59 protein-coding genes (1 of these 59 only partly in view) are annotated in these 53,710 nt (G+C 66.7%); 36 read left to right on the forward strand and 23 right to left on the reverse strand.

Features of this window, described 5'->3' with window-relative positions; all coding sequences use genetic code 11:
• The 3 genes in view from GVY41_RS10580 to GVY41_RS10590 are tightly spaced (at most 4 nt apart) and all read right to left on the reverse strand, a layout consistent with a single transcriptional unit that may run on beyond the window.
• On the reverse strand, positions 1-794 hold the start of the coding sequence (locus GVY41_RS10580) for a sensor histidine kinase (protein ID WP_161346232.1). 955 nt of this gene lie to the left of the window's left edge; the window shows 794 of its 1,749 coding nt (coding positions 1-794); its start codon is at positions 792-794; the stop codon falls past the left edge of the window.
• A gap of 4 nt (positions 795-798) precedes the next feature.
• Positions 799-1,359, reverse strand: a complete 561-nt coding sequence (locus GVY41_RS10585) for an RNA polymerase sigma factor (RefSeq protein ID WP_161346234.1) — start codon at positions 1,357-1,359, stop codon at positions 799-801.
• On the reverse strand, positions 1,356-1,511 hold the full coding sequence (locus GVY41_RS10590; protein WP_161346236.1) for a NepR family anti-sigma factor: 156 nt from the start codon (positions 1,509-1,511) through the stop codon (positions 1,356-1,358). The genes GVY41_RS10585 and GVY41_RS10590 overlap by 4 nt, the downstream gene beginning before the upstream one ends.
• A gap of 98 nt (positions 1,512-1,609) precedes the next feature.
• Here GVY41_RS10590 and GVY41_RS10595 point away from each other — a divergent pair, with 98 nt between their 5' ends.
• Positions 1,610-2,422, forward strand: a complete 813-nt coding sequence (locus GVY41_RS10595; RefSeq protein WP_161346237.1) for a response regulator — start codon at positions 1,610-1,612, stop codon at positions 2,420-2,422.
• Positions 2,423-2,477: 55 nt separating this feature from the next.
• Here GVY41_RS10595 and GVY41_RS10600 read toward each other — a convergent pair whose 3' ends face one another.
• Positions 2,478-2,645: a DUF1328 domain-containing protein gene (locus GVY41_RS10600; protein ID WP_161346239.1), complete on the reverse strand. Its 168-nt coding sequence runs from the start codon at positions 2,643-2,645 to the stop codon at positions 2,478-2,480.
• 216 nt (positions 2,646-2,861) lie between these two features.
• Here GVY41_RS10600 and GVY41_RS10605 point away from each other — a divergent pair, with 216 nt between their 5' ends.
• Positions 2,862-3,209, forward strand: coding sequence for an ElaB/YgaM/YqjD family protein (locus GVY41_RS10605; protein ID WP_161346241.1), 348 nt, complete (start codon positions 2,862-2,864; stop codon positions 3,207-3,209).
• A 7-nt stretch (positions 3,210-3,216) separates the two neighbouring features.
• Positions 3,217-3,576: a phage holin family protein gene (locus tag GVY41_RS10610; RefSeq protein WP_161346243.1), complete on the forward strand. Its 360-nt coding sequence runs from the start codon at positions 3,217-3,219 to the stop codon at positions 3,574-3,576.
• Here GVY41_RS10610 and GVY41_RS10615 read toward each other — a convergent pair.
• A complete protein-coding gene (locus GVY41_RS10615) occupies positions 3,573-4,433 on the reverse strand; it encodes a YihY/virulence factor BrkB family protein (protein ID WP_161346245.1) in 861 nt (286 codons plus the stop codon). The two genes, GVY41_RS10610 and GVY41_RS10615, sit on opposite strands and share 4 nt — an antisense overlap.
• Positions 4,434-4,798: 365 nt before the next feature.
• Here GVY41_RS10615 and xylB point away from each other — a divergent pair, with 365 nt between their 5' ends.
• The gene (gene xylB / locus GVY41_RS10620; RefSeq protein ID WP_161346247.1) at positions 4,799-6,235 is read left to right on the forward strand and encodes a xylulokinase; all 1,437 of its coding nucleotides are present in this window, start codon (positions 4,799-4,801) and stop codon (positions 6,233-6,235) included.
• On the opposite strand, the gene dnaQ is transcribed toward xylB, so the two are convergent.
• The 4 genes from dnaQ to GVY41_RS10640 are packed head-to-tail and all read right to left on the reverse strand — an operon-like array spanning position 6,232 to position 8,954.
• On the reverse strand, positions 6,232-6,927 hold the full coding sequence (gene dnaQ, locus GVY41_RS10625) for a DNA polymerase III subunit epsilon (protein WP_161346249.1): 696 nt from the start codon (positions 6,925-6,927) through the stop codon (positions 6,232-6,234). The genes xylB and dnaQ overlap by 4 nt on opposite strands.
• A complete protein-coding gene (gene coaE / locus GVY41_RS10630) occupies positions 6,920-7,525 on the reverse strand; it encodes a dephospho-CoA kinase (RefSeq protein WP_161346251.1) in 606 nt (201 codons plus the stop codon). Before coaE ends, dnaQ begins: the two co-directional genes overlap by 8 nt.
• On the reverse strand, positions 7,522-8,358 hold the full coding sequence (locus tag GVY41_RS10635) for a shikimate dehydrogenase (protein ID WP_161346252.1): 837 nt from the start codon (positions 8,356-8,358) through the stop codon (positions 7,522-7,524). The genes coaE and GVY41_RS10635 overlap by 4 nt, the downstream gene beginning before the upstream one ends.
• Positions 8,355-8,954: a Maf family protein gene (locus GVY41_RS10640; RefSeq protein WP_161346253.1), complete on the reverse strand. Its 600-nt coding sequence runs from the start codon at positions 8,952-8,954 to the stop codon at positions 8,355-8,357. Before GVY41_RS10640 ends, GVY41_RS10635 begins: the two co-directional genes overlap by 4 nt.
• Before the next feature lie 423 nt (positions 8,955-9,377).
• Between GVY41_RS10640 and GVY41_RS10645 the strand changes: the two genes are divergently transcribed.
• From GVY41_RS10645 to GVY41_RS10675, 7 genes are all read left to right on the forward strand, one after another.
• Positions 9,378-9,830 carry a CopD family protein gene (locus tag GVY41_RS10645; RefSeq protein ID WP_161346254.1) on the forward strand — a complete coding sequence of 151 codons (453 nt, stop codon included), beginning with the start codon at positions 9,378-9,380 and terminating at the stop codon, positions 9,828-9,830.
• A 126-nt stretch (positions 9,831-9,956) separates the two neighbouring features.
• On the forward strand, positions 9,957-11,237 hold the full coding sequence (rho, locus tag GVY41_RS10650; protein ID WP_161346255.1) for a transcription termination factor Rho: 1,281 nt from the start codon (positions 9,957-9,959) through the stop codon (positions 11,235-11,237).
• Between the two features lie 21 nt (positions 11,238-11,258).
• Positions 11,259-12,533, forward strand: a complete 1,275-nt coding sequence (mnmE, locus tag GVY41_RS10655; protein ID WP_161346256.1) for a tRNA uridine-5-carboxymethylaminomethyl(34) synthesis GTPase MnmE — start codon at positions 11,259-11,261, stop codon at positions 12,531-12,533.
• Between the two features lie 12 nt (positions 12,534-12,545).
• Positions 12,546-14,411: a tRNA uridine-5-carboxymethylaminomethyl(34) synthesis enzyme MnmG gene (gene mnmG, locus GVY41_RS10660; RefSeq protein ID WP_161346257.1), complete on the forward strand. Its 1,866-nt coding sequence runs from the start codon at positions 12,546-12,548 to the stop codon at positions 14,409-14,411.
• A complete protein-coding gene (rsmG, locus tag GVY41_RS20365) occupies positions 14,408-15,019 on the forward strand; it encodes a 16S rRNA (guanine(527)-N(7))-methyltransferase RsmG (RefSeq protein ID WP_161346258.1) in 612 nt (203 codons plus the stop codon). Before mnmG ends, rsmG begins: the two co-directional genes overlap by 4 nt.
• Positions 15,012-15,818, forward strand: a complete 807-nt coding sequence (locus tag GVY41_RS10670; protein ID WP_161346260.1) for a ParA family protein — start codon at positions 15,012-15,014, stop codon at positions 15,816-15,818. Before rsmG ends, GVY41_RS10670 begins: the two co-directional genes overlap by 8 nt.
• 11 nt (positions 15,819-15,829) lie before the next feature.
• Positions 15,830-16,735 carry a ParB/RepB/Spo0J family partition protein gene (locus GVY41_RS10675; RefSeq protein ID WP_161346262.1) on the forward strand — a complete coding sequence of 302 codons (906 nt, stop codon included), beginning with the start codon at positions 15,830-15,832 and terminating at the stop codon, positions 16,733-16,735.
• Here GVY41_RS10675 and GVY41_RS10680 read toward each other — a convergent pair.
• From GVY41_RS10680 to rph, 5 genes are read right to left on the reverse strand one after another with little or no spacing between them, the layout of a single operon-like run.
• Positions 16,710-17,063, reverse strand: coding sequence for a YbaN family protein (locus tag GVY41_RS10680; protein ID WP_161346264.1), 354 nt, complete (start codon positions 17,061-17,063; stop codon positions 16,710-16,712). The genes GVY41_RS10675 and GVY41_RS10680 overlap by 26 nt on opposite strands.
• Positions 17,063-18,214, reverse strand: coding sequence for a radical SAM family heme chaperone HemW (gene hemW, locus GVY41_RS10685; RefSeq protein ID WP_161346266.1), 1,152 nt, complete (start codon positions 18,212-18,214; stop codon positions 17,063-17,065). The genes GVY41_RS10680 and hemW overlap by 1 nt, the downstream gene beginning before the upstream one ends.
• 2 nt (positions 18,215-18,216) lie before the next feature.
• On the reverse strand, positions 18,217-18,591 hold the full coding sequence (locus GVY41_RS10690) for a RidA family protein (RefSeq protein WP_161346268.1): 375 nt from the start codon (positions 18,589-18,591) through the stop codon (positions 18,217-18,219).
• Complete coding sequence (gene rdgB / locus GVY41_RS10695; protein ID WP_161346270.1) at positions 18,588-19,196, reverse strand: RdgB/HAM1 family non-canonical purine NTP pyrophosphatase; 609 nt, start codon at positions 19,194-19,196, stop codon at positions 18,588-18,590. The genes GVY41_RS10690 and rdgB overlap by 4 nt, the downstream gene beginning before the upstream one ends.
• The gene (rph, locus tag GVY41_RS10700; protein ID WP_161346272.1) at positions 19,196-19,909 is read right to left on the reverse strand and encodes a ribonuclease PH; all 714 of its coding nucleotides are present in this window, start codon (positions 19,907-19,909) and stop codon (positions 19,196-19,198) included. Before rph ends, rdgB begins: the two co-directional genes overlap by 1 nt.
• 145 nt (positions 19,910-20,054) lie before the next feature.
• Between rph and hrcA the strand changes: the two genes are divergently transcribed.
• Both hrcA and GVY41_RS10710 read left to right on the forward strand, forming a co-directional pair.
• The gene (gene hrcA, locus GVY41_RS10705; protein WP_161346274.1) at positions 20,055-21,122 is read left to right on the forward strand and encodes a heat-inducible transcriptional repressor HrcA; all 1,068 of its coding nucleotides are present in this window, start codon (positions 20,055-20,057) and stop codon (positions 21,120-21,122) included.
• Positions 21,123-21,125: 3 nt separating this feature from the next.
• Complete coding sequence (locus GVY41_RS10710; RefSeq protein ID WP_161346276.1) at positions 21,126-21,668, forward strand: nucleotide exchange factor GrpE; 543 nt, start codon at positions 21,126-21,128, stop codon at positions 21,666-21,668.
• Between the two features lie 231 nt (positions 21,669-21,899).
• Here GVY41_RS10710 and mutS read toward each other — a convergent pair whose 3' ends face one another.
• On the reverse strand, positions 21,900-24,521 hold the full coding sequence (mutS, locus tag GVY41_RS10715) for a DNA mismatch repair protein MutS (protein ID WP_161346611.1): 2,622 nt from the start codon (positions 24,519-24,521) through the stop codon (positions 21,900-21,902).
• Positions 24,522-24,874: 353 nt separating this feature from the next.
• Here mutS and GVY41_RS10720 point away from each other — a divergent pair, with 353 nt between their 5' ends.
• The 4 genes from GVY41_RS10720 (at position 24,875) to GVY41_RS10735 (ending at position 29,929) form a co-directional block, all read left to right on the forward strand.
• Positions 24,875-27,145, forward strand: coding sequence for an NADP-dependent malic enzyme (locus tag GVY41_RS10720; RefSeq protein ID WP_161346278.1), 2,271 nt, complete (start codon positions 24,875-24,877; stop codon positions 27,143-27,145).
• The gene (locus tag GVY41_RS10725) at positions 27,142-28,032 is read left to right on the forward strand and encodes a PfkB family carbohydrate kinase (protein WP_161346279.1); all 891 of its coding nucleotides are present in this window, start codon (positions 27,142-27,144) and stop codon (positions 28,030-28,032) included. Before GVY41_RS10720 ends, GVY41_RS10725 begins: the two co-directional genes overlap by 4 nt.
• 219 nt (positions 28,033-28,251) lie before the next feature.
• Positions 28,252-29,160: a D-amino acid aminotransferase gene (locus GVY41_RS10730; RefSeq protein WP_161346281.1), complete on the forward strand. Its 909-nt coding sequence runs from the start codon at positions 28,252-28,254 to the stop codon at positions 29,158-29,160.
• A gap of 52 nt (positions 29,161-29,212) precedes the next feature.
• Positions 29,213-29,929, forward strand: coding sequence for a sulfotransferase-like domain-containing protein (locus tag GVY41_RS10735; RefSeq protein WP_161656898.1), 717 nt, complete (start codon positions 29,213-29,215; stop codon positions 29,927-29,929).
• Between the two features lie 33 nt (positions 29,930-29,962).
• Here the strand turns inward: GVY41_RS10735 and GVY41_RS10740 are convergent, their stop codons facing one another.
• Both GVY41_RS10740 and GVY41_RS10745 read right to left on the reverse strand, forming a co-directional pair.
• On the reverse strand, positions 29,963-30,247 hold the full coding sequence (locus GVY41_RS10740) for an SCP2 sterol-binding domain-containing protein (RefSeq protein WP_161346283.1): 285 nt from the start codon (positions 30,245-30,247) through the stop codon (positions 29,963-29,965).
• A 139-nt stretch (positions 30,248-30,386) separates the two neighbouring features.
• Positions 30,387-31,613: an argininosuccinate synthase gene (locus tag GVY41_RS10745; RefSeq protein WP_188816038.1), complete on the reverse strand. Its 1,227-nt coding sequence runs from the start codon at positions 31,611-31,613 to the stop codon at positions 30,387-30,389.
• A gap of 155 nt (positions 31,614-31,768) precedes the next feature.
• On the opposite strand from GVY41_RS10745, the gene ilvA reads away from it, so the two are divergent.
• Entirely contained in the window at positions 31,769-33,016 is a 1,248-nt protein-coding gene (gene ilvA, locus GVY41_RS10750) for a threonine ammonia-lyase IlvA (RefSeq protein ID WP_161346287.1), read from the forward strand.
• Here the strand turns inward: ilvA and GVY41_RS10755 are convergent.
• A complete protein-coding gene (locus tag GVY41_RS10755) occupies positions 33,013-33,366 on the reverse strand; it encodes an Hpt domain-containing protein (RefSeq protein ID WP_161346289.1) in 354 nt (117 codons plus the stop codon). The two genes, ilvA and GVY41_RS10755, sit on opposite strands and share 4 nt — an antisense overlap.
• A 181-nt stretch (positions 33,367-33,547) precedes the next feature.
• On the opposite strand from GVY41_RS10755, the gene GVY41_RS10760 reads away from it, so the two are divergent.
• Positions 33,548-34,813 carry a PP2C family protein-serine/threonine phosphatase gene (locus GVY41_RS10760; RefSeq protein ID WP_161346615.1) on the forward strand — a complete coding sequence of 422 codons (1,266 nt, stop codon included), beginning with the start codon at positions 33,548-33,550 and terminating at the stop codon, positions 34,811-34,813.
• Positions 34,814-34,819: 6 nt separating this feature from the next.
• Here the strand turns inward: GVY41_RS10760 and GVY41_RS10765 are convergent, their stop codons facing one another.
• A complete protein-coding gene (locus GVY41_RS10765; RefSeq protein WP_161346292.1) occupies positions 34,820-35,263 on the reverse strand; it encodes an NUDIX domain-containing protein in 444 nt (147 codons plus the stop codon).
• Between the two features lie 100 nt (positions 35,264-35,363).
• Here GVY41_RS10765 and hslO point away from each other — a divergent pair, with 100 nt between their 5' ends.
• The 7 genes from hslO to GVY41_RS10800 all read left to right on the forward strand — a co-directional run bounded on the left by hslO (position 35,364) and on the right by GVY41_RS10800 (position 43,681).
• Positions 35,364-36,368 (forward strand): Hsp33 family molecular chaperone HslO, encoded by a 1,005-nt coding sequence (gene hslO / locus GVY41_RS10770; protein WP_161346294.1) that lies wholly within the window; start codon positions 35,364-35,366, stop codon positions 36,366-36,368.
• A complete protein-coding gene (locus GVY41_RS10775; RefSeq protein WP_161346296.1) occupies positions 36,361-36,990 on the forward strand; it encodes a CoA pyrophosphatase in 630 nt (209 codons plus the stop codon). Before hslO ends, GVY41_RS10775 begins: the two co-directional genes overlap by 8 nt.
• Complete coding sequence (locus GVY41_RS10780) at positions 36,974-38,116, forward strand: CCA tRNA nucleotidyltransferase (protein ID WP_161346298.1); 1,143 nt, start codon at positions 36,974-36,976, stop codon at positions 38,114-38,116. Before GVY41_RS10775 ends, GVY41_RS10780 begins: the two co-directional genes overlap by 17 nt.
• Positions 38,117-38,182: 66 nt before the next feature.
• Complete coding sequence (locus tag GVY41_RS10785) at positions 38,183-40,027, forward strand: ABC transporter ATP-binding protein (RefSeq protein ID WP_161346300.1); 1,845 nt, start codon at positions 38,183-38,185, stop codon at positions 40,025-40,027.
• Positions 40,028-40,032: 5 nt separating this feature from the next.
• Positions 40,033-41,877: an ABC transporter ATP-binding protein gene (locus tag GVY41_RS10790; RefSeq protein ID WP_161346617.1), complete on the forward strand. Its 1,845-nt coding sequence runs from the start codon at positions 40,033-40,035 to the stop codon at positions 41,875-41,877.
• The gene (locus GVY41_RS10795) at positions 41,874-43,094 is read left to right on the forward strand and encodes a class I SAM-dependent RNA methyltransferase (protein ID WP_161346302.1); all 1,221 of its coding nucleotides are present in this window, start codon (positions 41,874-41,876) and stop codon (positions 43,092-43,094) included. Before GVY41_RS10790 ends, GVY41_RS10795 begins: the two co-directional genes overlap by 4 nt.
• Before the next feature lie 89 nt (positions 43,095-43,183).
• Complete coding sequence (locus tag GVY41_RS10800) at positions 43,184-43,681, forward strand: L,D-transpeptidase family protein (protein ID WP_161346304.1); 498 nt, start codon at positions 43,184-43,186, stop codon at positions 43,679-43,681.
• Between the two features lie 53 nt (positions 43,682-43,734).
• Here GVY41_RS10800 and dalA read toward each other — a convergent pair whose 3' ends face one another.
• Complete coding sequence (gene dalA, locus GVY41_RS10805; RefSeq protein WP_161346306.1) at positions 43,735-44,247, reverse strand: divisome-associated lipoprotein DalA; 513 nt, start codon at positions 44,245-44,247, stop codon at positions 43,735-43,737.
• Between the two features lie 183 nt (positions 44,248-44,430).
• Between dalA and GVY41_RS10810 the strand changes: the two genes are divergently transcribed.
• Together GVY41_RS10810 and GVY41_RS10815 are read left to right on the forward strand one after the other, a co-directional pair.
• Positions 44,431-45,042 (forward strand): L,D-transpeptidase, encoded by a 612-nt coding sequence (locus GVY41_RS10810; protein WP_161346308.1) that lies wholly within the window; start codon positions 44,431-44,433, stop codon positions 45,040-45,042.
• 146 nt (positions 45,043-45,188) lie between these two features.
• Positions 45,189-45,371 (forward strand): hypothetical protein, encoded by a 183-nt coding sequence (locus GVY41_RS10815; protein ID WP_161346309.1) that lies wholly within the window; start codon positions 45,189-45,191, stop codon positions 45,369-45,371.
• A gap of 145 nt (positions 45,372-45,516) precedes the next feature.
• Here GVY41_RS10815 and hemH read toward each other — a convergent pair whose 3' ends face one another.
• The gene (hemH, locus tag GVY41_RS10820) at positions 45,517-46,575 is read right to left on the reverse strand and encodes a ferrochelatase (protein ID WP_161346311.1); all 1,059 of its coding nucleotides are present in this window, start codon (positions 46,573-46,575) and stop codon (positions 45,517-45,519) included.
• Positions 46,576-46,708: 133 nt separating this feature from the next.
• Here hemH and otsB point away from each other — a divergent pair, with 133 nt between their 5' ends.
• Positions 46,709-47,446 carry a trehalose-phosphatase gene (otsB, locus tag GVY41_RS10825; RefSeq protein WP_161346313.1) on the forward strand — a complete coding sequence of 246 codons (738 nt, stop codon included), beginning with the start codon at positions 46,709-46,711 and terminating at the stop codon, positions 47,444-47,446.
• 16 nt (positions 47,447-47,462) lie between these two features.
• On the forward strand, positions 47,463-48,830 hold the full coding sequence (locus GVY41_RS10830; protein ID WP_161346315.1) for an alpha,alpha-trehalose-phosphate synthase (UDP-forming): 1,368 nt from the start codon (positions 47,463-47,465) through the stop codon (positions 48,828-48,830).
• Here the strand turns inward: GVY41_RS10830 and GVY41_RS10835 are convergent.
• Entirely contained in the window at positions 48,822-49,652 is an 831-nt protein-coding gene (locus tag GVY41_RS10835) for a methyltransferase domain-containing protein (protein WP_161346317.1), read from the reverse strand. The genes GVY41_RS10830 and GVY41_RS10835 overlap by 9 nt on opposite strands.
• Before the next feature lie 31 nt (positions 49,653-49,683).
• Here GVY41_RS10835 and GVY41_RS10840 point away from each other — a divergent pair, with 31 nt between their 5' ends.
• From GVY41_RS10840 to GVY41_RS10855, 4 genes are read left to right on the forward strand one after another with little or no spacing between them, the layout of a single operon-like run.
• On the forward strand, positions 49,684-50,412 hold the full coding sequence (locus GVY41_RS10840) for a ComF family protein (protein ID WP_161346619.1): 729 nt from the start codon (positions 49,684-49,686) through the stop codon (positions 50,410-50,412).
• Between the two features lie 37 nt (positions 50,413-50,449).
• Complete coding sequence (gene grxC / locus GVY41_RS10845; protein ID WP_161346319.1) at positions 50,450-50,707, forward strand: glutaredoxin 3; 258 nt, start codon at positions 50,450-50,452, stop codon at positions 50,705-50,707.
• A 36-nt stretch (positions 50,708-50,743) separates the two neighbouring features.
• The gene (locus GVY41_RS10850; protein WP_161346321.1) at positions 50,744-51,199 is read left to right on the forward strand and encodes a MarR family winged helix-turn-helix transcriptional regulator; all 456 of its coding nucleotides are present in this window, start codon (positions 50,744-50,746) and stop codon (positions 51,197-51,199) included.
• 47 nt (positions 51,200-51,246) lie between these two features.
• The gene (locus GVY41_RS10855) at positions 51,247-51,390 is read left to right on the forward strand and encodes a hypothetical protein (protein ID WP_161346323.1); all 144 of its coding nucleotides are present in this window, start codon (positions 51,247-51,249) and stop codon (positions 51,388-51,390) included.
• A 3-nt stretch (positions 51,391-51,393) separates the two neighbouring features.
• Here the strand turns inward: GVY41_RS10855 and ubiG are convergent, their stop codons facing one another.
• On the reverse strand, positions 51,394-52,143 hold the full coding sequence (ubiG, locus tag GVY41_RS10860; protein WP_161346325.1) for a bifunctional 2-polyprenyl-6-hydroxyphenol methylase/3-demethylubiquinol 3-O-methyltransferase UbiG: 750 nt from the start codon (positions 52,141-52,143) through the stop codon (positions 51,394-51,396).
• A gap of 63 nt (positions 52,144-52,206) precedes the next feature.
• On the opposite strand from ubiG, the gene pip reads away from it, so the two are divergent.
• Positions 52,207-53,184 carry a prolyl aminopeptidase gene (gene pip / locus GVY41_RS10865; RefSeq protein WP_161346327.1) on the forward strand — a complete coding sequence of 326 codons (978 nt, stop codon included), beginning with the start codon at positions 52,207-52,209 and terminating at the stop codon, positions 53,182-53,184.
• 45 nt (positions 53,185-53,229) lie between these two features.
• Positions 53,230-53,691 (forward strand): tryptophan-rich sensory protein TspO, encoded by a 462-nt coding sequence (tspO, locus tag GVY41_RS10870; RefSeq protein ID WP_161346329.1) that lies wholly within the window; start codon positions 53,230-53,232, stop codon positions 53,689-53,691.
• Positions 53,692-53,710 lie beyond the last annotated feature (19 nt).

Genomic DNA, 53,710 nt, shown 5'->3' on the forward strand with positions numbered 1-53,710 from the left:
ACATGCACCAGGTTCGGCACCAGATCGAGCACGGCAAACACCCTGGTGCGGCCTTCACCATCGCGGGACCGGAAGATGACCTCGTCACTGTCCACCAGCGTCGAGGCTTCGCGTCCCATTGGCAGCACCTTCGGCACCTCGGCCAGCAGGTGGTTTTCCACGAACAGAGGCTCGCCGACATGGTTGAACATGACGATGTTCACATCGCGATCCCGCCCCCGGCGCGAGCGCAGCAGCTCCAGTGTCGAATGCTTGACCGACAGCGCCAGCATCCCCAGCAGCACGCCATCCTTGCTGACCGGCTGCGACACGATCAGCACCGGCTCGCGCGACACCTCGCCCGTGGCATTGGCAGTCACCATCGCGCGCGGCGCCGCAAGGAATGCCTTGTAGGTCGGGCTTTGGGTCATGTCGCGGGCCTCGGCCCTCGACGAGCAGGTCATCTGGCCGTTGGTCGGGATGAAGCCGGCAAAGGCATAGATCGGGCTGCGCCCCACATAATCGCCCAAAAGCTTGGAGCAGGCGGCGTTGTCCCCCACCGCTTCGAGCAGCGCCTGCGACAGTGCTTCCGACGCGCCAAGCGCGCTTTCGATCATCGCGCGCTCACCCGCTGCCGCATTCGAGGTGCGCTGCAGAAGAGCCGACTCTGCGGCCCGCTCTGCATCCTCGGCCATGCGCCAGGTCTGCACCAGCGCGATGGTCCCCAAGGGCAACAAGGCCACAGACAGAAGAAAGGCCAGGCGAAAGCCCAGCCGTTCCGTGAATTTCAGTTTTCCCCGCAGCCCGGCTTTCATGCCGTCACCCCGATGAGGCGGACGCTGCCATCACGGCCATGGTTGCGGGATCGGTCATGGTCAGCTCCTCGCCTTCAGCCAGTTGCAGCAGCTCTGCCAGCCGCTTGCGGCCGCGGTTGGCGCGGCTCTTGATGGTGCCGACCGCCACGCCGCACATCTGCGCAGCTTCCTCATACGCAAAGCCCGAGGCTCCGACAAGGATCAGCGCCTCGCGCTGTTCATCGGGAAGTTGCTCGAACGCCACCCGGAAATCGGCCAGCGCCAGCCGTCCGTCATGGTCGGGCTTGGTCGCCAGCCGGCTGGCATGGATGCCATCGACATCGGCAACCTCGCGCCTTGTCTTGCGGCGGGCCGAGTAGAAGGTGTTGCGCAGGATGGTGAACAGCCAGGCGCGCAGGTTGGTACCGCGCTGGAAGCGGTCGATATTGCTCCAGGCCTTCAGGATCGTGTCCTGCACCAGATCATCCGCCGCCGACGAATTGCGCGTCAGGCTGAGCGCGAAGGCACGCAGGGCGCCGAGATGTGTGACCAGCTCGTCGCGCGGATCAACGGAACCGTCGTTCATTTTTCGCGGTCCTGTTCCTTGAGCTGCTGAAGGAGCTGCATAAGCTTGTCGGGAACCGATTCCTCCACCATCTGCTGGTAGACACGCCTTAGATTTTCATCAATCTGGCGTTCCACGGTGGGCTTGCTCTCTTCGGGTCCGCTCGATTTCATGCTGCTTCCCAGGTCGTATTTTTATTCACGCGCGCTGGAACCAAACTAGAGCGCAGGAGTTTGGTTCCCTGAAAAACTAAAAAATTGTCGGAGATGACATGACAGACGGGAAATCGACGGACATCACTGCGGCGATCGGGCCGGAGCTTCCGTTCCTGCGTCGCTATGCGCGCGCATTGACCGGCAGCCAAGGCACGGGCGACCGCTATGCGGTGGCCACGCTGGAGGCGATTCTGGCGGATCGGTCGATGTTCGAAGGCGATCTGCCGCCCCGTGTCGCCCTGTTCCGCGCCTTTCACGCCATCTGGTCGTCGGCCGGGGCGCCGGTTGCCGAAGGCGGCACCGATGCGCTGGAAGCCCGCGCGCAGGTCCACCTGTCCAACCTGACCCGCAACACCCGCGAGGCGCTGCTGCTGCGCACCATCGAGGAAATGCGCTTCGACCAGATCGCACAAATCATGGATGTGACCCAGTCCGAGGCCGAAGAACTGGTGACCATCGCCATGAACGAGATGGAGCGTACCGTTCTGGGCCATGTGATGATCATCGAGGACGAAACGATCATCGCCATGGATATTCAGAGCATCGTGCAGTCCATGGGCCACCGCGTCACCGGCATCGCCCGCACCCGCGAACAGGCCGTCGCGCTGAGCCGGAAAGAGCGTCCGAATCTCGTTCTGGCTGACATCCAGCTTGCCGACAACTCCTCGGGCGTCGATGCCGTGAACGACATTCTTGCCGAACTGGGCGATATCCCGGTGATCTTCATCACCGCCTTCCCCGAGCGCCTGCTGACCGGCGAGCGGCCGGAGCCGGCCTTCCTGATCTCGAAGCCCTATCTGGAAGAGCAGGTCCGCTCTGCCGTCAGCCAGGCGATGTTCTTCGCGTCCACCGAAACGCTGGCCGCCTGACTGCCTGCGCCCGATGCACGAAAGGCCGCCCTCGGGCGGCCTTTTTGCATTGTCGTCATGTCTGGGCGCGAATGGCCCGTGCGATCAGCGTCAGCACGAACAGCGCGAGGAAGACGAAGAACAGCACCTGCGCCACGCCGGCAGAGACGGTGGCGAGCCCACCAAAGCCAAACATGCCGGTGATCAGGGCGATGACGAAGAAAACGGCGGCCCAGTAAAGCATGGGGTCTCCTTTCACTCTCGAGGAACGCAGTTTTGGTGCCTGGGCGCCCGGGTCATTGACGCCGCGAGGCACCTGGTTGACAATCGAACGCGCCAATCCGGGGACAGTTCCAAAATGCCGCAGCCGCGCAGCGCGACTTTGCAGGTGCGAAAGGAACCGGAAGCGAGGACGGCGCGTTGATCGGGCAACAGAAACATATCCTGAAGGAGACGTGACATGGCTCGCGCACCCGAACTTCCGACCGGCAACGGCAATGGCAAGGCGCTTGATGCCGATTACGCCGCTCTGAGCGATCAGATTTCCTCGTTGAAGGCCGATCTGGCCAACATCACCGGTACGCTGGCCGACATGGGCCGACATCAGGGCGCCTCGGCTGTCGAAGCCGCCAAATACCGCGCCGAACAGCTGCGCGACATGAGCTCGGAGCAGGTCGAGGCGCTGCGCCTTCGCGCCAACGACGCCGCCGCGCAGGCCGATGCCTTCGTCAAAGAGCGTCCGGCGACCGCCGTTGGCGTGGCCGCGGCCCTTGGCTTCGTGCTGGGTCTCCTGACCGCCAAGCGCTGAGGGCAGGATGCTCAAAGGGCTCCTGACCGACGTTCAGGTTACTGTGGAACGGACTGCCCGACGGGCGGTCCGTTCTGCCGTGCTGGGCGCCTTTGCTGCGCTGTTCGCGCTGATCGCGCTGGGGTTTCTCACCGCCGCGGGTTTCATCGCGCTGATGGTGGAATATGGCCCGGTCGCAGCGGCGTTGACGCTGGGGATTGGCTATCTGGTGCTGGCCGCGCTGTTCCTGGTCGCGATGGCCAGCGGGCGCACACCGGCGCCGCCGCCTCCGCCGGTGGAAAAACCGCGCCCGCCGCTGGCTGATGCCTTCTTGCTCGGCATGGAAGCCGGCCGCGGCTTTGCCCGCGGACGTCGCGGCGACACCTAAGCCTCTTCCGCGGCGGCCGGTTCCGGTGGCCGCGGGATACCCAGGACCCGGTTCAGCGCGGCCCCAAGCAGCACCGCGTAGGCCGACAGGTAGAACCACATCAGCAGCGCGACCACCGCGCCAAGCGATCCGTATACCCGGTTGTACGACCCGAAATTTGCCAGATACATCGAGAAGGCCAGCGAGGCCGCAGCCCACAGCAGCGCCGCCAGCCCGGCGCCCGGCGTGATCCAGCTAGCCCGCCGCTCGGACTTTGTGTTCGGACCAAAGCGATAGACCAGCCCCAGCGTCGCCAACACCAGCAGGAAGGTCGCCGCCCAGGGCAGGCCCGCCACGATGCGGCCCTCGACCGGGCCAAGCGGCAGGAAGGCCAGCAGGATCGGGATCACCACCACGGTGATCAGCCCGGCAATCGCCATCCCCAGCACCGCCAGTGTCAACCCCATCGCCACCGCCAGCTGCCCGATACCGCCGCGGCTGGGAGAGCCGTAGATGGTGTTGAGCCCCTGCACGACCGAGGCAAGGCCCGCACGGGTGGACCATAGCGCCACCCCCAGCGAGATCCCGGTGCGCCAGCCGACCTGCTCGCCGGACGTGCGCACCAGCGCCTGAACCTGCCCGGCGATCAAGCCGAATGCCTCGGGCGGGATGAAGCCGCTTGCGACATCGAGATAGCTTTGCAGCGCCGCCGGATCGGCCAGCCAGCTCCAGACCGACACCACCGCGCCAAGGGCCGGAAACAGCGCGAACATCGCGTAGAACGCCACCCCGGCCGCAATAAGGCCAAGGTTGCGCTCATCCGTCAGGCGCCAAAGTTCTTTGAGCATCGTCCAGGGAGTCAGCGGTTTTTGCGGCATCGGGATGTCCCTTTGACTTCGGCCGGCGCGGGCCTGCAGGCAATGGTGCCCGATGAAGTACGGGATGCAACCCCTTGGGCCACAAAGATTATCGGCTGATCTGAGGATAAGGGAGCCGCGAAACGGACCTCTGGTGAGGGACAGTGGGGCGAGGTCCGTCTCGCGGCATCCGGCGTTAGGCGGGGACCATTTGCCGGATCACCGGGCAGCCCGGCAAAGCCGCGCGGTTCACCTGACTAACCGACAAGCCGCCCGCAGGTTCCCGCCGCCGCGAAGATTTTTCGCCGTTACCGCAAACGGTTTTCCCTTGCCCTTGCCGCCCGGGATGGTTGACTGGCGCCCGGCGCAAGATACGGGAGCGGGCCATGTATATCGGACTGGATCTGGGGACCTCGGGGCTGAAGGGCATCCTCATCGACGACGCGCAGCGCGTGCTGGCAGAGGCAACGGCGCCGCTGACCGTCTCGCGCCCCGCGCCGGGCTGGTCCGAGCAGGCCCCGGCGGATTGGACCCTGGCTGCGGAGGCGGTGCTGACCGCGCTGGCAGTGCATGGGCTTGGCGCGGTGCGCGGCATCGGCCTGTCGGGGCAGATGCATGGCGCCACGCTGCTGGACGCCGCAGATCAGGTGCTGCGGCCCTGCATCCTGTGGAACGACACGCGGGCGCATATCGAAGCGGCGGCGCTGGATGCCGATCCCCGCTTTCGCGCCGTCACCGGCAACATCGTCTTCCCGGGTTTCACCGCGCCAAAGCTGGTCTGGGTGGCGCGGCATGAACCCGAGGTGTTCGCCCGAGTCGCCAAGGTACTGCTCCCGAAGGATTATCTGCGCCTGTGGCTGACCGGCGAGCATGTGGGCGAGATGTCCGATGCCGCCGGAACCAGTTGGCTGGATACCGGCGGGCGGGGCTGGTCGGACGATCTGCTGGACGCGACCGGCATGACCCTGTCGCAGATGCCGCGGCTGGTGGAGGGATCCGAGGTTTCGGGCGTTCTTCGCGCGGACATCGCGGCGCGCTTCGGGATGCCGGCGGGCGTGGTCGTGGCCGGGGGCGGCGGCGACAATGCGGCGTCTGGCATCGGCGTTGGCGTGGTGAAGGCAGGGCAGGCCTTCGTCTCGCTGGGAACTTCGGGCGTGCTGTTTGCCGCGAATGACGGCTACCAGCCCGATCCGGCGACGGCGGTGCATACCTTCTGCCACGCACTGCCCGGCACCTGGCACCAGATGGGGGTGATCCTGGCCGCGACCGATGCGCTGAACTGGTTCGCGCGGCTGGCCGGCACCGCTGCCGCCGGGCTGACCGCCGATCTGGGCGCGCTGCAGGGGCCCGGCTGCACGCGGTTCCTGCCGTATCTCGGCGGTGAGCGCACGCCGCTGAACGATGCCGCCGTCCGCGGGGCCTTCATCGGGCTCGACCATGCGACGGACCAGCAGGCCGCGACCCGTGCCGTGCTGGAGGGCGTGACCTTCGCCATCGCCGATTGCCGCGATGCACTGGCCGCGACCGGTACACGGATTGACAGCCTGCTGGCGGTGGGCGGCGGCTCGCGCTCCGACTACTGGCTGGCGGCGATTGCGACGGCGCTGGAGACGCCGGTTTCCGTGCCCGTCGCGGGCGATTTCGGCGGGGCGTTTGGTGCCGCGCGTCTGGGGATGATGGCCGCCACTGGCGCAGGGGCCGAACTGGCGACCCCGCCCCAGATTGCGCGGGTGATCGAGCCGGTTGCGGCGCTGGTCCCGGCCTTTGCCGAGGGTCATGCCCGCTACCGCGCCGCGCGGGACGCGATCCGGGCGCTGGTCTAGGCGTAGCGGCGCCAGATTGCGGCGTCACCCAGGCCCGTGACGAAGGCCGCGTGGGCCTCTGCCTCCGCCTCTGTCAGGCGCGGGGGCAGGGGCGTGGGGCGGGCGCGAGGGCGCCAGGCCTCCACCGGCTGCGCGCCGGCCTTGGGGGCAGGGGCGCTGGACAGCACAAGGTCGGGCTGGCGGCCGCCCAGAAGCTCCAGATACACCTCGGCCAGGATCTCGCTGTCCAGCAGCGCGCCATGCTTCTCGCGCGAGGTGTTGTCGACGCCAAACCGCCGGCACAGCGCATCGAGCGAGGCGGGCGAGCCCGGAAACTTGCGCCGCGCAATCATCAGCGTGTCCAGCGCCCGGTCCACCGCGATCAGGGGCAACCTGGCCCAGGACAGTTCGGCGTTCAGGAATTTCATGTCGAAGGCGGCGTTGTGGATCACCAGCTTGGCATCCATGCCGATGAAGTCCCAGAAGGCCGGGCCGATCTCGGCAAAGCGGGGCTTGTCGCGCAGGAAGTCGTCGCCCAGACCATGCACCGCGAAAGCCTCGGCCGGCATCGCGCGCTCGGGGTTGATGTATTGGTGATAGACGCGCCCGGTGGGCATGTGATTCAGCAGTTCCACCGCACCGATCTCGACGATGCGGTGGCCCTCGGTGGGCTCAAACCCGGTGGTTTCGGTGTCGAGGACGATTTCACGCATGACGGGCCCTGATGGTTCGGGTCAGGTCTCGCACGGCGGCGCGGGTGGCTTCAAGCCCGATGGTCTCGATGACCCAGGTGGCACGGGCGCGCTTGTCGGCATCGGGCATCTGCCGCGACAGGATCAGCTCGAACTGCGCCTCGGTCATGCCGGGGCGAGCCAGCACGCGGGCGCGCTGCACCTCGGGCGGGGCAGAGACGACCAGCGTGGCATCCATCTGCGCATCGGCTCCGGTTTCGAACAGCAGGGGAATATCGAGCAGGACCAGAGGTTTATCGGAGGCTGCGGCCAGAAACGCCTCGCGGTCGGCGGCGACCAGCGGATGCACGGCGCGTTCGATCTGGCCAAGCGCGGTGGCATCCTGCGCGATCCAGTCCTTCAGCGCGGCCCGGTCCACGGCGCCATCCTTGACTGCCTCCGGATGCAGTGCAGCGATGGCGGGCACCGCGGCACCGCCCGGCGCATAAAGCCGGTGGACGGCCGCATCCGCATCCCAGACCGGCACCCCAGCCTCGGCAAACATCGCCGCCGTCGTCGATTTGCCCATGCCGATGGAGCCGGTGAGGCCGAGCCGGAACGGACGTTCAGGCGGGGTCATCCCAGCACCGCATCCCGCGTGGCCTGATCCACCTCGGGCCGCTTGCCGAACCAGCGCTCGAACCCCGGCGCGGCCTGATGCAGCAGCATCCCCAGCCCATCGACGGTGGTGCAGCCCATTGCGGCGGCAGTGTCCAGAAACTTGGTGCGCAGCGGCGTATAGACCAGATCAGTCACCACCGCCGAAGCCATCAGCCCGTCCAGCGGCACCAGAAACTCCGGCTTGCCGACCATGCCGAGCGAGGAGGTGTTTACCACCGTCACCGCATCATCAAGCATATTGCCGGCCTGCACCCAATCGCAGACCACGACCTTGGCACCAAATTCGGCCCGCAGCCCCTCGGCCCGCGGCCGGGTGCGGTTGGTCACGCGGATTTCCGGCACCCCAACCTCCAGCAGCGAAGCGACGATGGCCCGCGCGGCGCCGCCCGCGCCGAAGACCGCAGCCGGGCCCGAGGCGGGCTTCCAATCCGGCGCGTTCTGGCGAAGATTGGCGATGAAGCCGTAACCATCGGTATTATCGGCATGGATCTTGCCGTCCTTGCGGAAGATCAGCGTGTTGGCAGCGCCGATCAGCGAGGCGCGGTCGGTGACCACATCGGCCAGCTGCAGCACGGTTTCCTTGTGCGGAATGGTGACGTTGCACCCGACGAAGCCCGCCTTGGGCAACGCCCTCAGCACCTCGGCCAGGTCGGCCTGCGCCACGTCCATCGGCACATAATGCCCCGCCAGCCCATATTTGCGCAGCCAGTAGGCATGCAGCCGCGGCGAGCGGGAATGGGCGATGGGCGAGCCGATGACGCCGGCCAGCGGGATGCGGGGATGGTCGGTCATGCCCGGATCTCTCCACGCAGGCGCAGCCAGGTGAGAAGGGGGATCAGCGGCAGGCCGAGGATGGTGAAATGGTCGCCTTCAACGCGGGACATCAAGCAGACCCCTTCCTTCTCGATCTGATAGCAGCCGACAGAGTGGCGGATGCTGTCCCAGTTGCGGGTGACGTAGGCGTCGATGTAGGCGTCTGACAGATCATGCATCGTCAGCCGCGCTTCACCGACATGGCGCCACTCGGGTTTCGATGCCCGATATATCACGGCAGCTGACAGCAGGCGGTGGGTTTTTCCCGAAAGCGCCCGCAACTGTGCCCGCGCTGCATCAGGGGTTTCGGGCTTGGCGAAGACCTGGCCCTTCAGCTCCAGCACCTGATCGGCACCAAGCACCAAAGCCTCCGGATGCTTGTCCGACAGTTTGCGCGCCTTCATCTCCGCCAGCGCATCGGCGAGGTCGCGGGGCGTGGCGCCTTCCGCCTCCAGCGCGGCGCGGATCGCCTCCTCATCGATGCGGGCGGGCAGCACCTGCGGGTCAAGGCCGGCGGCGCGCAGCATCGCCGCGCGGGTCTCGGAGGCGGAGGCAAGCAGCAGGGGCGTGGGCATGGGGACGATCCTGTGGACAAACGGGCGCGGGCGCGGGGGAGCCTATGGGGGCAAGTGGTGTTCTGCGATGGCTGGCGGAATTCCGGGGGGAGTGTCAAGCATCCGGGGGCGGCTTATCCACGCAGGCGCAAGGTTGTCCACGGGCTGTGGATGGCGGTCTCGCGCAGCTGCTGGCGGAAACTTATGCACAAAGGTGTATGTTAACGACACCACGCAAGATAATGATTACGCACGTAAATTCTCAGGATGCAGTTGTGCCGGAAAACTGCACACAGAGTTTTCCACAGGCGCCCTCGGATGTGGAGAAATGGGGGCGAGCGAGGCATATCCCGTTACCCACAGGCCTTACTACATCATCATCTCTTCAATCTTTCTCTTATTTAAAAGAGAAGTAGGAAGACCCTTCGAACCCAGAGGTGCCCCATGACAGACCTGCTCGCCACGTTTTACCCCTGGGTGAAGGCCCTGCACATCATGGCCGTGCTGACCTGGATGGCCGGGATCTTCTATCTGCCGCGCCTGTTCGTCTATCACGTCGAACGCGGGCAGAACGGGGCAGAGGAACCGACAGCGAGCCTGACGGTGATGGAATGGAAGCTGCTGCGCTACATCATGAACCCCTCGCTGATCGCGGTGTGGCTGTTCGGGCTGATGCTGGTGGCCACACCCGGGATCGTGGACTGGTCGAGCATCTGGCCCTGGACCAAGGCGGTGGGCGTGCTGGCGATGACCTGGTTCCACATGTGGCTGGCGGTGCGCCGCAAGGAACTGGCGGCCGGCACCAACACGCGCACCGGGCGCACCTACCGGATGATGAACGAGGTTCCGACGATCCTGATGGTGGTCATCGTGCTCTCTGTCGTGCTGAAGTTCTGATTTCGTTGACTCGAGGCCCCTTCGCGCTTATGTGACCGGATCAGCGGGGCCGTTCGGCCCGACGCATCTCCCATTCCTCTGCCGCAATGCCCGCTTGCCGGGCGCGCCATCATTTGTCCGAGTGCCATGACCGAGACCCAAGAACGCCTGAACCTTGCCGAACTGAAGGCGAAAAGCCCCGCCGACCTGCTGGCGATGGCCGAAGAGCTGGAAATCGAGAACGCCTCGACCATGCGCAAGGGCGAGATGATGTTCTCGATCCTGCGCGAATATGCCGATGAAGAAGGCTATGAGATCGGTGGCGATGGGGTGCTGGAAGTGCTGCAGGACGGCTTTGGCTTCCTGCGCTCGCCCGAGGCGAACTATCTGCCGGGGCCCGATGACATCTACGTCTCGCCCGACATGATCCGCCAGTATTCGCTGCGCACCGGCGACACCGTCGAGGGGCTGATCCGCTCCCCCGGTGAGGCCGAGAAGTATTTCGCGCTGACCAAGGTCGAGGTGATCAACTTCACCGACCCCGAGAAGGCCCGCCACAAGGTCGCCTTCGAGAACCTGACGCCGCTGTATCCGACCGAGCGGCTGAAGATGGAGATCGAGGATCCGACGATCCGTGACCGCTCTGCCCGGATCATCGACCTGGTGTCGCCCATCGGCAAGGGCCAGCGCGGGCTGATCGTGGCGCCGCCGCGGACAGGCAAGACCGTGCTGCTGCAGAACATCGCCCAGTCGATCGCCACCAACCACCCGGAATGCTACCTGATCGTGCTGCTGATCGATGAGCGGCCCGAGGAAGTGACCGACATGCAGCGCAGCGTGAAGGGCGAGGTCGTCTCCTCGACCTTCGACGAACCGGCCACGCGGCACGTTGCGGTGGCCGAGATGGTGATCGAGAAGGCCAAGCGCCTGGTCGAGCATAAACGAGATGTTGTGATCTTGCTGGACTCGATCACAAGACTTGGTCGTGCCTTCAACACCGTGGTGCCGTCGAGCGGCAAGGTGCTGACCGGCGGCGTCGATGCGAACGCGCTGCAGCGGCCGAAGCGCTTCTTCGGTGCGGCCCGGAATATCGAGGAAGGTGGCTCGCTGACCATCATCGCGACCGCGCTGATCGATACCGGCAGCCGGATGGACGAGGTGATCTTCGAAGAGTTCAAGGGCACCGGTAACAGCGAGATCGTGCTGGACCGCAAGGTTGCCGACAAGCGCGTGTTCCCGGCGATGGACATCCTCAAGTCCGGCACGCGGAAAGAGGATCTGCTGGTCGACCAGAAAGACCTGCAGAAAACCTACGTCCTGCGCCGGATCCTCAACCCGATGGGCACCACCGACGCCATCGAGTTCCTGATTTCCAAGCTGAAACAGACGAAATCCAACTCGGACTTCTTCGATTCGATGAACGGCTAAGCCGCCGCGCTGGAGCTGCCGATGGATACGATCTTCGCCCTGGCCTCTGCGCGTGGCCGGGCCGGGGTTGCGGTCATCCGCATCTCTGGCCCGCTGGCCTGGGATGTGGCGCGGGATCTGGCGGGCGGCGTGCCGGAACCTCGGGTGGCCAGCCTGCGGGTGCTGCGGGATGGAGCCGAGGTGCTGGATCATGCGCTGGTGCTGTGTTTTGCTGCCGGTGCCAGCTTCACCGGCGAAGAGGTTGCCGAGCTGCATCTGCATGGATCGACGGCCACCGTTGCGGCGGTTCTGCGGGTTCTGGGAGACCGGCCGGGCCTGCGGATGGCGGAAGCCGGCGAATTTACCCGCCGGGCGCTGGAAAATGGCTGTCTCGACCTCGCGCAGGTCGAAGGCCTGTCGGATATGATCGAAGCGGAAACCGAGGCGCAGCGCAAACAGGCGATGCGGGTGCTGTCGGGCGCTGTCGGGGCGCGGGCCGAGGGCTGGCGCCGGCAACTGATCCGCGCGGCTGCGTTGATCGAGGCGACCATCGACTTTGCCGATGAAGATGTGCCGGTGGACGTGACGCCCGAGGTGACGGCGCTGCTGGAGGCCGTTGTGGCTGATCTACGCGCCGAGGCCGAGGGTGCAAAGGTTTCCGAACGCATCCGCGACGGGTTCGAGGTGGCTATAGTCGGGCTGCCGAATGCCGGGAAATCCACACTTCTCAATGCGTTGGCGGGGCGCGAGGCGGCGATCACCTCGGAACATGCGGGCACCACTCGGGATGTGATCGAGGTTCGGATGGATCTGGCCGGCTTGCCGGTGACGATCCTGGACACCGCCGGCCTGCGTGAGACCGAGGATGCTGTGGAGGCAATTGGCGTTGAGCGTGCGCTGACGCGCGCTCGCGCCGCTGATCTGCGGGTGTTTCTGATTGCGGAGGATGGGCTGCCTGAAGGGCTGGAGCCGCTACCGGAAGATATCGTTCTGCGCGGAAAAGCCGATGCGGGCGGGGGTGTATCCGGCAAGACCGGGGCAGGGGTCGCAGAGCTGATTGCGCGGGTGACCTCGATCCTGGAAGCCCGGGCTGCCGGTGCCGCGGTGGTGACGCGGGAACGCCACCGGCTGGCAATCTTGCGCGCGGTAACGGCTTTGGAATCGGCGCGCGTTGAGGTATTGAACGGCGCGGACAGGGCAGAGCTGGCCGCCGAAGATATGCGCCATGCGATCCGCGCCCTTGACTCCCTGGTCGGGCGTGTCGATGTGGAGCATCTGCTGGGCGAGATCTTTGCCAGTTTCTGCATCGGGAAGTGAGGAGTGTTTCACGTGAAACATTTTGACGTCATCGTCATCGGCGGCGGCCATGCTGGCTCCGAAGCTGCGCAAGCTGCGGCGCGTGTTGGCGCGCAAACCGCGCTGGTGACGCTGCGGGCCGCGGATATTGGCGTCATGTCCTGCAATCCGGCGATTGGCGGCCTCGGCAAGGGCCATCTGGTGCGCGAGATCGACGCGATGGATGGCGTGATGGGGCGGGTGGCCGACAAGGCAGGCATCCAGTTCCGCCTGCTGAACCGGCGCAAGGGCCCCGCCGTGCAGGGCCCGCGCGCCCAGGCCGACCGCAAGCTTTACCGCGAGGCGATGCAGGCCGAGATGGCAGCGCGCCCGGGGCTGACGGTGATCGAAGGCGAAGTTGCCGATTTTGTCATGAACGGCCAAAGGGTTACGGGTGTCCTGCTTGCCGACGGCTCACGCCTGACCGCGCAGTCCGTGGTGCTGACCTCTGGCACCTTCCTGCGAGGCGTCATCCATATCGGCGACGTCCGGCGTCCGGGCGGACGGATGGGCGACCGGCCCTCCGTGCCACTGGCCGAGCGGCTGTCGGCGCTGGACCTCCCGCTTGGGCGCCTGAAAACCGGCACCCCGCCGCGGCTGGACGGGCGCACCATCGACTGGTCGGTACTGGAGCAGCAGCCGGGCGACGAGGATCCGGTGGTCTTCTCCTTCCTCAACAGGGTGCCCGCCGCCCGGCAGATCGCCTGTGGCATCACCCATACCAACGAGCAAACCCACCAGATCATCCGCGACAACCTTGGCCGCTCCGCCATGTATGGCGGGCATATCGAGGGCGTTGGCCCACGCTATTGCCCGTCGATCGAGGATAAGGTGGTACGGTTCGCCGACAAGACCTCGCATCAGGTGTTCCTGGAGCCGGAGGGGCTTGACGATCCGACCGTCTATCCCAACGGCATCTCGACCTCGCTGCCAGAGGATGTGCAGCACGACTATGTCCGCTCGATGCGCGGGCTGGAGAATGTGACGATCCTGCAGCCGGGCTATGCCATTGAATACGACTATGTCGATCCGCGCGCCCTGTCAGCGACGCTGGAGCTGAAAGCTGTGCCGGGGCTTTATCTTGCGGGTCAGATCAACGGGACCACAGGATATGAGGAGGCGGCAGCGCAGGGGCTGGTGGCTGGCCTGAATGCGGCGCTGGCGGCGCAGGGGCGCGATCTGGTGATCTTCTCGCGTTCCAACAGCTATATCGGCGTGATGATCGACGATCTGGTGACGCGGGGGGTGACGGAGCCCTACCGCATGTTCACCTCGCGCGCCGAATTCCGGCTGTCGCTGCGGGCAGACAACGCCGACCAGCGGCTGACGCCTTTGGGGCTGGCCCTCGGCTGCGTCAGCGAGATCCGCGCCCGGGCTTTTGGCGACAAGATGGAGGCGATGGCGGCGGGCAGGGCGCGGCTTGAAGCGATGAGCCTGTCCCCGTCCGAAGCCGCAGCCGTAGGCATCCGTGTGGGGCAGGACGGTGTCCGCCGTAACGGCTTTGCGTTGCTGTCTTTCGCCGATGTCGGATTCGAGCAACTGCAACTGGTGGACCCGGATCTGGCCAATCTTGCGCCGGAGATCCGCGAGCAGATCGCGCGCGACGCGCTCTATGCCAACTATATCACCCGGCAGGACGCCGATGTGCAGGCGATGCAGCGCGACGAGGGCCATGAGATCCCCGAGGCATTCGACTATGCCGACCTTGGCGGATTATCCAATGAGCTCAAGGGCAAGCTGGCCAGGATACAGCCGCGCAGCCTCGCACAGGCCGGACGGATCGACGGGATGACCCCGGCAGCGATGACGCTGATTCTGGCACGGCTGAAGCAGCTTGGGCGGCAGCGGGCTGCAGGATGACCGACGATCTGGGCCTGAATGTTTCACGTGAAACATCCGAGCGGCTGGCGACCTATGCCGAGCTGTTGGTGAAGTGGAACCCGGCGATCAACCTTGTCTCCAAATCTTCACTTGCCGACCTGCAAACCCGGCACTTCGCCGATTCGGCGCAGCTCCTCGCGCTCTGCCCCCCGGACGCGCGCCGTTGGGCCGATCTGGGGTCCGGTGGCGGGTTTCCCGGCTTGGTCATTGCGATCTTGGCGGCCGAATCGATGCCCGACCTGGCGGTCACGCTGGTTGAATCAGATGGGCGCAAGGCGGCCTTCCTCTCGGCGGTCGTTCGCGAAACCGGACTCCGCACCAGCGTCGTCGCCGACCGCATCGAATCGCTCCCTCCACTCGCGGCTGACGTGCTCTCCGCTCGCGCGCTGGCCCCGTTGTCTCAGCTTCTGGCGTTTGCTGAGCAACATCTCGCCCCCAACGGTCGCGCGTTGTTCCCGAAAGGTGCGACGCATCGGTCCGAGGTCGCCGAATCCCTTGCGGACTGGCGCTTCGACCTGCGAGAACACCCCAGCAAGACCGATCCACAGGCGGTCATCCTCGAAATCGAAGGTGTGTCTCGTGTCTGATCCGACCCGGCCCGCGGGCCCCCGCATCATTGCCATCGCCAACCAGAAGGGCGGCGTCGGCAAGACGACGACCGCGATCAACCTTGCCGCCGCGCTGGCCGAACTGGGTCACCGGGTGCTGGTGGTTGATCTCGATCCGCAGGGCAACGCCTCGACCGGCTTCGGGATCGAGGCGCAGCACCGCGGCCTGACGACCTATGACCTGCTGATCGAAGATGCTGCGCTGGAGGACGTGATCCGCGCCACGGACAGCCCGAATGTCTGGATCTGCCCGGCAACGACAGACCTTAGTTCTGCCGATATCCAGTTGGTTTCAAACGAAAAACGCAGCCATCTGCTGTATGATTCGCTGCGCCAGCCGGCAATCGACGCCTATGGCTTCGGCTTCGTGCTGATCGACTGCCCGCCCTCGCTGAGCCTGCTCACCGTCAATGCAATGGTCGCCGCGCATTCGGTTCTGGTGCCGCTGCAGGCGGAATTCTTCGCGCTGGAGGGCCTGTCGCAGCTGATGCTGACCATCCGCGAAGTGCGGCAGACCGCCAATCAGAACCTGCGGATCGAGGGCGTGGTGCTGACCATGCATGACATGCGCAACAACCTGTCGCAGCAGGTTGAGAATGATGCCCGTGAAACGCTGGGGGATCTGGTGTTCAGGACTGTGGTGCCGCGCAATGTGCGGGTATCCGAAGCGCCGTCCTACGCGGTGCCGGTCCTGACCTATGACACGCTGTCGAAGGGCAGCCAGGCCTACCGGGCGCTTGCAAGCGAATTGCTGGCGCGGACGATGGCAGAAGCCTGAGGGAGAGCAAAATGGCTGAGAAAAAGATCGAACGCCGGGGCCTTGGCCGCGGACTTTCGGCGCTGATGGCCGATGTGAACATCACCACCGCGGAAAGCCCGCGCGAGGCCCCGCGCCGCGCCGATCAGCGGGTACCGGTGGAAAAGCTGGTGCCGAACCCTTTGCAGCCGCGCCGCGACTTTCCGAAAGAGGCGTTGGAGGAATTGGCCGCGTCGATCCGCGAAAAGGGCGTCATCCAGCCGCTGATCGTGCGCGAGCGCCCGGGTGGCACCTATGAGATCGTCGCGGGCGAGCGCCGTTGGCGCGCGGCGCAGCTGGCGCAGGTGCATGACCTGCCGGTGGTGGTGCGGGATCTGGACGATACCGAGGTGCTGGAAGTTGCCATCATCGAGAATATCCAGCGCGCCGACCTGAACCCGATCGAGGAGGCGATGGCCTATCGCCAGTTGATGGACCGCTTTGGCCATACCCAGGAAAAGATCGCCGAGGGCCTGTCGAAAAGCCGCAGCCACATCGCCAACCTGCTGCGCCTCTTGAACCTGCCAGAGCCGGTGCTGGACCATGTCCGCGAGGGTCGCCTGACCGCGGGCCACGCCCGCGCACTGATCACCACCGACAATCCGACCGAACTTGCGGCGCAGGTCATCGCGCGTGGGCTGTCGGTGCGCGAGACGGAGAGCCTTGCGAAAGGGCCGGCTGCGCCGTCCCAATCCGCTCCCCGCAAGTCTCACGCGCCCGAAAAGGACGCCGATACGCGCGTGCTGGAACTCGACCTGAGCGCTACAATTGGTATGAAGGTGCAGATCGACCACAAGGGAGAGCAGGGCGGCAGCCTCAGCATCGCCTATCGCACGCTCGATGATCTGGATGAGCTGTGCCGCGCGCTGTCGTCTATGCGCTCGGCCGAGACCAGATGAACGCGGCGGTGCAGGCCAGGGCCAGCGCCTGCATCGCCAGCGCATAGGGCGGCAGCCGCAGCCAGATCCCCAACCCGATGCTGACGACGAATGACGCGGTGGCCCACCGCTTGCCGGTCAGGCTGATCGCCCCGCGCTCACGCCAGTTGAGGATTGACGGGCCGAACACCGGGTGCGTCACCAGCCAGTCATGCACCCGCTCCGAGGATCGCGCGAAGGCGAAGGCCGCCAGCAGCACGAAGGGCACCGTCGGGATCAGCGGCAGCACCGCCCCGATCAGCCCGCACAGAAGTGCAATCCAGCCAACACTCGCCCAAAGGATGCGCATCAGGCCATCAACTCCCGGGTCACGCCGTTCAGCACCGCCCGCCCGTCGCGGGTGGCGCGCAGGCGGTCGCCATCCTGAATAATCAGCCCCAATTCCTGCAACCCTGTAACCGCCTTCGTGTCCAACTCGCTGCCCGCCAATGCGGACAGCCGCGAAAGGCTGATGCCCTCGGCGACCCGCAGGCCCATCAACAGATATTCCGCTGACTGATCTTTCAAGGCCAGCGGTTCACGAACCGTTTCGCCATTGCCCGCCTCGGCCATTTTCAGCCAGCGCAGCGGGGCCAGTTCCGTCTCGGTCGCATGGCGCACACCGCCCAGGGTCAGCCGCCCATGCGCGCCGGGGCCGATGCCGGCATAATCGCCATAGCGCCAGTAGATCAGGTTGTGCCGGCTCTCCGCCCCGTCCCGGGCGTGGTTGGACACCTCATAGGCCGGCATCCCGGCCGCCTCGCAGATATCCTGCGTCAGGTGATACATGTCGGCGGCGCTGTCCTCGCCCGGCAGGCCCCGCAGCCCGCCGGCCGCGCGGCGTGCCCCAAAGGCGGTGCCGTCCTCGATGGTCAGTTGATAGAGCGACAGATGGTCGATCGCCATCCCAAGCGCCTGTCGCAGTTCCGCCGCCCAGGCCTCGGGCGTCTGGTCCTGCCGCGCATAGATCAGATCGAAGCTCACCCGCTCGAACGTGCCGCGCGCCACGTCGAAGGCCGCCCGCGCCTCGGCCACCGAATGCAGCCGCCCCAGCCGCCGCAGATCGGCATCGTTCAGCGCCTGCACGCCCATCGACACGCGGGTCACCCCGGCATCGCGGTAGCCGCGGAAGCGCCCCGCCTCGACGCTGCCCGGATTTGCCTCCAGCGTGATCTCGGCATCATTGCCCATCGGCCAGGTGGCGCGCACCTTGTCCAGGATCGCCGCCACCAGCCCCGGCTCCATCAGGCTGGGGGTGCCGCCGCCGAAGAACACGGTGTTCAGCACGCGCCCCTGCGTCTCGGCGCCCACCCGGTCAATCTCGCGCAGATAGGCCGCCTGCCAGCGCGACTGGTCAATCTCCGCCGCAACATGGCTGTTGAAATCGCAATAGGGGCATTTGGAGGCGCAGAACGGCCAATGCAGGTAAAGCCCGAAGCCGCCGTTCTGCCAATCTTCCATGCTCAGCCCCGAAAGGCCGTCACTTCGACCTCGATCATCATCTCAGGGCGGATCAGCCCGGCAATCACCATCGTGGCGGCGGGGCGGATCTCGCCCAGATGCGCGCCCAGAACCGGCACCACGGCATCGACCAGCGCTGCATCGGTCAGCGTGTATTGCACGCGCACGATATCCTCCATCGCAAAGCCCGCCTCGGCCAGCGCGCCGCGGATGGTGGCAAAGCAGTTCTGCGCCTGCTGTGCCACATCCCCCGGCATGGTCATGGTGGTGTAGTCATAGCCGGTGGTCCCCGACACGAAGCACCAATCGCCCTTCACCACGGCGCGGGAGTATCCCATCGTGGCCTCGAAGGGCGAGCCGGAAGAGATCCGTTTCATGCGAAGCACCCCGCAACGAATTTGGCAAAGGCATCGGCCCGGTGGCTGAACGTGTTCTTCAGCGCAGGGTCCATCTCGGCAAAGGTGATGTCATGGCCAACCGGCATGAACATCGGGTCATAGCCATGCCCGCCCGCGCCGCGCATCGGCCAGACCAGCGTGCCCTCGACCTTGCCCTCGAACACCTGATCCGACCCGTCGGGCCAGGCCAGCACCAGCGTCGACCGGAACCGTGCGGTGCGGGGCAGGGGCGCTGCCTTCGCCTCGCATTCCGCCCAGGTCCGGGTCATCGCCATCCCGAAGTCCCGCCCGTTCGGCGTTTCCGCCCAATCGGCCGTATAGACCCCCGGCGCGCCGTCCAGCGCATCCACCTCGATGCCGCTGTCATCGGCCAGCGCGGGCAGGCCCGTGGCCTTCGCCGCCGCATGGGCCTTGATCCGCGCATTGCCGACAAAGGTGCTCTCGGTCTCTGCCGGTTCCGGCAAGCCCAGTTCGGCCGCGCCCACCACCGTCACGCCGAAGGGGGCAAGCAGCGCCGCCATCTCCTCCAGCTTGCCGGCATTGTGGGTGGCAACCAGCAGGCGGGCGCCTTCGAACCGCGCCATTACGCCACCGCCGCCTTCTGTGCCGCGACCAGCTCTGCAATCCCGGCCTCGGCCAGATCCAGCAGCTGCCCCATCTCGGTGCGCGAGAAGGTGGCACCCTCAGCCGACATCTGCACCTCGATCAGCTTGGCCGATCCCGTCAGGATGAAGTTGCCATCGGTGCCCGCCTCGCTGTCCTCAAGGTAATCAAGGTCCAGCACCGGCTGTCCGGCATAGATGCCGCAGGAGACGGCCGCCACATGCTCGAGGATCGGGTCGGTGGAAATCTGCCCGCTTTTCAGCAGCTTGTTCACCGCAAGCCGCAGCGCGATCCAGCCCCCGGTGATCGAGGCGCAACGGGTGCCGCCATCGGCCTGGATCACGTCGCAGTCGATGGTGATCTGCCGCTCGCCCAGGGCGCGCGTGTCGAACCCGGCCCGGAGCGCCCGGCCGATCAGCCGCTGGATCTCCTGCGTGCGGCCCGATTGCTTGCCCGCCGCCGCCTCGCGCCGGTTGCGGGTATGGGTGGCGCGCGGCAGCATCCCGTATTCCGCCGTGACCCAGCCCTTGCCGGTGCCCTTCAGGAAGGGCGGCGCCTTTTCCTCCAGCGAGGCGGTGCACAGCACATGCGTTTCGCCGACCTTGATCAGGCAAGATCCTTCCGCGTGTTTCGTGACCCCGGTCTCGATTGAAATCGGGCGCATTTCGCTTAGTTTCCGGCCAGAGGGGCGCATGGGCTTTCCTTTCCTCGCGTTTGCGGCCAATTACAGGCCGCACCCGGCGCGATGCAACCCCGGACTGCCCCAGCACCCCCTGCAAAGCGGCGTTGACGTTGGCTCCGCAGCCTTTCTAATGGTCCGGTGCGATAGGACGGGAATGATGAACGACGGGTCCAGAATCCTCGCTGAAATGAATGACCGCAGCCGCGAGGTGTTTCGCCGCGTGGTCGAGGGCTATCTGGACAGCGGCGATCCCGTCGGCTCGCGCACCCTGACCCGCAGCATGTCCGAAAAGGTCAGCGCCGCCACGATCCGCAACGTGATGCAGGATCTGGAATATCTGGGCCTGCTCGACAGCCCCCACATCTCCGCCGGGCGCATCCCCACCCAGCTTGGCCTGCGCATGTTCGTCGATGGGCTGATGGAGGTCTCCACCGTCTCTGCCGCAGACCGAGAGCGCATCGACGCAACGATGGGCGGCAACGAGCCCGATGTCGGATCGCTCTTGGACCGCGTCGGCTCTGCCCTCTCCGGCATCACCCGCGGCGCCAGTCTGGTGCTGGCGCCCAAGCACGAAGCCCCGATCCGCCATATCGAATTCGTCAGCCTCGCTGCCGACCGGGCGCTGGTGGTGCTGGTCTTCGCCGATGGCCATGTCGAGAACCGCGTCTTCCGCCCGCCCGCAGGCCAGACCCCCAGCTCGCTGCGCGAGGCGGCCAACTTCCTCAACGCCCTGGCCGAGGGCCGCACCCTGTCCGAGCTGCGCAGCCATATGGGCCGCGAGATTGCCCTGCGCCGGCAGGAGCTGGACGGGCTCGCGCGCGAGATGGTCGAAAGCGGCATGGCGCTGTGGGAGAACGAGGGCGGCCCCTATGAGCGTCTGATCGTCCGCGGCCGCTCCAACCTCGTCGGCGCCGCCGAGGCCGAAGAGCTGGACCGCATCCGCGAGCTGTTCGATGACCTCGAGCGCAAGCGCGACATCGCCGATTTCCTCGAACTGGCCGAAACCGGCGACGGGGTGCGCATTTTCATCGGGTCAGAGAACAAGCTTTTCTCACTTTCGGGTTCCTCTCTGGTGGTCTCTCCCTATATGAACGCTGACCGTAAGATCATCGGCGCCGTCGGCGTCATCGGACCGACGCGGCTGAACTACGGGCGCATCGTTCCGATTGTCGATTACACGGCGCAGCTGGTCGGGCGTCTGCTGTCCGACCGGGGCAAGGGATAGAATATGAGCGAGATGAAAAAGGACGAAATCCTGGAAGATCAGGCCCAGATCGCCGAACCGGCGCCCGAGGAGGTGTTCGACGAGATCGAGGCCCTCCGCGCTGAGCGCGACGAATTCCGCGACCGCTTCATGCGCGCGCTGGCCGATGCCGAGAACTCGCGCAAACGGGCGGAGCGCGACCGGCGCGAGGCCGAGCAATATGGCGGCTCTAAGCTCGCCCGCGACCTGCTGCCGGTCTATGACGCGCTGCGCCGCGCGCTGGATGCGGCAGGCGATGAACAGCGTGCCGCCGCCTCGGCGCTGATCGAGGGCGTGGAGCTGACGCTGCGCGAGCTGATCAAGGTCTTCACCAAGCACGGCATGGAACCGATCGTGCCGCAGGTCGGCGACCGCTTCGACCCGCAGCACCACCAGGCGATGTTCGAGGCGCCGCTGCCCGGCACCAAGGCCGGCGACATCATCCAGGTGGCGACCGAAGGCTTCATGCTGCATGACCGCCTGCTGCGCCCGGCGCAGGTCGGCGTCAGCTCGACCCCGAAGTCCTGACCCCTGCCGTTGCAGCGGGGGGCTTCGCGCCCCCCGCACCCCCCGCAGGATATTTGAGCCAGCAAGAAGCACATAACGCATTCTTAACCATCCGCCGCCAGATTGGAGGCGCGGTACAGGCGGGGACGCCGATGACCGCCCAGCGAGAAGCGGCCCGCGCCAGGGGATTGGCGCGGGCCGTGCTGTTTCTTGCTGGCGAAAATATCCCGGGGGTGCGGGGGCTGGCCCCGGCTACTCCCTTTCCGACAGCGCCGCCTTCAAAGAGTACAGCGCCGCCAGTGCCTCGCGCGGGGTCATCTCGTCAGGGTGCAACGCGGCGAGCCGTTCTTCCAGCACCCCTGTCTTTACCGGAGGGGCAGGCGTCGCCACCCGCGCCATGCTGAACAGCGGCAGGTCATCCACCACCGCCTGCCGCCGCGCGCCGCCCTCGCGCTCGCCCTTCTCCAGCGCCTCCAGCACCACCTTGGCACGTTCGATCACCGCCGCCGGCAGTCCTGCCAGCCGCGCCACCTGCACCCCGTAGCTGCGGTCGGCCGCGCCGCGCAGCACCTCGTGCAGGAAGATCACATCGCCCTCCCATTCCTTCACCCGGACGGTGGCGTTCTCCACCCCCTCCAGCTTGGCGGCGAGTGCCGTCATCTCATGGTAATGGGTGGCGAACAGCGCCCGGCAGCGGTTGGCCCCATGCAGATGCTCCAGCACCGCCCAGGCGATCGACAGCCCGTCATAGGTCGCCGTCCCCCGCCCGATCTCGTCGAGGATCACCAGCGCCCGGTCATCGGCCTGGTTGAGGATCGCGGCGGTTTCCACCATCTCGACCATGAAGGTCGACCGCCCCCGCGCCAGATCGTCCGCCGCGCCGACGCGGCTGAACAGCTGGCTCACCAGCCCGACATGCGCCCGGGCCGCCGGCACGAAGGCCCCGGCCTGTGCCAGCAGCGCCATCAGGGCGTTCTGGCGCAAGAAGGTCGATTTGCCCGCCATGTTCGGCCCGGTCAGCAGCCAGATTGCGGGGGTGCCGCCCTCCGTCAGCGCGCAGTCGTTCGCCACGAATGGCGCGCCGCTGCGTTTCAGCGCGCGTTCCACCACCGGATGCCGCCCTGCCTCCACCACGAAGGCGCGGCTGTCATCCACCAGTGGCTCGCACCAGTCGCCGCCCGCCGCCAGATCGGCGAACCCCGCGGCAAGATCGATCCCGGCCAGCGCCTGCGCCGCCTCGCCAATCGCGCCCGCCTGCTCCAGAACGGCACGTTTCAGGCTGTCATAGAGCCGCTTTTCGATCTCCAGCGCGTGATTGGCCGAGTTCAGGATCCGCGTTTCCATCTCGTTCAGCGGCAGCGTGGTAAAGCGGACCTGATTGGCCGTGGTCTGGCGGTGGATGAAGGTCGCGTTCAGCGGCGGCGCCAGCATCCGTTCGGCATGGGTGGCCGTCGTCTCGATGAAATATCCCAGCACGTTGTTGTGCTTGATCTTCAGCGCGGGGATGCCCGTCTGCTCGATATACTCCGCCTGCATCCGCGCGATCACGCCGCGGCCCTCGTCGCGCAGGGCCCTTGTCTCATCCAGCTCCGCGTCATAGCCCGGCGCGATGAAGCCGCCATCGCGCACCAGCAGCGGCGGCTCCTCGGCCAGCGCGGCCCCCAGCAGCGCCACCAGCGGCTCCTGCCCGCCAAGCGCGGCCACAGCGTCGGTCAGCAGGGGCACCTCTGCCCCGGCCAGCCGCGCCGCGATGCGGTCTGCCTGCTCCAGCCCGGTGCGGATCGCCACCAGATCGCGCGGTCCGCCGCGGTCCAGTGCCAGCCGGCTCAGCGCGCGGTCGATGTCGGGGCAGCGGCGCAGATCCTCGCGCAGATCCTCGCGCAAGCGGCTCTGTTCCAGCAGGAAACGCACCGAACCCAGCCGCGAGCGGATCTGTGCAAGGTCCCGTGACGGCGCCGAGATCCGCCGCTCCAGCAGCCGCGCGCCCCCCGCCGTCACCGTTCGGTCGATGGCCGCCAGCAGCGATCCCTCGCGCCCGCCTGACAGCGCCTGGGTCAGCTCCAGGTTCCGCCGTGTCGCCGCATCGATCTGCATCGCGGCCCCGGCACTTTCCTGCACCGGGGCGCGCAGCAGCGGCAGCTTGCCCCGCTGCGTCAGCTCCAGATAGTCGACCAGCGCGCCCAGCGCCGACAGTTCGGCCCGCCCGAAGCTGCCAAAGGCCTGCAGGCTGCCCACGCCATAGAGCGCACACAGCCGCTTTTCCGCCCCCAGGCTGTCGAACGATCCGCGCGCCATCGGCGTCAGCGCCGCGCGAAAATCAGAGACTATTCCTGCACAATCCGCTTCTCGCGCCTCGCTGACCAGCACCTCGCGCGGCGCCAGCCGCGCCAGCTCCGGCGCCAGCCGCACCATCGGGCAGTCCATCACCCGGAACTCTCCGGTCGAGATATCGGCCCAGGCCAGCGCCGCCTCGCCGCGCACCTCGGCCCAGGCGGCGAGGTAGTTGTGGCGCCGCGCCTCCAGCAGGCTTTCCTCGGTCAGGGTGCCCGGCGTCACCAGCCGCACGACATCGCGTGCCACGACCGATTTGCTGCCGCGCTTCTTCGCTTCGGCCGGGTCTTCCATCTGCTCGGCAATCGCCACGCGGAAGCCCTTGCGGATCAGCGTCAACAAGTAGCCCTCGGCGGCATGGACCGGCACCCCGCACATCGGGATCTCCTGCCCCAGATGCATCCCGCGCTTGGTCAGCGCGATGTCGAGCGCGGCCGAGGCGGCCACGGCATCGTCGAAGAACATCTCGTAGAAGTCGCCCATCCGGTAGAACAGCAGCGCCCCCGGATTGGCTTCCCTGATCTGCAGATACTGCGCCATCATCGGCGTGACGGTCGGTTCGGACACGCGGCACTCCCTTTCGTGACGCCGGACCCTAGCGGAGCGGGGCGGGCGCGAAAAGGGGCGACGACCTCTGCGCTCTTCTTGCCCGGAACAAGGCGCCTTGGCGCCGCCGGGCAGCGCCCGTCCGCCCCCTCGGGCGGGCGCTACTCAACCGTCGCGCCTAGAACGTCGGTGGAGGTAGTCCGCACCATAAAGTGCCTAGAACTGAGGTTGTTCGCCCACCCGGCGGACGGGCGCTGCCCTCGGTTAACACAAGGCAGCTTGCACACCCCGTTGTGACAAGGCCGCAAGGGCGCTAGAAAGCGCAGGCTTTCAGGAGGAGCCAGCCCCACATGTCCATCAAGACCCGCATCACGCCCGAGGAGGCGCTGGCCTATCACCTCGACCCGACGCCCGGGAAATACGAGATCGTCGCCACCACGCCGATGGCGACGCAGCGCGACCTGAGCCTTGCCTACAGCCCCGGCGTTGCGGTGCCTGTACAGGCCATCGCCGACAATCCCGAGACGGCCTATGACTATACCGTCAAGGGCAACATGGTCGCCGTCATCTCGAACGGCACCGCGATCCTTGGCATGGGCAACCTCGGCGCGCTGGCCTCCAAGCCGGTGATGGAGGGCAAGGCGGTGCTGTTCAAGCGCTTCGCCGACGTCAACGCCATCGACATCGAGCTTGATACCGAGGATGCGGAGGAGATCATCAAGGCGGTCTCGCTCATGGGCCCCACCTTTGGCGGCATCAACCTTGAGGATATCAAGGCGCCCGAGTGTTTCATCATCGAGCAGCGGCTGAAGGAAATCATGGACATCCCGGTGTTCCATGACGACCAGCACGGCACCGCGGTGATCTGCGCCGCCGGCCTGATCAATGCGCTCGAGATCAGCGGCAAGAAGATCGAGGATGTGAAGATCGTCCTCAACGGTGCCGGGGCCGCGGGCATCGCCTGCCTCGAGCTGCTGAAGTCGATGGGCGCGCGCCATGACAACTGCATCATGTGCGACACCAAGGGCGTCATCTACCAGGGCCGCACCGAGGGCATGAACCAGTGGAAATCGGCCCATGCGGCCCGCACCGAAGCGCGAACCCTCGATGACGCGATGAAGGGCGCCGACGTGTTCCTCGGCGTGTCGGCCAAGGGCGCGGTCACCGCGGACATGGTCGCCAGCATGGCCGAGAACCCGGTGATCTTCGCCATGGCAAACCCGGACCCCGAGATCACCCCCGAAGAGGCCCATGCCGTCCGCGCCGATGCCATCGTGGCGACAGGGCGCAGCGATTATCCGAACCAGGTCAACAACGTCCTTGGCTTCCCCTACCTGTTCCGCGGCGCGCTGGATATCCACGCCCGCGCGATCAATGACGAGATGAAGATCGCCTGCGCCCGCGCCCTCGCCGAACTCGCGCGAGAGGATGTGCCGGACGAGGTGGCGATGGCCTATGGCCGCAAGCTCTCGTTCGGGCGCGATTACATCATCCCCACCCCCTTCGATCCGCGGCTGATCTACGTGATCCCGCCCGCCGTCGCCAAGGCCGGCATGGATACCGGCGTTGCCCGCCGCCCGATCATCGACATGGCCGGCTATGCGCAATCCCTGCGCGCCCGGATGGACCCGACCGCCAGCATCCTGCAAGGCATCCACGCCCGCGCCAAGCAGGCGCAGGCCCGGATGATCTTCGCCGAGGGCGATGATCCGCGCGTGCTGCGCGCCGCCGTCGCCTGGCAGCGCGCCGGGCTTGGTCAGGCGCTGGTCGTCGGGCGCGATGCGGATGTGAAGGAGAAGCTGGAGGCCGCCGGCCTCGGCGATGCCAGCCGCGAGCTGCAGGTGGTGAACGCCGCCAATACCCGCCACCTCGACGCCTACCGCGACTTCCTCTACCGCCGCCTGCAGCGCCAGGGCCTCGACCGCGAGGATGTTCACAAGCTCGCCTCGCGCGACCGGCATGTGTTCTCGGCGCTGATGCTGGCGCATGGCCATGGCGACGGCATGGTTACCGGCGCCACCCGCAAATCGGCGCATGTGCTCGAACTGATCAACCACGTCTTCGACGCGCAGGCCTCGGATGGCGCCGTCGGCATCACTGCCGTGCTGCACAAGGGCAAGATCGTGCTGATCGGCGACACGCTGGTGCATGAATGGCCCGACGAGCATGACCTGGCCAACATTGCCGAGCGCGGCGCGCAGGTCGCCCGCGGTCTGGGGCTGGAACCCCGGGTGGCGTTCCTGTCCTTCTCGACCTTCGGCTATCCGATCTCGGAACGCGCGACCAAGATGCATATCGCCCCGCAGGTCCTCGATGCCCGGGGGGTGGATTTCGAATATGATGGCGAAATGACCGTCGATGTTGCTCTGAACCCGCAGCAGATGGCGCATTACCCGTTCTGCCGCCTGACCGGCCCCGCCAACGTGCTGGTGGTCCCCGCGCGGCATTCGGCCAGCATTTCCGTCAAGCTGATGCAGGAAATGGCCGGCGCAACGGTGATCGGCCCGATCCTGACCGGCGTGGAAAAGCCGATCCAGATCTGCTCCACCAACTCCACGGTCAACGACATCCTCAACATGGCGACCATCGCGGCCTGCCGGCTGGGGCAGCTGCGCGGATGATCTACAACCTCGGCTCCATCAACATCGACCATGTCTACCGGGTGCCGCATCTGCCGGCGCCCGGCGAGACGCTGGCTGCGACGCACTACACGGTCGGTCTCGGCGGCAAGGGCGCCAACCAGTCCGTCGCGGCGGCCCGGGCGGGCGCGCGGGTGCTGCATATCGGCGCCGTGGGGGCCGAGGGGGTTTGGGCGCGCGACCGCATCGCGGGCTATGGCGTCGATGTCGCGCAGATTGCCGTGCTGCCGGTGCCCACAGGCCACGCGATCATCACGGTCGATCCCGAGGCGGAAAACAGCATCGTCATCTTCTCCGGCGCGAATCAGGCGCTCGACCTTGCCGCGGTGCAGGCAGCGCTGGCCGCCATCGGCCCCGCCGACACCCTTCTGGTGCAGAACGAAACCGCCCATGCCCCCGCCGCAGCGGCACTGGCCCGGGGGCGTGGCGCGCGGGTGATCTGCTCCGCCGCGCCTTTTGACCTTGCGACGGTGCGGGCGATGCTGCCGCACACCTCCATCCTCGTCCTGAACGCGGTGGAGGCGGATCAGCTTTGCGCCGCACTCGGTTGCAGCTTGGATCAGGTGCCGGTGCCCGAACTGCTCGTCACCCGCGGCAAGGACGGGGCGAAGTGGATGTCCAACGCCACCGGCGCCCGCGCTGCCGTTGCGGCGCTGAAGGTGCAGGCCGTCGACACCACCGGCGCTGGCGACACCTTCGCGGGGTATTTCGCCGCCGCCCTCGATGCAGGCCAAACCCCTGCACAGGCGCTGACCCTCGCCGCCGCCGCCGCCGCGCTGAAGGTCACGAAGGCTGGGACTGCCGACGCGATCCCGGCGCTGGCGGAGGTGACAGAGTTCCTGTCTTCCGCCCGGAACAAGGCGCTTTAGCGCCGCCGGGCAGCGCCCGTCCGCCCCCTCGGGCGGGCGCTTTGCAACGTCAGCCCCTAGAAATTCTGGGGGGTATGTTGAACCATAAAGCGCCCAGAACTACCGTTGCTCGCCCACCCGGCGGACGGGCGCCGCCCTCGGGCAGTGCATGTCCAACACCGGGGCTAGGCTTCCCCGCATCGCCCGCCTAACCTGCCGCCAAAGCAGGAGAACGCGCCCATGACCGACACCGCCGACCACGTCACCACCCACCAAGCCGAAGACGATGCCCGCAACGAACAGATCCTGATCTGGGTCAATGGCCGCGTCGTGCCCAAGGCGCAGGCGATGGTCAGCGTCTATGATTCGGGCTTCATGCTGGGCGATGGCGTGTGGGAAGGGATCCGCCTCTATGACGGCACCTGGGCCTTCCTCGATGAGCATATCGAACGCCTGTTCGAGGCGGCAAAGGCCATCGACCTCGACATCGCCCTGACCCCCGATCAGGTCAAACAGGCGATCTTCGACACGCAAGAAGCCAACGCCATGCAGACTGACGCCCATGCCCGGCTGATGGTCACCCGCGGCGTCAAGCACCGGCCGTTCCAGCACCCCTCGCTCAGCCGCTCGGGTCCGACGATGGTGATCATCATGGAACACTCGCGCCCCAAGATCCCGCGCCCGATCCGGCTGGCCACCGTGCCGCACATGCGCGGCCTGCCGATGACGCAGGACCCCAAGCTGAACTCGCATTCCAAGCTGAACTGCATCCTCGCCTGCATCGCCGCCGAAAAGGCCGGCGCGGACGAGGCGCTGATGCTCGACGTGCATGGCTTCGTGAACACCACCAACGCCTGCAACTTCTTCATCGTCCGCAAGGGCGAGGTCTGGACCAGCACTGGCGACTACTGCATGAACGGCATCACCCGCGGCAAGGTCATCCGGCTCTGCCGCGACAACGGCATCCCGGTGTTCGAGCGGAACTTTAGTCTCGTCGATACCTACTCGGCCGACGAGGCGTTCCTGACCGGCACCTTCGGCGCGCAGACGCCTGTCAGCATGATCGACGGGCGGGTGATCGGCAGCGGCGAGATGGGACCGATGACGGAACGGCTCCGCGGTCTCTACAAGGGACTCGTCGCGGCATGATGCAGCAATCGTATGCATGGTATCTGCATAACTTCTGCATGGGGTGTGCATGATGCGGATCGCCATGTGGTCAGGCCCCCGCAACCTCTCGACCGCAATGATGTATGCCTTCGCCGCCCGCGGCGATTGCGCCGTCTGGGACGAGCCGTTCTATGCCGCCTACCTCGCCGCTACAGGACTAGATCACCCGATGCGGGCGGAGATTCTGGCGGCGCATGAGGCGGATCCGGTGAAGGTGGCGGCTGCCTGTTCCGGCCCGATTCCGCAGGAACAGAGCCTGTTTTACCAAAAACACATGACCGTCCACATGATCCCGGGCATCGACCGCGGCTTCATGCGGGGTTGCGTGAACGTCTTCCTGATCCGCCATCCCGCCCGAGTGGTTGCCAGCTACGCCAAGAAGCGCGAGGGGCCGACCCTGCCCGACATCGGCTTCGTCCAGCAGGCGGAGTTGTTCGATGAGGTGACGGGCTGGCTGGGTCACCCGCCAGTGGTGGTCGACAGTCTCGACATCCGCGCCAACCCACGGGAAACGCTGGAAAAAATGTGCAGGGCCATCGGCATCCCGTTCACCGAAAAGATGCTGACCTGGCCTGCCGGAGGCCACCCCTCCGACGGCATCTGGGCCCCGCACTGGTATGGCGCCGTGCATCGCTCCACCGGCTTTGAAGAGCCGGAAGGCCCGCTGCCGGTCCTGTCGCCGGAATATCAGGCGCTGGCCGATCAGGCGCTGCCGCATTACGAACGGCTCGCGGCTTTCAAGATCTGAAAAGTCGCATTTCCGGCTGGAACAGAGCCTGTTTCAGCCGATCAACTTCGCCAGTTTCATCGCCACCGTCGGATCGCCCGAGACCTTCAGCTTGCCCGTCACCACCCCCGTCATCGGGTTCAGCTTGCCGGTCAGCAGCTTGACCAGGTTGTCCTCGGTGATCTTGATCGTGCAATCCGCCGCCCGGTCGTCCCGGCTCGCCGTGCCATCCGCCAGCACGATCACCCCCGCCTCGCCGCAATCGAATTTCAATGATCCCGAGAACGGGGTCACCGCCAGTTTCTCGCGCATCTTCTCGGTGATCCTGTCCAGTGCCATGCCTGCCCCCATGCTGCTTGGGGCACCCTGCTGCGGGGCCGGAAAGGCGGCAAGTGTGCCGCTGCGTCACAAATCTTCACGGCACGAGAAAGGGCGGCACCCGTGAAGGTGCCGCCCCTAACCCGTTGCCGCAATTGGCTTACTTGAACCGCGCGTTCCGCGTCGCCAGCAGCTTCAGCCGCAGCGCGTTCAGGCGGATGAAGCCGGCGGCGTCCTTCTGGTCATAGGCGCCGGCGTCTTCCTCGAAGGTCACATGCGCCTCGGAGTACAGCGAATGGTCCGACCAGCGCGCCACGGTGCGGGCAAAGCCCTTGTACAGCTTCACGCGCACGGTGCCGGTCACATGCTCCTGGCTCTTGTCGATCAGCGCCTGCAGCATCTCCCGCTCGGGGCTGAACCAGAAGCCGTTGTAGATCAGTTCCGCATAGCGCGGCATGATCGAATCCTTGAGGTGCCCCGCACCGCTATCCAGCGTGATCTGCTCGATCCCGCGATGCGCTTCCAGCAGGATGGTGCCACCGGGGGTCTCGTAGATCCCGCGCGATTTCATGCCCACGAAGCGGTTTTCCACCAGATCCAGCCGGCCGATGCCGTGCTTGCCGCCCAGTTCGTTCAGCTTGGTCAGGATCGTGGCCGGGCTCATCGCCTCGCCGTTGATCGCCACGGCGTCGCCTTTCTCGAAGGTGATCTCTACCATTTCGGCCAGGTCTGGCGCCTGCTCGGGGCTGACGGTGCGCTGATACACATAATCCGGGGCTTCCTCGCCCGGGTTCTCCAGCACTTTCCCCTCAGACGAGGTGTGCAGCAGGTTCGCGTCCACGCTGAACGGCGCCTCGCCGCGCTTGTCCTTGGCAATCGGGATCTGGTTGGCCTCGGCGAATTCCAGCAGCTTGGTGCGCGAGGACAGGTCCCACTCGCGCCACGGCGCGATGACCCGGATCGAGGGGTCCAGCGCATAGGCCGAAAGCTCGAAGCGCACCTGGTCGTTGCCCTTGCCGGTCGCGCCATGAGACACCGCATCTGCGCCCGTCTCATGCGCGATGCGCACCAGGTGCTGCGAGATCAGCGGCCGGGCGATCGAGGTTCCCAGCAGGTACAGCCCTTCATAGAGGGCGTTGGCGCGGAACATGGGGAACACAAAATCCCGCACGAACTCCTCGCGGACATCCACGATGTGGATGTTCTCGGGCTTGATCCCCAGCATGATCGCCTTCTGGCGCGCCGGTTCCAGCTCTTCGCCTTGGCCCAGATCGGCGGTGAAGGTCACCACCTCGCACCCGTATTCCGTCTGCAGCCATTTGAGGATGATCGAGGTATCGAGGCCGCCGGAATAGGCGAGGACGACTTTCTTGGGCGCGGACATCAGGGCGGCTCCATCGCATTGGGTCAACTGACACGCGGGCGTAGTCGGTTTTTCCCTGTGCGACAAGGCCCGCGCTTGGGCGAGGCTTCGGCAAATTGTATCGGGCGCAATGCCGGATCGGGCTTGCCAAGCCCGATTGGCGGCGGCAGGACTGGCGAATGACCGATTTTCCCCAAAATGCCCGCCAAGCCACGGCAGCCCTGCGCGACCTGTTTGACCCGACCCCCCTGCAGCGGAACGACTTTCTGTCGGCCCGCTACGGTGCCGAGATCTGGCTGAAGCGCGAGGATCTGACGCCGGTGCGCAGCTACAAGCTGCGCGGCGCCTTTACCGCGATGCGCAAGGTCCGCGATGCGCAGCCGGGGCAGGGGCATTTCGTCTGCGCCAGCGCCGGCAACCATGCGCAGGGCATGGCCTTTGCCTGCCGGCATTTTGGCGTGCAGGGCACCATCTTCATGCCGGTGACCACGCCGCAGCAGAAGATCGACAAGACCCGCGCCTTTGGCGGCGACAAGGTGCAGATCGTGCTGACGGGGGACTATTTCGACCAGACGCTGGCCTCGGCGCAGGCGTTCTGCGCGCAGGCGGGGGCGCATTTCCTCGCGCCCTTCGATGATGAGGATGTGATCCTCGGCCAGGCCTCGGTCGCGGTGGAGATGATGGAGCAGCTTGGCCGCGCGCCCGATCTGGTGGTGCTGCCGGTCGGTGGCGGCGGGCTGGCCGCGGGGGTGACCAGCTACCTGCGCGAGGTGGCGCCAGAGGTGGACTATCGGTTCGTGGAGCCGCTTGGCGGGGCCAGCCTGATGGCGGCGCTGCAGGCCGGAGAGCCGGTGACGCTGAAGCGCGTGAACAGCTTCGTCGATGGCGCGGCGGTGGCGCGCATCGGCGCGCGCACCTTTGCGCGGCTGGCCTGGGCGCGCCCGGATCAGGTGCTGCTGGCGCCGGAGGACCGGATCTGCGGCACGATGCTGGAGATGCTGAATGTCGAGGGGATCGTGCTGGAACCTGCAGGCGCGCTGTCGGTCGATGTGCTGCCGCTGCTGGCCGATCAGATCAAGGGCAAGACGGTGGTCTGCGTCACCTCTGGCGGGAACTTCGATTTCGAGCGTCTGCCCGAGGTGAAGGAGCGCGCGCAACGCTTTGCGGGGCTGAAGAAATACTTCATCCTGCGGATGCCGCAGCGCCCCGGCGCCCTGCGCGAGTTTCTGGAGATGCTCGGCCCCGACGACGATATCGCCCGCTTCGAATACCTGAAGAAATCGGCGCGCAACTTCGGCTCGGTCCTGATCGGGATCGAGACGAAGCAGGCCGACAGCTTTGGCCGGCTGACGGCACAGCTGGATGCGGCCGGCTTCGCCTATCGGGACATTACCGATGACGAAGCCTTGGCCGAGTTCCTGATCTAGGCTGCGGCGCTGCGCCCTTCGGTGCTGCAAAACTCGCCGAGCCGCGCCATGAACTCCTGCCGCGAAGCGCCGTAGCAGGCAAGGATCGCCGCAATGTCGATCTCGGCCCCGCGTCCGGCCGCGGCCTTGCGCTCGCCATCCTGGCACAGCGCGCCAAAGGCGGCGAAGCCGAGGTTCCAGGCGCTGCCCTTCAGGAAATGCAGGTCATCCTCGAACTTTTCCGGGTTGGGCGCGGTGCCAAGGCGCATCACCACGCCCTCCACCTCATCCAGGAACAGGTCGACAACCTCGCCGAACCCGTCCTCGCCAATTTCAGAGCGCAATTCCACCACTCGATCCCAATCGATCATCCCACACCTCACCCAATGATGCCCCACACACCAAGGGCCACCATGCTCCGGGGCGTTTAACGGGCGGTTAATCGGGCAAGGCTGCATCTGCTGCATTTGCGTCTTCACCCCCCCTTAACGCAGCACAGCGTTAATGGCGCGATCCGGGGAGGAGCCGCTGGCATTGGAGTTGCCCCATCAGATGCAGATCCCGGGGCCCAGCGGTCCCAGTTCCGGCGCGGTGCGCCGGGTGCTGGTCGTCGATGACAGCAAGATGCAGCGCCGTATCCTGTCGGCCACGCTCGCCCGCGCGGGATATGAGGTGATCGAAGCGGCCTCTGGCGCCGAGGCGCTGGAGATTGCGGCGCGGCTGGTGCCCGACCTGATCCTGTCGGACTGGATGATGCCGGGGATGGACGGGCTGCAGTTCTGCCGTGCCTTCCGGGCGCAGATGCACGGCCGCTATGTCTATTTCATCCTGCTGACCTCGAAGACCGAAACCACCGACGTGGCAGAAGGGCTGCAATCGGGGGCGGATGATTTCCTGACCAAGCCGGTGAACGGGCAGGAACTGCGGGCGCGGATCGCCGCGGGCGAGCGGATCCTGCGCATGGAACGCGAGCTGAATGAGAAGAACCGGCTGGTGTCCTCGACGCTTGGCGCGCTGCAATCGCTCTACGACTCGCTCGACCGCGACCTGATGGAGGCGCGCAAGCTGCAGCAAAGCCTTGTGCGCGAACGCCATCGGAGCTTTGGCAATGCCGAGGTGTCGCTGCTGCTGCGCCCCTCGGGCCATGTGGGGGGCGATCTGGTCGGCTTCTTCCCGATCAACGCGCGCCGGGTCGGGCTGTTCTCGATCGACGTGTCGGGGCATGGCATCACTTCGGCGCTGATGACGGCGCGGCTGGCGGGGCTGCTGTCGGGCACCTCGCCGGAACAGAACGTGGCGCTGGTGCTGTCGGATTTCGGCATCTACGACGCCCGCCCTCCGGCCGAGGTGGCCGCGCATCTGAACCGCGTGCTGCTGGAGGAGATGGATACCGAAAGCTATTTCACCCTGCTTTACGCAGATGTGGATCTGATCTCGGGGCAGGTGGCGCTGGTGCAGGCCGGGCACCCGCACCCGGCGATCCAGCGCGCCTGCGGGCGCATCGAGTATCTTGGCGCCGGTGGCCTTCCGGTCGGGCTGTTGGAGGGGGCGGCCTATCAGGACTTCACCGCCACTCTGCGCCCCGGCGACCGGCTGCTTCTGGCCTCGGACGGGATCACCGAGGCGGTGAATGCCGAGCGGGTGCAGCTGGAAGAGGCGGGGCTATCGCGCCTGATGGCGCGCAATGCCGGGCTTGGCGGCCCCGCATTCCTCGAGGCGCTTGTATGGGATCTGGAGGCGTTTACCGGCGGCGAGTTCACCGATGACGTGTCGGCGGTCTTCTTCGAGTTTCACGGCGCCAAGGAAAATGTGGGCTAGCCGGGCTCAGCCCCGGGCCATCGCCTCCATCAGGAAATGCCGGTCGCCGTCATTCCCCAGATGCGCCGCCGCATCCGCCGCGGACATCCAGACCGCGCTGTGTCCTGGCTCGCTTGGCGGCCCCAGCGGGCGCACCGGCCGCGCCAGATAGACGGTGCAGAGCTTCTCGGCCCAAAGCTCGTATTCCGGCATGTAGGTGAAGCGCCGGAACGCCCCCAGCCGGCGGGCCCCAGCGAGGGTCCAGCCGGTCTCCTCCAGCACCTCGCGGTGCAGGGCGCGCAGGGGATGCTCGCCCGGATCGATCCCGCCACCGGGCAGCTGAAACTCCGGCACCGGGGCGGATTGATGGGTCAGCAGCACCTCGCCGTCCAGCGCCAGCACCGCATAGACCCCGGGCCGCCGCGTGTAGCGTTGCCCGGCTTTCGGCGGCTCGCCCACCCGTCTGATCATGGCATACCCCTTGGTCCAAGCGTTGCCGCGCCTATATGATCGCGGTATGCCAAGGCGCAAGCGCCAAGAAAACCACAAAGACTCCCCCGAAGGATACCCCATGACCACGCTGTCGCAGATCGCCTGGGACGATACCGTCCTGCCGTTTCAACTCGACAAGGCCGATATCCGTGGCCGTGTCGCGCGGCTGGATGGCGTCCTGGAAAATGTCCTCAAGCAGCACAACTACCCCGCGGCGATCGAGGCGCTGGTGGCGGAAGCAGCATTGCTGACCGCGATGATCGGCCAGACCATCAGCTTGCGCTGGAAGCTGTCGCTGCAGATCCGCGGTGACGGGCCGGCCCGGATCATCGCCACCGATTACTACGGCCCTACGGCCGAGGGAGAGCCGGCGCGGATCCGTGCCTGGGCCAGCTATGATGCTGACCGGCTGGTGGAGGGCGTGCGGCCGTTCGACCTGATCGGCAAGGGCTATTTCGCGGTGCTGATCGACCAGGGCGAAGGCACCGTGCCCTATCAGGGCCTGACCCCGATTGCCGGCGACTCGCTGTCGGACTGCGCCGAGGCGTATTTCGCGCAGTCTGAACAGCTGCCGACGCGCTTTGCGCTGTCCTATGGACGCTCCACCATGGCGGGTCGCTCCGAGCGTTGGCGGGCGGGCGGCGTGATGTTGCAGCATATGCCCAAGGCCTCGCCCTTCGTCGCGCTGGAAGGCGGCAGCGGCGAGGGCGGGCTGCTGTCGGCTTCCGATCTGCTGGATGGGGATGAGGGCGAGAACTGGACCCGCGCCAACCTGCTGCTCGACACGGTCGAGGAGCTGGAGCTGATCGGCCCGACCGTGCAGCCGACCGACCTGCTGGTGCGGCTGTTCCATGACGAAGGGACCCGCGTCTACGATCCGCAGCGGGTGGAGTTCGGCTGCACCTGCTCGGCCCAGAAGGTCCGGCAGAGCCTGTCGATCTACTCGGCCAAGGACATCCGCTACATGACGACGCCCGAAGGCACCGTCACTGCCGATTGCCAGTTCTGCGGCGCGCATTACGTGCTGGACCCAGAGACGCTGGGGTTCGAGGCGACGCGCAGGCCGGAGGGTGACGATGCCTGATACGCTGGCCCCCCGTGACCCGCTGGCCCCGGTGATCCGGGCGCTGGCGCGTCCGGGCCGGCCCTCGTCCGACTATGATCTGGCCCGCGGCATCACCTTGCCCGCGGGCCGGGTGCTGCGCGCCGCCGGGGTGCTGGTGGCATTCCAGCAGGGCGCGCATGGGCCAGAGGTGGTGCTGACCAAACGCTCCTCGCGGCTCAAGCACCATCCGGGGCAGATCGCCTTTCCGGGCGGCAAGGTCGATCCGGGCGATTCCGATCCGGTGGCCGCGGCCTTGCGCGAGGCGGAGGAAGAGGTGGGGCTGTCCCGGGGCAGCGTCGAGGTTCTGGGTGTGATGCCGGCGCATGAGACGGTGACCGGCTTCGTGGTGACGCCGGTTCTGGCGCGCATCCGCGGGGGATTCGTGCCGGTGCCGGAGGCGGGCGAGGTCGAAGAAGTCTTCACCGTGCCGCTGTCGCATGTCAGCGACCCCTCGCGCTACCGGATCGCACATCGGCAATGGCTGGGCGTGCCACGGCCCTATTGGGTCGCCCCCTACGGCCCCTATTACATCTGGGGCGCGACCGCGCGTATGCTGAAAGCGCTGGCGGATCGGATGGCCGAAGATGCGGATCACGGATGAGTGGATAGCGGAGCCCGGACTGCAGGCAGTGCTGGCGATGCTGTCGGGTGCCGGGCACCGGGCGCTGCTGGTCGGCGGCTGCGTGCGCAATGCGTTGCTGGGCGCGCCGGTCAGCGATATCGACATCGCCACCGACGCGCCGCCGCAGCGGGTGATGGATCTGGCCGCGGCGGCGGGGCTGAAGGCGGTGCCGACGGGGTTTGACCATGGGACGGTGACGGTGATCGCCGCCCATGTCCCGCATGAGGTGACGACCTTCCGCCGCGATGTGGAGACCTTTGGCCGCCACGCGACCGTTGCCTTTGCGGACAGGGTCGAGGATGACGCCGCGCGGCGCGATTTCACCATGAACGCGCTCTATGCCGAAGCAGATGGCACGGTGGTCGATCCGCTGGGGGGCCTCGCCGACCTTCGCGCGCGGCGGGTGCGGTTCGTTGGGGACGCCGATGCGCGCATCCGCGAGGACTATCTGCGCATCCTGCGCTTCTTCCGCTTTCACGCCTGGTATGGCGATGCGGAGGAGGGGCTGGATGCCGATGGCCTCGCCGCCTGCGCCGAGCATTCCGCTGGAATAGAGACGCTTTCCCGCGAACGGGTGGGGGCCGAGATGCGCAAGCTGCTGGCCGCGCCCGACCCCGCGCCGGTGGTGGCGGCGATGCAGGCCAGCGGCGTTCTGGCCCATGTGCTGCCGGGCGCCGAGATGCGGGCGCTGGCGCCGCTGGTGCATCTGGAGGACGGGCTCGCCCCCGACGCCATCCGCCGGCTGTCGGTTCTGGGCGGCGAAGATCCGGCCGAGCGGCTGCGCCTGTCCCGCGCCGATGCGCGGCGGCTCGATCTGTTGCGCGGGCTGATCGGCAGCGTGGCGGGGCCGGCGGAACTGGGCTTTGTCCACGGCGCCGATCTTGCCCGCGACGCGCTGCTGGCGCGGGCGGCGGTGATGGAGCAGCCCTTGCCGGAGGGTTGGCAGGAGGCGGTGGCAGCGGGTGCCCAAGCCACCCTCCCGGTAAAGGCCGCCGACCTGATGCCGGCGTTGGAAGGCCCCGCCCTTGGTGCGCGGCTGGCGGAGCTGCAGGCGCGCTGGATCGCCTCGGGCTTCACCCTTGGGCGTGAGGATCTGCTCGGCTGACCGGCGGTTTCCCTTCCCCGCAAACAGGTTTATATGCGGGGGGCAACGGAAAAGGCGCGCCCTCCCATGTTCCGCTTCTTCGAAAATCTCGTCGATCCCTTCGCGGCTTACACCGAGTCGGACGTGCCGCCGCGCAAGCTGTGGCCGTTTCTCTGGGCCTATTGCCGCCCGTTCAAGGCGGTGTTCGCCGCGACGGCGCTGCTGTCGGTGATCGTTGCGGCGCTGGATGTGGTGCTGATCTGGTATGTGGGGCGGATGGTCGATCTGCTGGCCAGCGGCGCGCCAGCGGCGGTCTGGGCCGAGCATGGGACGGAGTTCATTCTGGCGGGCCTTGCCATCGTGTTCCTGCGCCCGGTGCTGGCGGGGGCCGATGTGGCGCTGCTGCACAACACCATCTTGCCCAACTTCGGCACGCTGATCCGCTGGCGGGCGCATCGCCATGTGCTGCGCCAGCCGGTCGGGTGGTTCGAGAACGACTTTGCCGGCCGCATCGCCAACCGGATCATGCAGACGCCGCCCGCTGCCGGGGATGCGGTGTTCCAGACCTTCGACGCGGTGGCCTTTGCCGTCACCACGGTGATCGGCTCCATCGCCTTGCTGGCCGGGTCGGATCCGCGGCTGGTGGTGCCGCTGCTGCTGTGGCTGCTGGGATACGGGCTGCTGCTGCGCTGGACGATCCGGCGCGCGGGGCCGGCGGCGAAGGCCTCGTCCGATGCACGCTCGGCGATCACCGGGCGGGTGGTGGACAGCTATTCCAACATCCATTCGGTGAAGCTGTTCGCGCATCATGACCGCGAGATCACCTACGCCCGCGATGCCATCGAACATGCGCGCACCACGTTCCAGAAGGAGATGCGGATCATCACCACGATGGATGTGGTGTTGACGCTGCTGAACGGCCTCTTGATCGTCGGCGTCACCGGCTGGGCGGTGGTGCTGTGGTATCAGGGCTCGGCTTCTGTCGGGGTGGTTGCGGCGGCAGCGGCACTGGTGCTGCGGCTGAACAACATGACCTATTGGGTGATGTGGGCGACCACTGGCCTTGTGCAGGCGCTTGGCGTGGTGGCCGAGGGGATGGAGACCATTGCCCAACCCATCGCACTGACCGACGCGCCGGATGCCAAGCCGCTGAACCTGACCGAGGGGCGGATCGAGGTGCAGGGCCTGTCGCACCATTATGGCCGCGGCAGCGGCGGGCTGGACCGGATCAGCCTGTCGATTGCGCCCGGCGAGAAAGTGGGGCTGATCGGCCGCTCTGGTGCCGGGAAATCCACGCTGGTGAAGCTGCTGCTGCGCTTCTACGACGCCGAGGGCGGGCGGATCCTGATCGACGGGCAGGATATCGCGCAGGTCACGCAAGACAGCCTGCGCGCCCGCATCGGCATGGTGCAGCAGGATAGCAGCCTTCTGCATCGTTCCGTGCGCGAGAACATCCTCTATGGCCGCCCCGATGCGACCGAGGCGGAGATGATCGAGGCGGCGCAGCGCGCGGAGGCGCATGATTTCATCCTGACGCTGCGCGACCCCGAGGGCCGCGCGGGCTATGACGCGCAGGTCGGCGAGCGCGGGGTGAAGCTGTCGGGCGGCCAGCGGCAGCGGGTGGCGCTGGCGCGGGTGATCCTGAAGGACGCGCCGATCCTGGTGCTGGACGAGGCGACAAGCGCGCTCGACTCTGAGGTCGAAGCGGCGATCCAGGACACGCTCTATGGGGTGATGGAGGGCAAGACGGTGATCGCCATCGCGCACCGCCTGTCGACCATCGCCCATATGGACCGGATCGTGGTGATCGAGGATGGCCGCATCGCCGAGCAGGGCAGCCACGGGGAACTGCTGGCCAGCGGCGGGCTTTATGCCCGGTTCTGGGAGCGGCAATCGGGCGGCTTCATCGGCACAGAGGATGCAGCAGAGTGAATGCGATGAAACGGCTGGGCAACCTGATCGATGCTTTCCGCCCCGCGACAGGAGAGCCGCCGCGCAAGCTGTGGCCCTTCATGCGCTGGTGCCTTGACGGGTCCTGGCCGATGCTGGGCGTCGCCGGGGCGATCTCGGCGCTGACCGGCTCGCTGGAGGTGGTGTCGGCGCTGATCCTTGGCTGGCTGATCGACGGGGCGCTGGCTTCGGGGCCGGAGAGCTATTTCAGCGCGCAATCGGGAATGCTGGCGCTGTTCGTGCTGTTCTACCTGGTGTTGCGACCGCTGGCTTTCGGCTTTGCCTCGGCCTCCAACTCCATCATCGTCGGGCCCAATGTCATGCCGCTGGTGTTGAGCCGGCTGCACCGCTGGACGCTGGGGCAGGCGGTCACCTTCTTCGACAACGATTTTGCCGGGCGCATCAGCCAGAAGCAGATGCAGGCGGCGCGGGCGGTCACCGATGTGGCGACCGAGATCATCAACACCGTCTGCTTCGCGCTTGCGTCGATCATCGGTTCGGTGATCTTCCTGATCGCGGTCGATTACCGGGTCGCGCTGGCGCTGGCGGTCTGGCTGGTCGCTTATGTGTTGCTGATCCGCCATTTCATGCCGCGCGTGCGCGAAAACTCCGCCGCGCGGGCGGCGGCGCGGGCGATGGTGTCGGGGCAGGTGGTGGACACGATCACCAATATCAAGACGGTGAAGCTGTTCGCCCATGCCGCCTATGAGGACCAGGTCGCGCTGAAGGCGATGGAGCGGTTCCGCGAGAAGAGCGTGGAGTTCGGCATCATCTCTACCTGGTTCCGCACCTCGTTGATGACGTTGGCGGGGCTGCTGCCCGTGCTGCTGATCGGCGGCACGCTGCTGCTGTGGCAGCAGGGGCTGACGACGGCCGGGGCCATCGCGGCGGCAGGGGCGATCTCGATGCGGATCGCGCAGATGTCGGGCTGGGTCAGCTTCACGTTGATGTCGATCTACACCTCGGTCGGCGAGGTCGAGGATGCGATGGCCACGCTGGCGGTGCCGCATGGCCTGCAGGACGCGCCGGCGGCGGTGGGCCTGCAGAAGATCCGCGGCGAGATCACCTTCGAGGATGTCAGCTTCACCTATGGCCGCAAGCAGGGCGGGGTGCGCAACATCTCGCTCCATATCGCGCCGGGCGAGAAGCTGGGCATCGTCGGCGGGTCCGGCGCGGGGAAATCGACGCTGGTGGCCCTGCTGCTGCGGCTTTACGACGTGGAAAAGGGGCGGCTGCTGGTCGATGGCCAGGATGTGCGCGAGATCACGCAGGAAAGTCTGCGGCGGCAGATCGGCATGGTCACGCAGGAAACCGCGATGTTCAACCGCTCGGCCCGCGACAACATCCGCTACGGCCGGCCCGATGCCAGCGAGGCAGAGCTGCTGGATGCCGCCCGCACCGCCGAGGCGGATGAGTTCATCGAGACCATGGTCGATCACACCGGCCGCACCGGCTATGACGCCTATCTGGGCGAGCGGGGGGTGAAGCTGTCGGGCGGGCAGCGGCAGCGCATCGCGTTGGCCCGCGCCTTCGTCAAGGACGCCCCGATCCTGGTGTTGGACGAGGCGACGAGCGCGCTGGATAGCGAGGTCGAGGCCTCGATCCAGGCGGCGCTGGTGCAGGTGATGCAGGGCAAGACCGTGCTGGCCATCGCGCACCGCCTGTCCACCATTGCCGAGATGGACCGGATCGTGGTGATGGAAGAGGGACGCATCGTCGAGCAGGGAAGCCATGCCGAACTGCTGGCGCGGGGCGGGCTCTATGCGCGCTACTGGAACCGGCAGTCTGGCGGGTTCATCGGCACGGATGAAGCTGACGAGGCTGCCGAGTGATCCTGACCATAGACCGGCTGGGCCATCTGGGGGATGCCATCGCGCAGGGGCTGGAGGGGCCCGTCTATGTGGCGCAGGCGCTGCCGGGCGAGGTGGTGGAGGGCGCGCCGGTGGCGGGCCGCATCGCCGCGCCGCGGATCGTGACCCCGTCGCCAGACCGGGTGCGCGCGCCTTGCCCGCATTACCGCGCCTGCGGGGGCTGTTCGTTGCAACACGCCTCGGACGGGTTTGTCGAGGGGTGGAAGGCCGATGTCGTGCGCCATGCACTGGCCGGGCAGGGGCTGGAGGCGCCGATGCGGCCGGTGGTGACCTCGCCCGCGCGGTCGCGGAGGCGTGCGACGCTGGCGGGGCGACGGACCAAGAAGGGCGCTCTGGTGGGCTTTCACGGCCGCGCGTCGGAGACCTTAACCGAGATCGAACACTGCCTGCTGCTGCACCCGGCCTTGCTGGCCACGCTGCCGCTGCTGCGCGAGGTGACGGTGGCGGGGGCCAGCCGGCAGAGGGAGCTTGGCTTGATGGTCACGCTGACCACCGGCGGCGTCGATTTGGCGGTGTCGGGCGGCAAGCCGATGGATGCGGCCCTGTACTCGGCGCTGTCCGGCCTTGCCGAAGCCGGCGATCTGGCGCGGCTGTCCTGGAACGGCGAGCCGGTTGCGACGCGCCGCCCCCCGGCGCAGCGTTTTGGCGCGGCCGAGGTGGTGCCGGCCTCGGGTGCCTTCCTGCAGGCCACGGCCGAGGGCGAGGCTGCGCTGCTGGCTGCCGTCACCGAAGCGGTGGGCGGCGCGCGCAGCATCGCCGACCTGTTCTCCGGGTCGGGCGCCTTCGCGCTACCGCTGGCGGCGCAGGCCGAGGTTCATGCGGTGGAGGGCCAAGCGGCGGCGCTGGCGGCGCTGGATGCCGGCTGGCGCCGCGCGGGCGGGCTGCACAGGGTCAGCACCGAAGCGCGTGACCTGTTCCGCCGCCCGCTGCTGCCGGATGAGCTGCGCCGCTTTGGCGCCGTGGTGATCGACCCGCCGCGGGCCGGGGCTGAGGCGCAGATGGCGGAGCTTGCGCGCAGTGCCGTGCCGGTGATCGCAGCAGTGTCGTGCAACCCTGTCACCTTTGCCCGCGATGCGCGGCTGCTGGTGGCGGGCGGCTACCGCATCGACTGGCTGCAGGTGGTGGACCAGTTCCGCTGGTCGCCGCATGTCGAGCTGGTGGCAAGGCTCTCGCGCTAGGCTCACCGTTCCGTGAGTCCCGTCCCGCCATCTTTGCGGCGGGGTGATTCCGGTGTATCACTGGAAAAAACGGGACAGGCCTTTTCCTCATGCACCTCATCAGAACGCTTCTGCTGCTTGCAGGACTCGCAACTCTTGCGGCTTGTGGGGATTCGAAGTTCAAGACCTACAATGGCCCCGAGGTCACGCAGGTCTATGTGAACAAGACAGACCGCAAGATGTATCTGCTGCACCACACCAAGGTGCTGGAATCCTATGACATTGCGCTTGGGTTTGCGCCGCAGGGCCACAAGCAGTTCGAGGGGGACGGCCGCACGCCGGAAGGCGTTTACTACATTGACCGCCGCAACCCCAACAGCGCCTATCACCTGTCGGTCGGCATCTCCTACCCTAACCCCTATGACCGCGAGGCAGCGCGCGCTGTGGGCAAGTCTCCGGGCGGGGATATCTTCATCCACGGTCAGGCGGGCAAGTCCAAGGGTATGCCGCCGGACTGGACCGCGGGCTGCATCGCCGTGAAGGACAAGGAGATCGAGGATATCTATGCGATGCTGCGCGACGGAACGCCGATCATCATCGCGCCATAGGCCCTCGGGCTGCCAAAGGCGAAAGGGCGGCCCCGCGGCCGCCCTTCGTGCATTCAGCCGCCGGTAATCATCGTCCACCACAGCTTGCCGCTTGGCTCCTGATACCAGGCGAAGCCCAGATCGCGCGCCGCCGGATCGATGACGACCGCCGCCGTGGTCGCATCGCCCATCCAGGCAGAGAGGGTTTCCAGTTCCGTCTCGAAGGTCTCGGAGATGTTCTCGCCCAGCATCGTGCCCATGTAGCCCGCGCGGCGCACCCGGTCGATCGGCGAGGAGCCGTCAGAGCCAAAGTGCCAGGGCCGGTTCTGCACAGCCATGTCGCGCGAATGGGTGGCGGCGGCGGCGTTCAGGGCCGAGTTGAGTTGCAGCGGCGCCGCCCCCCGTGCTGCGCGCAGGGCGTTCACCGAATCCAGCAGGCGATACTGGATCGCCCCCTCTTGCCCCGGCGCGATCATGTAGGCCCGCGGCATCGGCCGCCCATCGGGTCCAAGCCGCGGCGGCTCTGCCGTGGCGCAGGCCGAGAGCGCGAGGGCGGCGGTGAGGAGGAGTGCGTGAATGGGTGTCATTGGTTCTGGCCCGATGTTCCGTTGCCGGCCAGCATTACAGCCTTGCTTGCACGGGTTCAAACCCAAGCCTTCGTGAAGCTGCCGAATTACGCGGGTTTGATTTGCGGCAGTGCCGCAAACCAAATATCCTGAACGGCGATCTGGCCCAGAGAGCCGGACGACGACCCATCGAGGAGTAGAGACATGAGTGAAGATCGCCTCGGCGGGTTCGGCCGCCGTGCATTCCTTGGCACTGCCGCCGCTGCCTTCGCCTCCGGGCTGGCCGCACCGGCGCTGGCACAGTCGATGAACGGCAGCACAGAGGTCGAAGGCAGCATCGCCAGCGGCACCCGGCGCAATGCTTCCAGCTTCCGCTCGTTGCAGTGGCAGCCCTATTTCAACAGCACCCGCAATGGCGCGATCCTGGTCGATATCACCTCGCGTGCGCTGCATTACTGGTCCGAGGATCAGACGATCTACAAGCTCTACCCGACCTCGGTTCCGGTGTCCGAAGAGCTGACGCGGCGGGGCCATACCGAGGTGACGCAGAAGGTCGTTGCCCCGACCTGGCGGCCGACTCCGTCGATGAAGGCGAGCAATCCCGACTGGCCCGATGTGGTTGAAGGCGGCTCGCCTGACAACCCGCTGGGCCCCTATGCGCTGTACCTCTCGTGGCAATATTACCGGATCCACGGCACCCATGACACGCGCAAGATCGGGCGGCGGTCGTCCAACGGCTGCGTCGGGCTTTATAATGACCACATCGAGGAACTTTTCAGCCTGGCGAAAGTAGGCACGCAGGTGTTGCTAATTTGACGACATCAGAAGGCCGTCTGCAGCATGACCAAAAGGTGCCCGTTGCAAAACGTTTCGGATGCTGGTTAGACGGAGACACGAGGTACAGACTTGAGAGCCCTATGCCGTCCTCACAAAATCGTCCTAGGGCCTAACTGGAGGTTATCATGAAGAAAATCGCGCTCGCCGCTGCTCTGTCGGTTGCCGCTTCCACCGCTTTCGCCGGCGGCTATGTTGAACCGATCGTTCAGCCGGAAGTCATCGTCGAGGACACCTCGTCCTCGTCCGCTGGCATCATCGTTCCGATCCTGCTGCTGATCCTGGTTGCTGCCGTCGTTTCGGCAGACTAATCAGATCCAGGCCGCAAGGTCTGATCGTAAAAAGGCGGTGGTCTCCACCGCCTTTTTCTATTTCCGGGGGCCGTTGGCGCGGGCTCCGGCGTGACATCCTGGCCGCGCCCTGATGCAGATGTGCCGCATCAGGACAAGCCGCGGCTCAGCGAATCCAGCCCGCCAGATTGTCGCCGATCACCGCCATCAGTGCGGCGATGTGGGCGTCATCGTCGTTAAGGCAGGGGATGTAGGTGAAGCTCTCGCCGCCCGCATGCTCGAAGGCTTCCCGGATCTCGCCGTTGATCTCTTCCAGCGTCTCGATGCAGTCGGCCGAGAAGGCGGGGGAAATCACGGCAATGTGTTTTTTGCCTTGACGCGCCAATTCGGCGACATGCTCTACCGTGTAAGGCTTCAGCCACTCCTCGGGGCCGAAGACCGACTGGAAGGTTGTGTCGATCGCGCCCTTGTCCCAGCCCAGCCGTTCACGCAGCAGGCGCGACGTCTTTTGGCACTGGCAATGGTAGGGGTCGCCTTCCATCAGATAGCGCTTGGGCATCCCGTGATAGGAGGCGACCAGCACATCGGGCTTGCGCTCCAGCGCGGCATAGCCCCGCTCCACCGACTGCGCCAGCGCTTCGATGTAGAGGGGATGGTCGAAATACTCGGGGGTGGTGCGCACCGCAGGCTGCCGCTTCTGCGTCATCATTGCGCGGAAGAATTCGTCATTGGCGGTCGCCGAAGTGGCACCGGCATATTGGGGGTAAAGCGGGAAGAACAGGATCTTCTCGCACCCCGCCTTCACCATCCGGTCGACCACCGACTTGGTCGAGGGGTTGCCGTAGCGCATGCAGTAGTCCACCATGACCTCGGAGCCATAGCGCGTGGCCACTTCTGCGGCCAGTTTGGCCACCTGAGCCTTGGTGATCGTCATCAGCGGGCTTTCATCCGCCTCGGTGTTCCAGATCAGCTTGTAGTTCGCGCCAGAGCTGAAGGGGCGTTTGGTCAGCACGATGGCCTGCAGGATCGGCTGCCACTTCCATGACGGGTAGTCGATCACGCGCTTGTCCGACAGGAACTCGTTCAGGTAACGTCGCATGGACCAGTAGTCATAGCCATCGGGCGTGCCCAGATTGGCGATCAGGATCCCGATCTTCGCGGCAGGGACCGGCGGATGATCGGCAGGCGCATGCATCAGTCGGGGGGCGCGAAGGGTCTCGTTCATGGGATCTGTCCTGGGTCTGAGAGCGATCTGGCTGCGTTTGTCGGAACCGAACCGCACATAACCCGTTTTGACACAGGGTCAATCGACGGATGGACGCAGCCGCCCGCAGAAACCCGCAAGGACAGGACATTGGATGACGACTGACACCCTCAACACCGCGCCGCCCGCACTGGTTCCCGAGGAGGATGCGATTTTTCTGGATTTCGACGGCACGCTTGTCGACATCGCGCTGCGCCCCGATGCGGTGCAGGTTCCGGAGGGGCTGGCAGAGATGCTGATGGACCTGCACGCGATGTGCGGGGGCGCGCTGGCGCTTGTCTCGGGCCGCGCGATGGGAGAGCTGGCGGGGTTCCTGCCGCGGTTCACCGGCCCGCTGATCGGCAGCCACGGCGCCGAAAGCCGGGGGCTGGATCTGCCGGGCGCGAGCCATTCCGTAGACCTTGCCGCGCTGCACGCCCGGTTTGCCGAGTTTGCCGCGGCCAACGGCCTGCTGGCCGAGCCCAAGCCGCATGGCGCCGCCATCCACTTCCGCAGCAGGCCCGAGGCCGAAGCCATGGCCCGCGCCTTTGCCTCGGAGATGATCTCCCTGCATCCCGGCCTGACCCTGCAACCCGCCAAGATGGCCTTCGAGCTGCGCCCCGAAGGCGCGACCAAGGACACCGCCCTGCGCCTTGTGGCTGATGCCGCGCCCTTCGCCGGGCGCCGGCCGGTCTATCTGGGCGACGATACCACCGACGAACCGGCGCTGATCTGGGCGCAAGAGCTTGGCGGGATAGGCGTGAAGGTCGGCGAGGGTGCAAGCGCGGCGCGCTGGCGACTTGCCAGCCCCGATGCCGTCCGCGCCTGGCTTGCGGCAGCGACAGAAACCTGAACAGGAGACGATTTTCATGGGCAGGCTCATCTGCATTTCCAACCGCATCCCCCTTGGCCCCAACCCGACCGGGGGCCTCGTCGTGGCCCTGGCCGATGTGCTGGAGCGGACGGGAGGGATCTGGATCGGCTCTGCCGCCGAAACGGTCGAGAATCCGTCGGACACCTTCACCGAGATCGAGGGCGGCAAGTTCCGGCGGCTGAGCTTCGACCTCTCGCCCGAGGACAAGGACAACTACTACGCCGGCTACGCCAATTCGGTGCTCTGGCCGCTGTTCCACGACCGCACCGACCTGATGGAAATCCGCGGCGAGTATTACGATGCCTATCGCAGCGTGAACCGGCGGCTGGCGAAGATGCTGCACGGCATCTTGCGCCCCGATGACCGGCTGTGGGTGCATGACTTCCACCTGATGCCGCTGGCGCATGAGCTGCGGCTGCTGGGGGCGAAGAACGCCATCGGTTTCTTCCTGCACACGCCGTTCCCCACGCATCTGGCGATGCAGGCGATGCCCTACGGGGCCGAGATGTGCAAATGGCTGATGCGGTATGATCTGGTCGGCCTGCAGGTCGAACGCGATGTGGTCCATGCCCGCGTCGGCCTGACCCTGCTGGGCGGGGCAGAGGAGGGCGAGGGCGATACCCTGCGGCTTGGCAAGGAGAGCACCCGCGTCGTTGCCTTCCCCATCGGCATCGACGCCGCCGACTTTGCCAAACTGGCGGCCGAGCAGTTCGAGATGCTGCCGCAGGGCATCGTCAAACCCACCCGGCAGATGATGATCGGGGTGGACCGGCTGGACTATTCCAAGGGCCTGCCGCAGCGCTTCCGCGCCTTCGGCACCTTTCTGGAACGGCATGAGGACTGGCACCGGCATGTGTCCCTGCTGCAGATCTCGCCGCCCACGCGCGAGGGGGTGAAGGCCTATGACGATATCCGCGACGAGCTGGAGCATCTTGCGGGGCGCATCAACGGCCGCTTCGCCGACATCACCTGGGCCCCGATCCGCTACATCCACCGCCCGATCCCGCGCGAAACGCTTGCGGGCCTCTACCGCGCCGCGCATGTGGCGCTGGTGACGCCGCTGATGGACGGGATGAACCTTGTGGCGAAGGAATTCATCGCGGCGCAGAACCCCGACGATCCGGGCGTCCTGATCCTCAGCCGCTTTGCCGGGGCCGCCGAGCAGATGACCGAGGCGCTGATGGTCAACCCGCATGATGACGAGCAGATCGCAGCGACGATGCTGACGGCGCTGACCATGCCCCGGTCAGAGCGTAGCCGGCGCTATGAGGCGCTGATGGAGGGCCTGCTGCGCGAGGATGTGCATTGGTGGTCGGAGCGCTTCCTTGCAGCGCTGGACGAGGCTGCCTTGGCCTCAGTCTGACCCCTCCCCAGGGATGCGCAGCGCATCGGCCAGCCGGTGCGTCGCCGATCCGGGGCGCAGCGGCTTTTGCTGGCCTTCATGCGGCGCCCAGCCGGTCAGGAAGATTGTCTCGAAACTGGCGCGGATGCGGCCGTCGGGGGCGGGGAAGCTCTGGGCATAGACCTCTGCCGCGCGGACCAGCACCGGGCGTGGCAGCGGGCCGGGGCGGCGCGCGGCCAGGGCGTTGGTCTCGCCCATGCCGCGCAGGTCGCGGATCAGATGCGCCAGGTCGCGGTAATGCACCGTCTTCACCGCGGCATCGGCCACCGGCAGCGCCAGCCCGGCGCGCTGCAGCAGCCCGCCCAGATCGCGGATCTCGCCCATCGGCAGCACCCGGGGCGAGAGGCCGCCGGTCAGCGCCACCTCGGCCTCGGCCATCGCGCTGCGCAGTTCCGCCAGCGTCTGCCCGCCGAACAGCACCCCCAGGAACAGCCCGTCCGGCGCCAGCGCGCGGCGGCACTGCACGATCTGCCCCACCGGGTCGTTCGCCCAGTGCAGGCACATCGCGTGGATCACCAGGTCATGCGCCCCGTCCACCAGATCGAGCCGATCGTCATCAGGCACCACCCGCGCGCCGGGCAGCACATCGCGCCAGAACTCCGGGAAACCCGTCACGATCGCCGGCGCCGTAAACGTTCTGTTAACCTCGCTCAGCCTTTGCTGGATCTCGTCGGCCGCATCCTCGTGCAGGAACAGGTCCGCGCCCCGCGCAACCGCGCGGGCTCGGTGCAGGGCCAGTGCCTTGCGGTCAGTCAGGGGCGGAGGGGCGGAGGGGGGCAGCATGGGTGCAGAGCTTACGGGGCTTCGAGAGGGAATGCAAAGCGGGCTCCGGCGCGGTTTGCGACTGCTGTTCCCGCCGCAATGCATCTCCTGCGGCGGCGCGGTGACGGAGGAGTTCGGCCTCTGCCCCGACTGCTGGCGCGAAACCGGCTTCATCCGCGGGCTCGCCTGCGACAAATGCGGAACGCCGTTGCCCGGGGACGCGGACGACCGGGCGGAGTTCTGCGACGATTGCCTGACCATCGCCCGCCCCTGGGACCGGGGCCGCGCGGCGCTGGTCTATCGCGATACCGGGCGGCGGCTGGTGCTGGCGCTGAAGCATGGCGACAGGCTGGAACTGGCGCGGCCGATGGCGGGCTGGCTTGCCGCCGCGGCCGCGCCGATCCTGCAGGCGGGGATGCTGGTCGCGCCGATCCCGCTGCACTGGCGGCGGTTCCTCAAGAGGCGCTTCAACCAGTCGGCGCTGCTGTCGGGCGCTCTGGCGCGTCTGGCGGGGCTGGACCATTGCCCCGACCTGCTGCACCGCATCCGCGCCACGCCAAGCCAGGAGGGCCGCGGTCGGCAAGAGCGGTTCGAAAACATGGCAGAGGCGATTCGTGTCAACCCTGCTCGCGCCAAGGCGCTTGCCGGGCGAAGCGTGCTGATCGTCGATGACGTGATGACCTCAGGCGCCACCTTTGCCGCCGCGGCCGACGCGCTGCGGGCGGCGGGGGCGTCCTCTGTTTCGATTGTGGCGCTTGCGCGCGTTGCGAAGGACGGCTGACTCCTTATATGGTCCTTGACAGCTACAAGGACCGATCATGCAACGCGTTGAAATCTATACCACCCCCTGGTGCCCCTATTGCGTCGCGGCCAAACGGCTGCTGACAGCGAAGGGTGTTGCCTTCGAGGAAACCGATGTCAGTTCCGATGCTGCCAAGCGCGCCGAGATGATGCAGCGCGCCAAGGGCCGCCATACGGTGCCGCAGATCTTCATCGGCGGGCAGGCGGTCGGCGGGTCGGATGACATCCATGCGCTGGACCGGGCCGGCAAGCTTGACGCGCTGCTGAAGGGCTAAGCGAATGCGCGCCGCCCTGATCATGGGCCACCCCCGATGACGGAGCTGGACGATCAGCACATCGAATCGCTGGCCGCGGCGCTGTTCGCCGAGGTGTTCATGGCCGACCAGCTTGCGCGCGGCGTGGTGCAGAAGGCGCTGCCCAAGGGCATGGAAATCTCGCATTTCTCGGTGCTGAACCATCTGGCCCGCTCGCAGGAGGAACGCACCCCGGCGCAGTTGGCGCTGACCTTCCATGTGACGCGCGGCGCGATGACCAACACCCTGTCGAAACTGGAGTGGGCCGGGCATGTGCATATCCGTCCCGATTGGGACGATGCCCGCCGCAAGTTCGTGTCGATCAGCCCGGCCGGGCGCGCGGCCCGCGATGCGGCGGTGGCGGCGCTGACCCCGGTACTGTCAGAGGTGGTGAAGGCCGTGGGGGCTGACAAGGTCCGCGCCGTGCTGCCGGTGCTGCGGGAATTCCGCAGCCGGCTGGGTCTGGCCGACTGAACCTTCGTGGCCTGGCCGCGTTGGGCTGCAGCAGAAGGACCATCGCCATGCCCAATTCGCCGAAGCCCGCCGAAGAGAAACGCCCCAAGACCACGCGCCACCAGAACGATCAGGATGATCATGAGGGCAGCGCGCACCGCCCCGAAGAGTTCAAGAAGGGCGAGCCGAAGCCGGACCCGCGCAAGGACTGACCCTCAGGCGCGCTTCACGCTGGTGGTGACGTAGTTCACGCTCAGGTCGCGGGGCGACAGCGACCACGACCAGCCAAGCGGGTTGAAGACCATGCCCTGCCGGTCCACCGGATCCAGCCCTGCCTGGCGCAGCAGCCCGTAAAGCTCATCGGGCGTGATGAACTTCGCCCAGTCATGCGTGCCCTTGGGCAGCCAGCGCATCACCCATTCCGCGCCGACGATCGCCATCATGAACGACTTGGCATTGCGGTTGAGGGTAGAGCAGACCATCAGCCCGCCCGGTTTCAGCAACTGCCGGCAGGCGGTCAGGTAGTCCAGCGGGCTGGCCACATGCTCCACCACCTCCATGTTCAGCACCACGTCGAACTGCTCGCCCGCCGCCGCCAGCGCCTCGGCGGTGGTGTGGCGATAGTCGATCTGCAGCCCCGATTGTTCCGCGTGCAATTGCGCCACCGGGATGTTGCGCGGGGCGGCATCGGCGCCGACGACCGTTGCCCCCAGCCGCGCCATCGGTTCGGCCAGCAGCCCGCCTCCGCAGCCGATATCCAGCAGGCGCAGCCCGGCGAAGGGGGCCTCCGAGGTCAGATCCCTCCCGAACTCTGCCGCGATCTGGCGGGTGATGTAGTCCAGCCGGCAGGGGTTCATCAGGTGCAGCGGGCGAAACTTGCCATTCGGGTCCCACCATTCTGCGGCCATCGCCTCGAATTTCGCCACTTCGGCAGGATCGACGGTGTTGGGGCTGGCAGCTGTCATGATGGTCCTCGGCAAATGCGCCCGGCGGTAGCGGGCAATCGTTTTGCGTTATATAGTCCGATCATGGACAGAACCGCAGGTCAAAAGCGCGCGCCCGGCGCCTATCTCTATCCGCCGGCTGATCCGTTCGATCAGCGGATGCTGGAGGTGGGCGATGGGCACCGCCTCTATGTCGAGCAATGCGGGCATGCGCAGGGCCTGCCGGTGGTCGTGCTGCATGGCGGGCCGGGGGGCGGATGCTCGCCGGCGATGCGGCGCTACTTCGACCCCGCGGTGTATCGCACGGTGCTGTTCGACCAGCGTGGCTGCGGGCGATCCCGCCCCCATGCCGAGGTTGCGGCCAACACCACATGGCACCTGGTCGCCGATATCGAGCGGATCCGCGAGGCGCTTGGCATCGACCGCTGGATCGTGTTCGGCGGCAGCTGGGGCGCGACGCTGGCGCTGATCTATGCGCAGGCGCATCCGGACCGGGTGGCGCATCTGGTGCTGCGGGGGGTGTTCCTGGCGACGCAGGCAGAGCTGGACTGGTTCTATGGCGGCGGGGCGGGGGCGTTCTGGCCCGATCTCTGGGCCGAGTTCCTGCGCCCGATCCCCGAGGACGAGCGCGGCGACCTGATCGCGGCCTATCACCGGCGGCTGTTCTGCGGCGACTACACCACCGAAGCGCGCCACGCCCGGATCTGGGCGCATTGGGAGAACGCGCTGGCGACGGTGGACCATGCCCTGCCGATCGGCGAGGCGCCGCCCGACTATGCCCGCGCCTTCGCCCGGCTGGAGAACCACTACTTCCGCAATTCCGCCTTTCTCGAGGAGGACGGCCAGATCCTGCGCCAGCGCGGCCGGATCGAGCATATCCCTGCCACCATCGTGCAGGGCCGCTACGACATGATCTGCCCGCCAGTGTCGGCCTGGAAGCTGGCCGAGGGCTGGGGCCGAGCCGATCTGCGTATGGTGCCGGCGGCGGGGCACGCGCTGTCGGAGCCCGGGATCAGCGCCGAGCTTGTCCGGGTGATGAACGCGCTGCGCGACGGACCCTGACGGCAGCGCGCCGCGTTTGTCCCCTCCCTCCTGAACGGATACCTCATGATCACCTTCCCGCTGTTCCTGACCTTCCTTGCCGCCTCGGCCGCTGCTGCCTCTACGGGCTTCCTGTTCAAGCCGGGCGCCTGGTATGTCGGGCTGAACAAGCCCACCTGGACGCCGCCGAACTGGGCATTTCCGGTGGTGTGGACGGTGCTTTACCTGTTCTCCAGCTATGCCGCGACGCGGGTGGCGGTGCTGCCCGGCAACGGGCAGGCGCTGGCTTTCTGGGCGATGCAGATCGCGTTCAACACCCTGTGGACGCCGGTGTTCTTCGGCGCGCACCGGATGTTCACGGCGCTGCTGGTGATGGCGGGCCTGCTGGTCGCAGTGGTGGGGATGCTGGTCACCTTCTGGGCGCTGGATACCGTGGCGGGGCTCCTGATCGTGCCTTATCTCGCATGGCTGATCACGGCGGCGGCGCTGAACCTTTGGGTCTGGCGCTTCAACCCGCGGCAGGGCTGAACGCGATCAGGCTTGCAGA

It is taken from the genome of Frigidibacter albus, from assembly GCF_009908165.1.
Classification (GTDB): Bacteria; Pseudomonadota; Alphaproteobacteria; order Rhodobacterales; family Rhodobacteraceae; genus Frigidibacter; species Frigidibacter albus.

Bases quoted from the DNA above. Each gene is read 5' to 3' on its own strand.
- GVY41_RS10755 (WP_161346289.1), bottom strand. From the start codon at position 33,366: ATGATCGATTGGGATCGAGTGGTGGAATTGCGCTCTGAAATTGGCGAG.
- xylB (WP_161346247.1), top strand. From the start codon at position 4,799: ATGTATATCGGACTGGATCTGGGGACCTCGGGGCTGAAGGGCATCCTC.
- GVY41_RS10635 (WP_161346252.1), bottom strand. From the start codon at position 8,358: ATGACCGACCATCCCCGCATCCCGCTGGCCGGCGTCATCGGCTCGCCC.
- rho (WP_161346255.1), top strand. From the start codon at position 9,957: ATGACCGAGACCCAAGAACGCCTGAACCTTGCCGAACTGAAGGCGAAA.
- coaE (WP_161346251.1), bottom strand. From the start codon at position 7,525: ATGACCCCGCCTGAACGTCCGTTCCGGCTCGGCCTCACCGGCTCCATC.
- GVY41_RS10680 (WP_161346264.1), bottom strand. From the start codon at position 17,063: ATGCGCATCCTTTGGGCGAGTGTTGGCTGGATTGCACTTCTGTGCGGG.
- GVY41_RS10645 (WP_161346254.1), top strand. From the start codon at position 9,378: ATGACAGACCTGCTCGCCACGTTTTACCCCTGGGTGAAGGCCCTGCAC.
- ubiG (WP_161346325.1), bottom strand. From the start codon at position 52,143: ATGACAGCTGCCAGCCCCAACACCGTCGATCCTGCCGAAGTGGCGAAA.
- GVY41_RS10710 (WP_161346276.1), top strand. From the start codon at position 21,126: ATGAGCGAGATGAAAAAGGACGAAATCCTGGAAGATCAGGCCCAGATC.
- grxC (WP_161346319.1), top strand. From the start codon at position 50,450: ATGCAACGCGTTGAAATCTATACCACCCCCTGGTGCCCCTATTGCGTC.
- rdgB (WP_161346270.1), bottom strand. From the start codon at position 19,196: ATGGCGCGGTTCGAAGGCGCCCGCCTGCTGGTTGCCACCCACAATGCC.
- GVY41_RS10840 (WP_161346619.1), top strand. From the start codon at position 49,684: ATGCAAAGCGGGCTCCGGCGCGGTTTGCGACTGCTGTTCCCGCCGCAA.
- hrcA (WP_161346274.1), top strand. From the start codon at position 20,055: ATGAACGACGGGTCCAGAATCCTCGCTGAAATGAATGACCGCAGCCGC.
- GVY41_RS10775 (WP_161346296.1), top strand. From the start codon at position 36,361: ATGCCTGATACGCTGGCCCCCCGTGACCCGCTGGCCCCGGTGATCCGG.
- GVY41_RS10675 (WP_161346262.1), top strand. From the start codon at position 15,830: ATGGCTGAGAAAAAGATCGAACGCCGGGGCCTTGGCCGCGGACTTTCG.
- GVY41_RS10590 (WP_161346236.1), bottom strand. From the start codon at position 1,511: ATGAAATCGAGCGGACCCGAAGAGAGCAAGCCCACCGTGGAACGCCAG.
- GVY41_RS10605 (WP_161346241.1), top strand. From the start codon at position 2,862: ATGGCTCGCGCACCCGAACTTCCGACCGGCAACGGCAATGGCAAGGCG.
- GVY41_RS10790 (WP_161346617.1), top strand. From the start codon at position 40,033: ATGAAACGGCTGGGCAACCTGATCGATGCTTTCCGCCCCGCGACAGGA.
- mnmE (WP_161346256.1), top strand. From the start codon at position 11,259: ATGGATACGATCTTCGCCCTGGCCTCTGCGCGTGGCCGGGCCGGGGTT.
- GVY41_RS10640 (WP_161346253.1), bottom strand. From the start codon at position 8,954: ATGCCCACGCCCCTGCTGCTTGCCTCCGCCTCCGAGACCCGCGCGGCG.
- GVY41_RS10720 (WP_161346278.1), top strand. From the start codon at position 24,875: ATGTCCATCAAGACCCGCATCACGCCCGAGGAGGCGCTGGCCTATCAC.
- GVY41_RS10730 (WP_161346281.1), top strand. From the start codon at position 28,252: ATGACCGACACCGCCGACCACGTCACCACCCACCAAGCCGAAGACGAT.
- GVY41_RS10585 (WP_161346234.1), bottom strand. From the start codon at position 1,359: ATGAACGACGGTTCCGTTGATCCGCGCGACGAGCTGGTCACACATCTC.
- GVY41_RS10855 (WP_161346323.1), top strand. From the start codon at position 51,247: ATGCCCAATTCGCCGAAGCCCGCCGAAGAGAAACGCCCCAAGACCACG.
- dalA (WP_161346306.1), bottom strand. From the start codon at position 44,247: ATGACACCCATTCACGCACTCCTCCTCACCGCCGCCCTCGCGCTCTCG.
- ilvA (WP_161346287.1), top strand. From the start codon at position 31,769: ATGACCGATTTTCCCCAAAATGCCCGCCAAGCCACGGCAGCCCTGCGC.
- GVY41_RS10595 (WP_161346237.1), top strand. From the start codon at position 1,610: ATGACAGACGGGAAATCGACGGACATCACTGCGGCGATCGGGCCGGAG.
- GVY41_RS10780 (WP_161346298.1), top strand. From the start codon at position 36,974: ATGCGGATCACGGATGAGTGGATAGCGGAGCCCGGACTGCAGGCAGTG.
- mutS (WP_161346611.1), bottom strand. From the start codon at position 24,521: ATGATGGCGCAGTATCTGCAGATCAGGGAAGCCAATCCGGGGGCGCTG.
- tspO (WP_161346329.1), top strand. From the start codon at position 53,230: ATGATCACCTTCCCGCTGTTCCTGACCTTCCTTGCCGCCTCGGCCGCT.
- hemW (WP_161346266.1), bottom strand. From the start codon at position 18,214: ATGGAAGATTGGCAGAACGGCGGCTTCGGGCTTTACCTGCATTGGCCG.
- GVY41_RS10815 (WP_161346309.1), top strand. From the start codon at position 45,189: ATGAAGAAAATCGCGCTCGCCGCTGCTCTGTCGGTTGCCGCTTCCACC.
- GVY41_RS10850 (WP_161346321.1), top strand. From the start codon at position 50,744: ATGACGGAGCTGGACGATCAGCACATCGAATCGCTGGCCGCGGCGCTG.
- otsB (WP_161346313.1), top strand. From the start codon at position 46,709: ATGACGACTGACACCCTCAACACCGCGCCGCCCGCACTGGTTCCCGAG.
- GVY41_RS10740 (WP_161346283.1), bottom strand. From the start codon at position 30,247: ATGGCACTGGACAGGATCACCGAGAAGATGCGCGAGAAACTGGCGGTG.
- GVY41_RS10810 (WP_161346308.1), top strand. From the start codon at position 44,431: ATGAGTGAAGATCGCCTCGGCGGGTTCGGCCGCCGTGCATTCCTTGGC.
- GVY41_RS10690 (WP_161346268.1), bottom strand. From the start codon at position 18,591: ATGAAACGGATCTCTTCCGGCTCGCCCTTCGAGGCCACGATGGGATAC.
- dnaQ (WP_161346249.1), bottom strand. From the start codon at position 6,927: ATGCGTGAAATCGTCCTCGACACCGAAACCACCGGGTTTGAGCCCACC.
- rsmG (WP_161346258.1), top strand. From the start codon at position 14,408: ATGACCGACGATCTGGGCCTGAATGTTTCACGTGAAACATCCGAGCGG.
- pip (WP_161346327.1), top strand. From the start codon at position 52,207: ATGGACAGAACCGCAGGTCAAAAGCGCGCGCCCGGCGCCTATCTCTAT.
- GVY41_RS10600 (WP_161346239.1), bottom strand. From the start codon at position 2,645: ATGCTTTACTGGGCCGCCGTTTTCTTCGTCATCGCCCTGATCACCGGC.
- GVY41_RS10835 (WP_161346317.1), bottom strand. From the start codon at position 49,652: ATGCTGCCCCCCTCCGCCCCTCCGCCCCTGACTGACCGCAAGGCACTG.
- GVY41_RS10735 (WP_161656898.1), top strand. From the start codon at position 29,213: ATGCGGATCGCCATGTGGTCAGGCCCCCGCAACCTCTCGACCGCAATG.
- GVY41_RS10765 (WP_161346292.1), bottom strand. From the start codon at position 35,263: ATGATCAGACGGGTGGGCGAGCCGCCGAAAGCCGGGCAACGCTACACG.
- GVY41_RS10615 (WP_161346245.1), bottom strand. From the start codon at position 4,433: ATGCCGCAAAAACCGCTGACTCCCTGGACGATGCTCAAAGAACTTTGG.
- rph (WP_161346272.1), bottom strand. From the start codon at position 19,909: ATGCGCCCCTCTGGCCGGAAACTAAGCGAAATGCGCCCGATTTCAATC.
- GVY41_RS10725 (WP_161346279.1), top strand. From the start codon at position 27,142: ATGATCTACAACCTCGGCTCCATCAACATCGACCATGTCTACCGGGTG.
- GVY41_RS10610 (WP_161346243.1), top strand. From the start codon at position 3,217: ATGCTCAAAGGGCTCCTGACCGACGTTCAGGTTACTGTGGAACGGACT.
- GVY41_RS10800 (WP_161346304.1), top strand. From the start codon at position 43,184: ATGCACCTCATCAGAACGCTTCTGCTGCTTGCAGGACTCGCAACTCTT.
- GVY41_RS10760 (WP_161346615.1), top strand. From the start codon at position 33,548: ATGCAGATCCCGGGGCCCAGCGGTCCCAGTTCCGGCGCGGTGCGCCGG.
- GVY41_RS10785 (WP_161346300.1), top strand. From the start codon at position 38,183: ATGTTCCGCTTCTTCGAAAATCTCGTCGATCCCTTCGCGGCTTACACC.
- hemH (WP_161346311.1), bottom strand. From the start codon at position 46,575: ATGAACGAGACCCTTCGCGCCCCCCGACTGATGCATGCGCCTGCCGAT.
- hslO (WP_161346294.1), top strand. From the start codon at position 35,364: ATGACCACGCTGTCGCAGATCGCCTGGGACGATACCGTCCTGCCGTTT.
- GVY41_RS10830 (WP_161346315.1), top strand. From the start codon at position 47,463: ATGGGCAGGCTCATCTGCATTTCCAACCGCATCCCCCTTGGCCCCAAC.